This window comes from Agrobacterium leguminum (assembly GCF_015704895.1).
GTDB lineage: Bacteria > Pseudomonadota > Alphaproteobacteria > Rhizobiales > Rhizobiaceae > Agrobacterium > Agrobacterium leguminum.
The window spans coordinates 115,344-171,835 of record NZ_JADQWB010000008.1 but is presented as its reverse complement, the minus strand read 5'-3'; the positions used below and the strand labels follow the sequence as shown (position 1 = coordinate 171,835).

Sequence of the window (56,492 nt, the reverse complement as noted above, 5' to 3'; positions counted from 1 at the left end):
CGTGTCCGAGAATTAGAGAGGTATCATTATGAAGACAATAAGCGCAGAAGAATTCGACAGGATGGCCGATGATGGCGAAGACATCAGCGAATATCTCGACTGGTCGACGGCGCGCCATCTGAACATCGAACCCAAGCGCGTGAACATCGATTTTCCGACGTGGGTCGTCAACGATCTCGACAACGAAGCACGTCGTCTCGGTGTGACCCGGCAATCGCTTGTCAAATTGTGGATCGCTGAAAGGCTGGAGACTGGCCGTCAAGCAAAATAAGCCTGCGCATCACAAGATCACTTGTCAGACCGCCAGCCGCTGTTTATACACATCGCCATGAGCAACAGCATCGCAACCATTTTCGGCATGAGCGCGCAGATTTCTGCGAAGGCGTCGCCGTGCGGTGCACTCTCGCTTCTTAGCCTCGACCTTACACGCGGTTGCCGGGTCCAGTGAGGAGCGCCCGGCGGCCGAAAGCCCGCTGGTGCAAACGCTCCTCATCTCGAAATCTCATTTTATACTGGATTTAGGCCCTCAAGGGCCGCGCATCCGCCGATGGCTTGAAGAAGCCCGCGGACTGCGCAAGGAGGAAGCGACATGGACGGCAAGATCACCAATATTTCCAAGGGCATGGCTGACGCGAGCGTGAAGTATCGCCCTTATCCGACCATCAATATCCCTGACCGCACATGGCCGGGCAAGACCATCGACAAGGCGCCGATCTGGTGTTCGGTGGACCTGCGCGACGGTAATCAGTCGCTGGTCAACCCCATGGGTCACGACCGCAAGGCCCGCATGTTCAAGCTGCTGCTCGAAATGGGTTTCAAGGAAATCGAGATCGGTTTTCCTTCCGCCTCGCAGACGGATTTCGATTTTGCCCGCTGGTGCGTGGAAGAGGGCAATGTGCCTGACGATGTTTCCCTGCAGGTGCTGGTGCAGTGCCGCCCGGAGCTGATTACCCGCACCTTCGAGGCGCTGGAAGGCGCCAACAAGCCGATCATCCACTTCTACAATTCCACTTCCGAATTGCAGCGCCGCGTGGTGTTCGGCAAGGATGTGCACGGCATCAAGCAGATCGCCGTCGATGCGGCCAAGATGATCACCGATATGGCAGCGAAGGCCGGCGGCGGTTACCGCTTCGAATATTCGCCCGAGAGCTTTACCGGCACCGAGCTGGAAGTGGCGCTGGAAATCTGCAACGCCGTGGTCGAGGTTGTGAAGCCGACAGCCGACAACAAGCTGATCCTGAACCTGCCGTCGACGGTGGAAATGGCGACGCCGAACATCTATGCCGACCAGATCGAATGGATGTGCCGCAATATCGACAATCGCGAAAACGTCATCATCTCGCTGCACCCGCACAACGACCGTGGTACGGGCATTGCCGCGACCGAGCTGGGCCTGATGGCCGGTGCGGACCGCGTGGAAGGCACGCTGTTCGGCAATGGCGAGCGCACGGGTAACGTCGATGTCGTGACGCTGGCGCTGAACATGTATACGCAGGGTGTGGACCCTGAGCTGGATTGCCGGGATATCGAGCGCATCAAGGATGTCTACGAATATTCCAACGAGATGACGATCCCCGAGCGCCACCCCTATGTCGGCGAGCTGGTCTACACCGCCTTCTCCGGCTCGCATCAGGATGCGATCAATAAGGGCATGAAGGCGATCAAGGTCGCCAATCATCCCGTCTGGGAAGTGCCCTATCTGCCGATCGACCCGAAGGATGTCGGCCGCTCCTATGAGGCGATCATCCGCATCAACTCGCAATCCGGCAAGGGCGGCATCGCCTATATTCTCCAGCAGGATTACGGCATCAACCTGCCGCGCAACCTGCAGGTGGAATTCCGCGAGGATATCCAGCGCATCACCGATGAAGAGGGCGTGGAGCTGCCGGCCAAGCGCATCTACGAGCGCTTTATCGAGCGTTACGTGACGCAGCCGAATGCGCGCATCAAATTCGTGGATCACCACACCTATCCGGCCGGCGATTTCAAGGGCGTGCGCATCGTCGCCGCCGAAATCACCGATAATGGCGAGGTGAAGCGCATCGAGGGCAAGGGCACCGGTCCAATCGACGGGTTCATCAATGCGCTGTCGGTTTATCTCGGCGTCGATCTGTCGGTGAATGACTATTCCGAGCATTCGCTGCAGCATGGCTCGAACGCTTCGGCTATCGCCTATGTCGAGATGGAGCATCCGGGCGGCAAGCTCTTCGGGGCAGGCGTCAATACGAATATCGTGGCGGCGTCGCTGGAGGCGATTGTTTCGGCGGCCAATCGGGTGCTGGAAGAGCGGGCGAAGTAAGCTTGGTTTGAGGGTGGGGCAGGGCACCCCCCTCTGTCCTGCCGGACATCTCCCCCTCAAGGGGGGAGATCAGCAAGAAGCGCTACCGGCACTTCATTCGCAAATGTTGAGATGGGCGAGACCCAACCACGAGTCGATCTCCCCCCTTGAGGGGGAGGTGCCCGGCAGGGCAGAGGGGGGTGAATCTCACGCTCCAACCTTACCGTAGCGAACCTACTGCCCCAGCAGCGAAAACCCCAGCGGCCGCCCGTTTTCATAAAACACCCGCACATCCTCCAGCGCCACGCCCGTCCCCGTCTCATTGAGGCTGTGGCGCTCACAGGCGACATTCCAGGTGCCGGGGCCACCGGAAATATGGAAGAGATTATAGGCCGCGCGCGGTTTTTCACCGCCCGGTCCCTGGCTGGCGGAGGAAATGCCGACGACCGGGATGTGGTCTTCCCCGTGGTGGGTGTTCAGCCAGTAGACCGTATTCAAATGGGTATGGCCATGCAGCACCAGCTCCGCTCCGCCGACGCCCAACGCTGCGGCGAAACGGCGGATGCCGATCATGCGCTTGTGGGTGGGGGCGGCGCCGCGGATCGGTGGGTGATGGATCATCACAACGCGGAATAGCCCCTGCTCGCCGGCTTTTTTCAAAAGCTCCGCGGTGGCGCGGGCCTGCCGGTTGCCGAAGTAGCCGGTTGCCGAAAAGGGCGGCGTCGCAATCGAGGTGGAACAGCCGATGAGGGCCACGGGACCGCGCACGCGCATATAGGGGAAAATCTTGCGGTCGTCGTCCCATTCCGGCGGATCGCCATCGCCACGAACATAGGGATACCAGGCCTGCATGGCCTTGTCGTGCGCGCCGGAAACATAGGCGTCGTGATTGCCGGGAACGACGGAGGTTTTTTCGGGATCGCCCACCTCCTCCAGCCAGTCGGCGGCGGCGCGGATTTCAATCCCGGTCGCAAGATTGACGAGATCGCCGGTAATAGCCAAATGATCCGGTGACTTTGTCTCCAGATCGTCGAGCAGTTTTTCCAGCGTATCGGTGAAGAGATGCTTGCGGCGGTTGCGGTGCCAGTTGACAAAACCGGTGATACGCTTGGATGCAAGTTCGCGGAAAGTGAGTTTTGGCAGTGGCCCCAAATGGACGTCTGAAATATGCGCAAGTTTGAACATGGCGGCAGAGATAACCTATGATATGCCGCGCGTCCAATGAAAGCCGGCAGGCGGGGAGAAACCAGGGTGAATGACGAAACAACCGGGCGGCAGGCCCGTCCGTTCCATATGCGTGTCTTCATCCGTTTTCTGCATTTCGTTTTTCTGTTCACGCGCGGCGCCACCCTTGGCGTGCGTGCGGCCTGTTTCGATGAAAAGGGCAGAATTTTTCTGGTGCGGCACACCTATCTGCCGGGCTGGTATCTGCCGGGCGGCGGGGTGGAACGTGGTGAAACCCTGCTCGTGGCGCTGCACAAGGAAATCCGCGAGGAAGGCAATCTCGAAGCAGCCTCCAGGCCGGAGCTTTTCCATGTCTATCTCAATCTGGAGGGCAGCAATCGCGATCATGTTGCGCTCTACCGGCTTGACGTCACCCAGACCAAATCGAAAAAGCCGGATCATGAAATTGCCGAAAGCGGCTTTTTCGACCTGTCGGAGCTGCCGGAAGGGGTGACGGCCGCCACCCGTCGCCGCCTCGCCGAGCTTGCCGGCGAAGCGGCGATCGCCGACCACTGGTAGCGGCGGCGGCTCTCCGTCAGGAGAGCGCCTCGCGGCCATGGGCCATGGTCAGGTCCAGTTCCGGGCCGACGGGCACGATGCCGGTGGGATTGATGGTGCGGTGGCTGCGGTAATAATGCTCCTTGATGTGGCGCATATCCACCGTCTCCGGTATGCCCGGCGTCTGGTAAAGATCGCGCAGGTAATCCGTCAGGTGCGGATAGTCGTGGATGCGGCGGATATTGCATTTGAAATGGCCGACATAGACGGGGTCGAACCGCACCATCGTCGTGAACAGGCGCCAGTCCGCTTCCGTCTGTTCTGAACCGAACAGGAAACGCCGGTCCTTCAGGCGGTCCTCCAGCATATCGAGCGTTTCGAATACCTTCACGGCATTCTGCTGATAGGCGTCCTGTGTGGTGGCGAAACCGGCCTTGTAGACGCCGTTATTGACGGTGTCGTAGATGACGTCGTTCAGTGCATCGATCTCGGCGCGTAGCGCTTCGGGATAATAATCGGCCTGCGAGCCGGTGAGATCGTTGAAGGCGGAATTGAACATGCGGATGATTTCTGCCGATTCATTGGAGACGATGGTGCCGCGTTTTTTATCCCACAGGACTGGCACGGTGACACGCCCCGAATATTTGGGGTCTGCTTTGGTGTAGACCTGCCAGAGCGTGGAGGAGCCGAAGAGGTGATCCTCGGTCGCGCCCGGCGTGCGCTCGCCCTCAGGCTTAAATTCCCAGCCGTTTTCCAGCATCAGCGGATCGACCACGGAAACGGAAATCAGGTCCTCCAGCTTTTTCAGCCTGCGGAAAATCAGGGTGCGGTGCGCCCAGGGGCAGGCGAAGGAGACATAGAGGTGGTAACGGTCCTTCTCGGCCTCGAACCCGCCTTCTCCGGAAGGGCCGGGTGCGCCATCCGCTGTGATCCAGTTGCGGAATTGCGAGGCGCTGCGCTTGAAGTGCCCCTTGGTTTCCTTGGTGTCATACCAGACGTCTTTCCATACGCCTTCCACCAGCATGCCCATGACGATCTCCTTGATTGTTTCCTTTTGAGCGATCCTAACCGTTCTGCACTGTCCCGCGAACCCGCAAGGCGTTGAACAATGCGTTTCCGGTCCTGTGGAAACTGAATGGGATAGAGCAGAGATTTGTTCTGGACGGGGGGGAATTTTCCTGATAACTGCAATTTTCACAATTCTGAGGAAATTGTTGATTATGATCGAACCACGGATGCTCCGACGACGCTGACGCTCCTGAACGCCCTTACCGGCGCAGCCGTCACCTATTGTCGCATCCGCATTCTGGAAGTTTCGGTCTCTTCATGTCCAAGCACGATCTTGTCTACCTCACCGAGGACGCGTCGCACGACGCCATCATCGACGTCATCAACGAAGAAGCATTCGGTCCCGGCCGGCATACGCGTGCCGCAGCCCGCATCCGCGAGCAGGGGCCGCATGACCGGTCGCTGTCCTTCGTCTGCGCCGATGATGGCGAAACCATTGCTTCGGTGCGCATGACGCCGGTTCTGGCGGGCGGGGTGAACGGCCATATGCTCGGGCCCCTTGCGGTTCGGCCCTCGCACAAGAACAAGGGCATCGGCCGGGAGCTTGTCCGGATCGCCATTGCCGCCGCCCGGCGGAAGGGCTCGGAAGCCGTGATCCTGATTGGCGATCCGCCCTATTACATGCCGCTCGGTTTCGAGAAGGTCGCTTATGCGGCGCTCGATTTTCCCGGCCCGGTCGACCCGAACCGGGTGCTGGTCGTGCCGATTGGCGACGACGTGCACCAGCGGCTGAAGGGCAAGATCGGCTGGCGCAAATGCGAGGCCGTGATGCCGGCCGCTACGGCGGAAGATGAGGGTTTTGAGGAGCCGCTCAGGGTTTACGGCTGAGGGGGTATCCGAAGGGGCAGCTTTGCCTTTTCTCGCCAGCGCTTCTGTCTTTCCTCATTCCTGTGCTTGTCACAGGAATCCAGCCGACGCGCGTCTGCGCGACGCGAGGACTCTTTTCAGCCCAAGGACTTGGGCTGGCTGGATCCCTGTGACAAGCACAGGGATGAGGGGGAGGTACAGGGGCGCGACTATCGGTGCGCCGAGCATTTCGTTTCAACCGATCGCATCCCGCACAGAATTCAATTCCGTTTCCTCCCCCTATACGATAGCAAGTCAAAGTCGATTTCTGCAAAGGGGCGGGGCATGACGGCTATCACCATGAACGATGCGCTGGAGCGCGCGGGCGCAGGCGCCTATCAGCGGCGGCTGATGGGCATATTCGGCCTCGTCTGGGCCGCGGATGCCATGCAGGTTCTCGCCGTCGGCTTCACCGCCGCCTCGATTGCAGCAACCTTCGGGCTGACGGTGCCGCAGGCGCTGCAGACCGGAACAGCGTTCTTTTTCGGCATGCTGCTCGGTGCTGCCGGTTTCGGGCGGCTGGCGGACAGGTATGGACGTCGCCGTGTGCTGATCGTCACCGTGGCCTGCGATGCGCTGTTCGGCGTGCTTTCGGTGTTCGCGCCTGATTTCACTATTCTGCTCGTCCTGCGTTTTCTCACCGGGGCCGCCGTGGGCGGCACGCTGCCGGTGGATTATGCGATGATGGCCGAGTTCCTGCCCGCCAAAAATCGCGGCCGCTGGCTGGTCTTTCTGGAGGGTTTCTGGGCTGTCGGCACGCTGATCGTGGCGCTGGCGGCCTGGGGCGCCAGCCTTGCCGGCGTTGCCGATGCGTGGAGGTATATATTCGCGGTGACGGCTTTTCCGGCGGTTCTCGGCCTTGGCCTGCGCTTTCTGGTGCCGGAATCGCCGCTTTACCTGCTGCGCAGCGGGCGATTGGAGGAAGCCAAGGCCGTCGTCAACCGCATGCTGGTGACGAATGGGCGTGCGCCGCTCGATGCCGGGACCGGGCTTTTCCAGCCTGACGTGGGCAAGGGGCAGGGGATATTTTCACCGGCGCTCCGGCAGCGCAGCATCATGATCCTCGCCATCTGGTTCCTTGTTTCCGTTTCTTATTACGGCGTCTTTACGTGGATGCCGGCGAAACTGGCCGGAGACGGGTTCGGTTTCGTGCGCGGTTATGGTTTTCTGGTGCTGGTGGCATTGGCGCAAATCCCCGGTTATGCGCTTGCCGCCTATGGTGTCGAAAAATGGGGCCGCAAGCCGACGCTGATCGGTTTCTGCCTGCTCTCCGCGCTCGGTTGCCTGCTCTTCACGTTGGCTTCGGCGGGCGCGATGATCGCCGCCTCGCTTCTTATCATGAGTTTTGCGCTGCTCGGCACCTGGGGTGCGCTTTATGCCTATACGCCGGAGCTTTACCCGACGGAATCGCGGGCGACCGGCATGGGCGCCGCAGGCGCCATGGCAAGGCTCGGCGGCCTGCTGGCGCCGTCTCTGCTTGGTTATGCCATAGCGCAGGGTTTTGGCGTCGCAATCGGCATTTTCGCCGGCCTGCTGGTTCTTGCCGCCATTGCAGCGACGATGATCAATGCGGAAACGCGGCAGGTGGCCCTGACTTGACGCGTCGTTTTCGCGCAATGGCCTGACCCGTTGAGGATCAGGCCAGGCTGTTTCGCCCCTTACAGCGCCGTGTAGTTGACCGGCAGCCAATCGTAATTGGTGCTGTCGGTGCGCACATGGCCGATGCCGGGGAAGGCGATATGCGCGCCGGCAACCAGATATTTGCCCTCTACCGCCTGTTTAAACGCTAGATCACGCGCGACGACGGCGGCCTTCTGGTCGACGTCGAATTCGATGGCCACATCAGGCTCATCGAACTGGAGGATATCGCCATGGGTGATATCGCCCCAGAAGACGATTTTCTGGCCGTCGCTTTCGAGAACGACAGCGCTGTGGCCGGGCGTGTGGCCGGCATAAAGGATAGAGCCGAGACCGGAAACCGGCGCGGCATTGTCGCCGAATGTCTCGAACTTGCCGGCGTCGATATAGGGCTGGATGCTTTCCTTCGCTTCGGCATAACCCTTCTTCAGCGCTTCAGGGGCCGCCTTGGCCTTTGCCGCATCGAGCCAGAAAGCCGCTTCGCGCGCATTGACGTGCAGGGTCGCATTGGCAAAGACGCGTTTGCCATTGGCTGACAGTCCGCCGGAATGGTCTGTGTGGATATGGGTGAGGATAATGTCGTCTATCTCGTCGGCCTTGTAACCGGAGGCCTCGATATTGGCGACGAGCCTGCCGAGGGATGGGCCGAGATAAGCGCCGGTGCCGGCGTCGATCAGCACCAGCCTGTCTCCTGTGTTGACGAGAAATGCGTTGACCGAGGTGGGCGTCTCTTCCGGCAGGAAGGCATCCTGCAAGACCTTTGAGGCGTGTTCCGGCGTGGTGTTGGTGTAAATCTTGGCGAGCGGCAGCGCGATGACGCCGTCCGAAAGGGCGGTGACTTCCACCTTGCCGACCATCAGTCGATAAAAGCCGGGTGCCTGCGTAGCGGCCAAGGGCGCCTTGGCGAATGCGACGGCGGGGGCAACGAAAGGGGCGGCGAAGATGGCGCTGGCGGCGCCTTTGAGAAGTGAGCGACGGGACGGCATTGGGAGCTCCTGGGTTGAGGGAATGTCTTGAAACTTTCCGTACTCCAGCTAAGTGTAGGGAGGTCAGCAATCAAATCGATGTGACTTATGCAAACTATCGATCATTTCAATCTCCGTTCCTTCGACCTCAATCTTCTCATCGCTTTCGATGCAATGATGGAGGAGATGAACGTCACACGCGCCGCGCGGCGGCTGAAAATCCAGCAGCCGGCCATGAGCCATAATCTCTCCACCCTGCGCACCCTGTTTCAGGATGAGCTTTTCATCCGCGTGGGGCAGGAGATGAAGCCGACGGCGCGGGCGCTTAATCTGGCCGGCCCGGTGCGGCAGGCGCTGAGGCAGGCGCAGGCGGCGGTGATGACAGCGGATGTGTTCGATCCGGCCACCGAGCGCCGCACGTTCCGGCTGGGCATGTCGAGCGAGGTGGAGCTGTTGCTTTTGCCGGATCTGACGGCGCGGCTGCGGGAGATTGCGCCCGGCATCCGCATTCTCGCCCGCAGCGGGCAGGAGCAGGAAATTACCGCGATGCTCGATACGGGCGTGATCGACATGGCTGTCGGATGCACCTATTCGAAGGAGCAGCGCCATCATTGCGAGCCGCTTTATTCCTCCAGCGTGCTTTGCTGTTTCAACCCGGCCTTGCTCGATCTGCCCAATCCCGTCGGCCTGGACGCCTATATGGAGGCCAAACATGCGGTCATATCGCAGACGGACAGCCTGCATGGCTGCATCAAGGATGCGCTGGAACTGAGCGGACTGGAAATCGACGTCGTCGCCGCCGCGCCGGATTTCCTCTCGGTGCTGGCGACGGCGCGATCCTCGGCGGTGCTGGCGACCGTATCCTCACGCATCGCGCTGCGTTATGCGCCAATGTTGGGATTGGAGATAAGCTCGGTGCCGGTGACGCTGAGTTTCCCGCCCGTCGCCATGGTCTGGACCTTGCAGACCGATGCGGATGCCGGAGCCGTATGGCTTCGCCAGCAAATCCGCGAGGCCATGGGCCGAACGGTGGACGGTGGGATATCGGGGATCGCCGCCTAGAGGCGCTTAGCGAATGCTCTAGAACCGCTTCTCCAGCCAGGTGATCGACTGGCCGCTGGAAAGGGGGCCAAGCGAGCCGATTCTGATGAAACCGTAGCGTTCGTAGGTTCTCAGGGCATCCGGGTTCATCGTGTCGATATAGGCGCCCATGCAGCCGCGCTTTCTGGCTTCTTCCTCGGCCATGGCAAGCAGCTTCGGGCCTGTGCCCTGACCGCGCATGGCCTCCGGCACGAAAAGAAGTTGGACGTAAAGCCAGCCGCGGGCGGTGTGGCCCACCAGACCGCCGGTGACGGTATTGTCGTCACCGCGGATGGTGATGTTGAGTTCGCGTTTGTCGCTTTCGCCGAAACGGGCGAGATTATAGGCCACCAGCGGATCGCGAATGGACTTTTCGACTTCCGCATCCGCGACATCGCTCAAAACGAAATTCATGGTTTCTTTCCCTGGGACGCCGGGCGGCGGCCGTTTCCTCGTTTCCAATCCGAGACGTGAAGCGCCTTAAGCTCTTCGCTGGAAACGCCCTTATCGGCCCTCACGCCACCAAAGTGCGGAGAAGGCAAGCAGCAGCGCGGCAAGCCCGGCAAAACCGGCAAAGAGCGGCAGGGTGTTGACGCCTTTCAGCACCGTCTCGTCGGTCATGCGTATCAGCATGCGATCCTCATCGGCAACCCTGATATCTCCGCGCACCGGCAATATATCTGGCAGCGCGATACGGCCAGAATTATCGGCGACACGGTGCACGCTGCCTCTGGTGGCATCGGCGAGCGGTTTCAGCGTTTCGGTGGTCGAGATCATCGCCTTGAATTCCGGCGCATCCACCGCGCCGACATGGACGAGGGTGGTGAAATCGCCGTTCCTGATTTCGAACAGGCCGGTTTCGTCCATGCGGCGCTCGATCCTGTAAAGACCGGGCTCCGTGCTGGTGAAGGCCATGTTCTCGGTTTTGCCGGAAGGGAAACGTACGCTGGCCTGACCGGGATCGTCGCCGATGGTCTGGCGGGTGATCTGCAGGGTGCGGCCATTGGCGCGCGCCGTCAGCGCCTCTTCCTCAAGTTCGGGTTCCTTCATCAGCCAGTGGGCGATGCGGCGGTAAAGCGCCACATGCGGACCGCCGCCTTCGAAACCGCGCGCCCACAGCCAGCCCTGATCGGACAGCAGCATGGCGACACGGCCTTCGCCCTGACGGTTGAGAACCAGAAGCGGGTCCTGCCCGTCGCCCAGCATCACGGTCTGGCCCTGCGGCGGGTCGACGCTGATGGTGCGGAACCAGCGGCCCCATTGCGGCGGCTCGTTGCCCGAACCTTCCAGCCCGCGGGTGACGGGGTGCTTCTTGCCCGCTTCCGAGAGGCGGGGGTAGAAAGCGGCCTGATGCACCTGACCGGTCGGCTGCGCCGGCAGCACGGAGGCGAGCGGCGTCATGGCGATCGAATCCTGACCGGCATGTTCCGGCCCGGCGGCGATCAAGAGCGCGCCGCCTTTTTCGACATATTGGGCGATGTAATCGTAATAGAGGATCGGCAGCACGCCGCGATGCTGGTAACGGTCGAAGATGATGAGGTCGAAATCCTCGATCTTTTCGACGAACAATTCACGGGTGGGGAAGGCGATCAGCGAGAGTTCGTTGATCGGCGTGCCGTCCTGTTTTTCCGGCGGGCGCAGAATGGTGAAATGCACCAGATCGACAGAGGCGTCGGATTTCAGGAGGTTACGCCAGGCGCGTTCGCCGGCATGGGGCTCGCCGGAGACGAGCAGCACGCGGAGATTCTGGCGAATGCCTTCGATCAGGTGAACGGCGCGGTTATTGGCAGCCGTCACTTCGCCCGGAAGTTCGGCGACGGAAAATTCCATGACATTGTTGCCGCCGCGCGGAACCTTGAAGTTGAACGGCGTCGGCTGGCCGGGTGTCGCCTGCAGCGTGGCGATTTCTTCGCCATTCATCTTCACCGTCACTTCCGCAGCACCGCCGCCGGCGGGGCGACCGTCATCGAAGACGCGCAGGGTCAGCTGCTGTTCCTCATTGACGATGCCGAAGCGCGGGGCGCGGACGATCTCGATACGGCGGTCGAATTCATCGGCCTTGCCGGTGATCAGCCCATGCACGGGGGCGCGGAAGCCCAGCGCCTGTTCGGCATTGGGCAGGGCATTCGGGATATCGTGAATCTGGCCGTCGCTGAGGAAGATCGCGCCGCCGACGCGGGATGGCGAGACATCCGAAACGGCGGAGGAAAGTGCCGAGAAAAGCTGCGTCGAGGGTGAATCGCTCTCGCCATTGTCGCGCACTTCCACGAGGCGCGGTTCGATGCGCGGGAAGCGGGACAGCCGGTCTTTCAGCGTCTCGAGCGCCGTATCGGTCATTTGCGGCCGGTCCTGCACGTCCTGGCTCTGCGAGCGGTCAACGATGACGGGGACGATGGTGGAGAGCGGCTCGCGCTCCTCCTGCGTCAGAAGCGGATTGGCAATAGCGGCAAGCAAAGCGGCGAGCGCCAGTCCGCGCAGCCATGCGCCGCGCACACCGCGCCACAGGCCGATGAAGGAGAGGAGAAGGGCGGCGGCGGCCAGAACGGCAATCACGATCCACGGCAGGAAGGGTGCGAAGGTCAATGTCATGTCACTGCCCCAACCGTTCGAGAAGTGCGGGAACGTGGACCTGATCGGCCTTGTAGTTGCCGGTCAGCATATACATCATGATGTTGACGCCGGAGCGGAAGGCGTGTTCGCGCTGCATCTCATCCGGCGGCACTGTTGGCAGAACCGGCGCGCCCTGCGGATCGACGGCCCAGGCGCCGGCGAAATCATTGCCCGTTATCATGATCGGCGTCACGCCATCGCCGGAGGAGGAGAGGCCCGAGGTGGTCTTCGCCGCCCCCTGCCGCGATTCCACCCAGAGCGGCGAGCCGTTGTAACGGCCGGGGAAATTGGTGAGCAGGTAGAAGGACCGCGTCAGAACGTGGTCTTCCGGCACGGGCTCCAGCGGTGGGATATCGATATTGGCGAGGATCGCCTGCAGGCGTTCGCCGTTAGGGCTGGTTGCACCGGTGTCGAGCGAAGAGAACTGGTCGCGCGTGTCGAACAGCACGGTGCCGCCGGCGCGCATATAGGCGTCGATGCGCGAGATGGCGGCGCTCGACGGCATGGGTGCCGTTGCGGAAACCGGCCAGTAGATGATGGGATAAAAGGACAATTCATCCTTGGAAATATCGAGGCCGACAGGCTGGCCGGGCTCCAGCGTCGTGCGCCAGGTCAGGAATTCGCTCAACCCCTGCAGGCCCTGCTCGGAAATGCGGTCGACATCGTCTTCGCCGGTGCGGACATAGGCGAGATGCGTCGTGTCCAGTCGCTCGAAGATCTGCTCGTCGCCGGGTTTGGGGTCGTCGGCGCGGGCGTCGGTTGGCGACATGGCGGCAAAGGCGCCGAGCGCGAGAAGCACGGTGGCGGCGGTCGCGCTGCGGGCTTTCGGCAGGCGTGCGAAGGCGCCGTTCATGAAGAGCACGATCAGGCTGTCGGCAATCAACATCAGGAAGGCGGCGATGAAGAGCGCCGGGCGCAGCGATTTCGCCGTTTCGCCGATCAGGGCTTCGCTGGTGGTGCTGACACCGGCGGCCGACGTGTCGAGCGGGCGCAGCGTGGCACCTGCGGCTAAGAGATTGAGAGCCACGAAACCATCCTCTGTGCCATAGAGGCCGGGGGGATTGTCGAAACCGGTGCGGGGCGGTTGGCCGGCGCGCATTTCCAGCGGCCGGGCAGTGCCGATTTCTGCTGAAAGCGCGCCTTCCGCCGTCAGCAGCCGGAAGGGCGGAAGGGCAGCAGCCGGGGCATTGGCGTTGGTGGAAGCGCCGCCCGCCTTCGACAATTGCACGATACGGCGCAGCATATCGACGAAATGGCCCGAGATCGGCAGGTCGGACCAGCTTGCCTCGGCGCTGACATGGAAGAGCACGATGCGGCCCGCCTCGACAGTGCGGGTGGTGACGAGCGGGGTGCCATCGGCAAGGCTTGCCCAGGTGCGTTCGGCCAGATCCGGTGTCGGTTCGGCCAGAACCTGGCGTTTGACGAGGACGCCGTCGGCCTTCGGCATGCCGGCAAAGGCGCCGAAATTCGGGAAATCGGCAAGCGGCTGTGGCTCGGCCCAGGAGAGCGCGCCGCCAAGCGCGCGTTCGCCCTGCCTGAGTGTTACAGGCACCAGCGGATCGTCGGCGGGTGCTGCCGCAAGTCGCGGTCCGGCAAAACGGATCAGCGTGCCGCCACCGGCGAGCCACCGCTGCATCGGCTCATAGGTTTCCTGCGGCAGACGGCCGATATCGGCCATGACGATGACCGAAGGATTGGATTGCAGGATTTCCGGGATCGCCTGCGCCAGATCGGCCTGCCGCTGCGGGATGAGATCGGCGAAAGGCTGAAGCGCGCGGCTGATATAATAAAGCGGCTGCAGCAGCGGCTGGAAATCATTGCCAGTTTCGCCGGCCAGCAACGCCACGCGGCGGCGACGGAAGCCGTCGTCGAGAAGATGCACCGCACCCGCCGTCGACACGCCTTCGAGCGAGAGGCGGGCGAAATCGTTGCGCAGTTCGAAGGGCGCTTCCACCGTTGCCGTGGTTTCGGCCGCGCCGGGCGCGAAGTTCGCGATGCCGTTGGCGAGGATGCGGCCCTGGCTGTCCTGCGCATTGACGGTTACCCGGGTGGCTTCGGCGGTATCGAGCCGCGACAGTGTGACGCTCATGGCATCGGCATTGTTGGTGGCGCCGGTAATGGCGGTGATCGCCTTGCCGTCGCCCTTCACGATACGGAATTCGGCGGAGGAGAGGCTGGCAAGCGTTCTCATCGCGCTCTCATCCTGCGCGGTTTGAACACCATCGGCAATATAGGCGATCGTGCCGGGGGCCGCGCCGTTCAGCGCCTCGGTGATGGCTTCCGCCGTGCGGATACGATCTGGAACAAGCGGCTTCGGCTTTGCTGCGGCGAGCTTTTCCAGTGCTACGGCTGTCGTTCCCGGTACGGCGTCATGTTCCGCATCGGCGGTGAAGCTGATGGAGACGGGGCGGTCGGCGCGCTCCGCATCGCCGATCAGGGCCTGAGCGGTGGCCACGCGTCTTTCCCAGTCGGGCGCGGAGGCCCAGCTATTGTCGACCACCAGCACCAGCGGGCCGCTGCCGGCTATGCTGTTGTTGCGCGGGTTCACCACCGGATCGGCCAGCGCGAAAATCACCGCGGCGGCAAGCGCCATGCGCAGCAGGGTCAGCCACCACGGGCTTTTGGAGGGCGTTTCCTCGCGTTTTAACACCGTCGCCAATATCTTCAGCGGCGGAAACACTTCCGCCTTGGGGCGCGGCGGGGTGAGCCGCAGCAGCCACCAGATGGCGGGCAGCGCCAAGAGGCCGAAGAGGATATAGGGGCTGGTGAAGACGAAAGGCAATGCGCTCATCTGTGCCCACCGCCTTGCCCACCGCCCTGTGCCGGCGCGCCGGAAAGATACATGTGCATGGCGACGAGCGCCTCGGAAGCGAGATGGTCTGTGCGGTGGAACACGAAGTTCCAGCCGAGACGGCGCAGCGACGAGGACAGCGCCTCACGCCTTGCGAGATAGGCGCGCGTGTAATCTTCGCGAATGGTCTCCGCACGGCCGGACACCAGTTTTTCACCGGTTTCCGGATCGGTGAATTCGGTGCGACCGGAATAGGGGAAGGTCTCTTCCGCCGGATCGGCGATTTCCACCACATGGCCGCGCAGGCCGCGCCGCGCGAGCGGCGAAATCCGCTCCATCACGGCTTTGGCATCATCGAGAAAATCGCCGATGAGGACGATGTCGCTCGCGCCGCGGATCATGCCCGTTTCCGGCATGCCCGTTGTCAGCGGTGCATGCATGATGGCGGCGGCCAGCCGTTCGGCGGCATTTCTGGCCGAAACCGGCTCCATGATGCCGGGGCAGCCGATGCGCTCGCCCGAGCGTGCGAGAATTTCCGCCAGCGCCAGCATCAGCACCAGCGCCCGGCTTTCCTTGGAGACGGAGCCGAGGGTGGATTTGAACATCATCGACGGCGACATGTCGGCCCAGAGCCAGATGGTGTGGGCGGCTTCCCATTCCCGGTCGCGCACATAGGTATGATCGTCGCGGGCGGAGCGCCGCCAGTCGATGCGCGACAGGCTCTCGCCTTCGGCATAGGGGCGGAACTGCCAGAAATTTTCACCGATGCCGCGTTTGCGGCGGCCGTGCCAGCCGGCGGTGACGGTGTTGGCGATGCGCTTTGCCTCGACCATGCAGTCCGGCACCAGGGCTGCGCGCTGGCGCGCGCGCGCCAGAACTTCGCTACCCGGCGTCTTGTCTACGATCTGGCCGATGGATGCCACATGCAGTCCTTTCGCGAACGTGCTTTCAGTTCTTCGCCTGCTCCACGAGCGCTGCGATGACATCGCGCACCGACATGCCTTCGGCGCGGGCCGCAAAGGTCAGCGCCATGCGGTGTTCCAGCACCGGTTCGGCCAGCGCATGGACATCGTCCAGCGACGGGGCGAGCCGGCCTTCGTAAAGCGCGCGGGCGCGGGCCGTTAGCATCAGCGACTGGCCGGCGCGCGGACCCGGACCCCAGACAACGTGTTTGTCGGTCAATTTGTTGCCATGGCCGGGGCGGGCGGAGCGGACGAGCGAGAGGATCGCATCCACCACCTTGTCGCTGACCGGCATCTGGCGGATGAGGGCCTGGATTTCCATCAGGCGCCCGGCATCGATCACGCCGCGTGCTTCACCCGAGGCGGTGCCTGTCGTGTCGAGCAGGATCTGGCGTTCGGCGGCAAGCTCGGGATAACCGACATCGACCTGAAGCAGGAAGCGGTCGAGCTGGGCTTCAGGCAGCGGATAGGTGCCTTCCTGCTCCAGCGGGTTCTGGGTGGCGAGAACGTGGAACGGCTTCGGCAGCTCATAGGTCTGGCCGGCCATGGTGATGTGATATTCCTGCATGGCCTGCAGAAGGGCGGACTGCGTGCGCGGGCTGGCGCGGTTGATTTCGTCGGCCATCAGCAGCTGGCCGAAAATCGGACCCTTGATGAAGCGGAAGGAACGGCGGCCGTTTTCGTCCTGATCCATGACTTCGGAACCGAGAATATCCGACGGCATCAGGTCCGGTGTGAACTGGATGCGGTTGGCATCGAGGCCGAGCACGGTGCCGAGCGTGGTGACGAGCTTGGTCTTGGCGAGGCCGGGAACGCCGACGAGCAGCGCATGGCCGCCGGAGAGGATGGCGAGAAGCGTGTTCTGCACCACTTTTTCCTGGCCGAAAATGACCTTGGAGACTTCCGTGCGGATGGCCGCGATATCGGAAAGCGCCTTTTCGGCCGCGGCGACGATGGCCTTTTCGTCGAGGGTTTCGCCGGTATTCATCACGCCCATGTCGCTCTCCTCATACCTTCGCCGCTGTCACAGTCGCATCCCGGTTTTGCTGGCAGTCGGCCGGGACGGATTTTGCGCTGCATATAGCTTATTGCTCTCTTGGCCGCTGACAAGCGCCATTCGAATGACTATGTCGTGACTTAGTATTTCCTTATCGGCAAAGCGAGACTCGAATATGGCAGCGGAGACGATAAATTCGGCGGGCGATGCGGCCGGGCTTGCGGCGATGATTTCCCGCGCCGCCGAACAGACTGGCGACGCCAAACGCGGGCCGGCCCCGGTGGAGCGCTGGAATCCGCCTTTTTGCGGCGATCTCGACATGGAAATCCGCGCTGATGGCACCTGGTTCTACCTCGGCACCCCCATCGGCAGGGCGCCGCTGGTGCGGCTGTTTTCCACGGTTCTGCGCAAGGATGAGGATGGCAAAACCTACCTCGTAACTCCTGTGGAAAAAGTCGGCATCCGCGTCGTGGACGCGCCTTTCGTCGCCGTGGAAATGAAGCTGACGGCGGGTGAGGATGATGGCGAGCCGCTGCTGACCTTCCGCACCAATGTCGGCGATGTGGTGGAGGCGGGGCCGGAGCATCCGCTGCGGTTCGAGGTTTTCGGTGAGAACCGCGAATTGAAGCCCTATCTTCTGGTGCGCGGCAGACTGGAAGCGCTCGTGTCGCGGGCGGTGATGTATGATCTCGTCGCACTTGGCGAGGTAATAGACGTGGAGGGCGTCGACATGTTCGCCGTGCGCTCGGGCGGGGTCGTTTTCCCGGTGATGCCCGCAAAGGAACTGGAACGGCTTTCGCAATGACGACAACGGCATTCAAGACTTTTACCGCCGCCGATTTCCGCTGCCGGGTGCTGCAGGAAGGCGAGGGCGTGGCCGAGCATGAAAATGGCGACCATGTCCTCAATCCGGGCGTGGTGCTGTCTGGAAACGGCATCAGGCTGAAGGACGCCGCCGTGCTGGTGCCTGTCATTGACGATGGCAACGATGCGCGGGTGATCTTCACCCAGCGCACTTCAACGTTGCGCAAACATTCCGGCCAGATTTCATTTCCAGGCGGCGGCATCGATGCCGAGGACCGGACGCCGGAAGAGGCGGCGCTGCGCGAGACGGAAGAGGAAATCGGCCTTTCCAGGTCTTTCGTGGAAACGGTCGGGCGTCTGCCGGATTATATTTCCGGCACGGGTTTCCGCATCAAGCCGGTGCTGTCCATCGTTCGGCCCGGCTTCGACCTGACGCTCAATCCAACGGAAGTGGATGAGGTTTTCGAGGTGCCGCTGTCCTTTCTGATGGACCCGGCCAACCACGGGCGCGGCAGCCGTATCTTTCAGGGGAAGGAGCGGTTTTTCTACGAAATGCCCTATGGCGAACGCTACATTTGGGGCATTACGGCGGGCATCGTCAGGACGATTTACGAGAGGTTTTATTCATGAGCAGCCTTGCCGGGCGGGACTGGTTTGAAAAACCGGCGCTGAAGCGCATTTTTACGCTTCTGAATGCCGATGGCGGCGAGGTGCGGATCGTTGGCGGCGCGGTGCGCAATGCGCTGATGGACCTTCCGGTGGTCGATGTCGACATGGCGACGACGCTAACCCCTGACGTGGTTGTTGCGCGGGCCAGGGCGGCAGGCATCAAGGCGGTGCCGACCGGCATCGAACACGGCACGGTAACGCTGGTGATCGATGGCGAAGGTTTCGAGGTGACGACGTTGCGCCGCGATGTCGAAACCAATGGCCGCCATGCGCAGGTAGCCTTCGGCACCGACTGGCAGACCGACGCCGAGCGGCGCGACCTCACCATCAATGCCCTCTATGCCGACGAAAAGGGCGAGATCATCGACCTTATCGATGGTCTTCCCGATATCGAGACCGGCACTGTGCGTTTCATCGGCGATGCGGCGATGCGGATTTCGGAAGATTACCTGCGGATTCTCCGGTTTTTCCGCTTTTTCGCTCATTATGGCTCCGGCCGCCCGGATGCGGACGGCTTGCGGGCAAGCGCGCGGGCCAAGGACAAGCTGGGCACACTTTCGGCCGAGCGGGTGTGGAGCGAACTGAAAAAGCTGCTTTCCGCCCGCGATCCTTCGCGCGCCCTTTTGTGGATGCGGCAATCGGGCGTTCTGGCGGAAATTCTTCCCGAAACGGAAAAATGGGGCATCGACGCCATTCACGGGCTGGTGGCGACGGAGCAGGCTCTCGGCTGGGCGGTGGACCCGATGCTGCGGCTTGCCGCCATCGTGCCGCCGGACAGGGACAGGCTGGCTGCCCTTGCCGCGCGTTTACGGCTGTCGAAAGCCGAAGCGGCTTATCTTGCCCATTGGGCTTCGGCTCCGGCGGCTGACCCCGAGCTGAAGGAAACGGCGCTCGACCGGTTGCTCTATCGTCAGGGCGTCGAGGGCGTGAAGACGCGGCTGAAACTGGCGCTTTCCGCCGCCCGTGCCGATCTTTCGGCCGGCGACACGGCCATGCAGAAAGTGGCGCGGCTTTCGACCCTGCTGACGCGGGCGGAAAAATTCCACAAACCCGGATTCCCGCTGAGCGGTGCGGATGTGATGGCCGCGGGCGTCGAGGCCGGCCCGAAGGTGGGCGAAGTGCTGAAAAGCCTCGAGGAAAAGTGGATCGACGTCAATTTCTCACTCGACCGGGCAGCGTTGACCGCCCGGCTGAAGGATATGCTGGAAAATTGAGGTCAGCGACGGCGGCGTTGCGGCTCAGGCCGCATTTGCCTCGTCACGAATGCGGGATTTGATGTTTTCGATCATGTTCTCGCGGATGACGGTCTCGCCGTGCGCCGATCGCATATGTTCCACAGTGCGACGCACAACTTCGGCATCGTCATCTGCGCGCGTGTGCCAGGCACAGCCGGGCACGAGCGTTCCACATTCAAACAGTCTCATGGTCTTGCCTCCCTGTTTTAGAGCGCCATGCGTCCGTTCGGACGCATAAAGGACGCTCTAACATCTTGAGTCTGCACATTCTCCCTGTCGAAAACCGGAATCGATTTTCGACAGGGAGAATGTGCGAGAGTGAGGGACAGCAATTCAATTGCCTGCTGTCCCTCCGACAAGAAACGAATGTTCACCGCTTATGTTCCAGAGCGGCGTCCTTCGACCTTATTCAGGCCCCTATTCGGGCATCGCCCAGCACTGGAAAACAGAGGATGTGCCGGCTGCCGGAATTTTTGTACGAGGCATTTCGTCATTGGCCGCCCGCCGTGCCGTTTTTTGTCCGGCAAGGGAGCGTTTTAGCTGTTCGACATAAAAGGAATGCGGCAGTTCGCGATCACCCGTGGCGCGCATTTCCGCTGCCAGGCGGTCGATCAAATCAGGGGTATCAATGGAATGCTGGGCTTCCTCGGGGGAAGCAGAGATAGGCATGCTGTTCGAAGTAATCATGACGATAGCTCCTCCAGTACGTCTGCGGGGAGGAGACTATCATTGCCTTGATTTTTCCATAAGTCCTAATTTGCGCTATTTGCGACAAATTGGCTGATGAGCGTCAAATTTACGTGAGGTTTTTTAGGGCCAGCGCACTACCGGCGGCAGTGAGGAAAGAATCGATTCGACATTGCCGCCGGTCTTGAGGCCGAAGATCGTGCCGCGATCGTAAAGCAGGTTGAATTCCACATAGCGGCCGCGGCGGATGAGCTGTTCGTCGCGGTCCTCTTCCGTCCAGTTCTGGTTGAAATTGGCGCGGACGATTTTCGGATAGACCAGATTGAAGGCGCGGCCGACATCCTGCACGAAGGCGAAATTGGCGTCCCAGCCGCCATTTTCCTCCTGCGGGTGCAGCCAGTCGAAAAAGATGCCGCCGATGCCGCGCGCTTCGTTACGGTGCTTGAGGAAGAAATACTCGTCGCACCACGTCTTGTAGCGCGGATAATCGGCAACCGGATGGCGGTTGCAGGTGATTTCGAAGGCGCGGTGGAAAAGCTGGCTGTCCGGGTCTTCCTGCGTTCTTCTGCGTCCCAGCACCGGCGTCAGATCCGCGCCGCCGCCGAACCAGTGGCTGGTGGTGACGACCATGCGGGTGTTCATGTGCACCGCCGGCACATTGGGGTTGACGGGATGGGCGATGAGCGAGAGGCCCGACGCCCAGAACTGCGGGTCTTCTTCCGCACCGGGTATCTGCTTGCGGAATTCCGGCGAGAATTCGCCATAGACGGTGGAGGTGTGGACGCCGACCTTTTCGAAGACGCGGCCTTCCATCATCGACATCCTGCCGCCGCCGCCCTCGCCATTGTCGCGCAGCCAGTCTTTCTGGACGAAGCGGCCGGGCTCCTGATCGGAAAGAGGGCCGGTCAGGTCGTTTTCGAGGGTCTCGAAGGAGTTAACGATGGTGTCGCGAAGATGCTGGAACCAGGCTTGGGCAAGGGCCTTCTTGTCCTCGATGTCGTCGGGCAAGCCCTTCGGCAAGATTGGCCGTTCCATGCGTATTCTCCTTAGGTGAAGTCGATTCCCTGTCGCGTCTAGCAGGTGCAGGCCCCGCGCACAAATTCGACTCGCCAAGTTCACATGCGGGCACTATCTTTATCGATGTAGGTGCCAGAGGTGAATATCATGACGAAATTTACCGGACCGCCGCCCCTGGACGGGCTGAAGCGCAGGATCGCCAATCACCGCAAGGCGCGTGAAGGCTCGGGCGACGACAAGACGCGCAATGGCATGTTCGTGCGGCAGACCTTCTGTCTCGGGCGCGAGGAAGCCCGCGCCAAGGCGCGCGAATGGTTCGACAGCTTTCCGAAAGCGGCCTACTGGACGGAAGTGGAAAGCTGGCGGCAACTGGAAGGCGACCGCATCGAATTCACCATGCGGCGGCTTCCTTCGGCCGATTGAATTTTGGAGCGTTTTCGCATTTCCCGGAAATGCTTTCAGGCGCGGGGCTCGGCATAACGCAGGCGGCTTTCGATCAGCACGCCGCTTTCATCCAGAATGGGATGCGCCACCGTGACGATATGGGCGTTGATGCGTTTGAGGTCGCGCAGCATGTCGAGATGCAGCGAACTGGTCTGCATACTTTCCGCCAGCCCGTCGCGCAGCCGCTCCAGATGGCGGTTGGAGGACTGTTTTTCGAGGCGGCGTATATCCACCTTGCTTTCCATCAGCCTGCGGGCGAGCTCGAAATCGCCGGTTACCAGAATGCTCTGGGCGGCGCGCAGGTTCTCGATGGTCATGTCGAACAGGGTTTTCAATTCCTCATAACCGTCATCGGAAAATTTGAAGCTGTTCAGCACCTTCTTGCGGATCTGCTCGCAGATGCCCTTTTCGATGATGTCGCCGATATGTTCGAGGTTGATGGCATAATCGATGATGGCGATCGAACGACGCGCTTCTTCGTCGGAAAGCCCCTTGCGCCCCAGTTGCGACAGATAGACTTTCACCTCCTGCTGGCGCCGGTCGACCTTCTTTTCGAGCAGGGAAACCTCCTGAAGCGGCGCCAGATCATTATGCTTGAAGGCGTTTTCGGCGCGGATCAGCATCCGCTCGATGCTGTCGCCGACACCCAGCACTTCGCGGGTGGCGTTGGCAAGCGCCACGACCGGCATGTCCAGCGCCTGCTGATCGAGGAAATTCGGGCCGTCTTCGGCTTTCGGATCGCCCGGCACCAGCCTTGCCATCAGGTCGGACAGGAGGCCGGAGAAGGGCCAGGCCAGCGCCGCCAGAATGACGTTGAAGATCAGATGGGCGTCGACCGGCAATTTTGCGGGCGAAAGCGGCAATTGCTGCAGGAATTCCGCGCCATAGGAGGCGAGCGGCAGGGCGATGAGGCAACCAATGGTGCGCACCAGAAGGTTGCCCATGGTGATGCGCCGCGCCGAGGCGGGGCCGGAAAGCGTGGCGATGACCGGCGGAATGGCGCCGCCGAGGTTGGCGCCGAGAATGAGCACGATGATGAGGCCCGTGGAAAGCGTGCCGGTGGCGGCGAGCGACAGGATGAGCACCACGACGGCAAGGCTCGAAGACGAAACGAAGGCGAGCACGGCGGAAAAGATCAGCGCGACGGGCCATGCCCCGTCAAGCAGGCCGATAAAGACGCCGAGAGCCGGCGAGGCGCGCATCGGTTCGGTCGCGCCGCTCAAGAGATGCAGCGACAGAAGCATGAGGCCGATGCCGATCAGCGCCGTTCCGCCGCCCTGCCGGGCATTGGAGCTGCCCTTTTTCAGAATAATGCCCGCAAGGATCAGCAGCGGCGACAGCCATTCCACCCCGGCTGCCACGATCCATGCGGTCACGGCGGTGCCGACATTGGCGCCAAGCAGCACCACCTGCGCCATGCGTGGCCTGATGAGGTCTCGTTCAGCAAAGGAGGCGACGGTGAGCGCCGTCGCCGTCGAGCTTTGCAGCGCGACGGTGGCGAAGAAGCCGGAAAAGAAGGAACGCGGGCCGTTCTGGGTGCCGGTGGCCAGCACGCTTCGCAGTTTCATGCCGAAGGCGCGGGTGACGCCATCCTTGACCTGGGCAAGGCCGAAGAGCAGCAGCGCGACTGCGCCGAGAAGGTTGACGATGACAATGGTGGATTGCATGCGACGTCTCCTCACACCCGCCGGCGGATGGTTCCGGCGAGCACGATTTTTGTTGTCCGGCTAATCAGTATAGGAGCCTCGATGCCCTCGGTACAGGCCGGGTTGCGACAGTTTTGAAGTAAAAACGGTCAAATTTTGTATTTGCCCGAAAAATTGGCGTTAAAAATGACGCCTATGCCCATGCCACCTGGCGCAAAGCCTCGCCGGCGATCATCGCCGCCGACATGGCGACGTTGATGGAGCGCTGTCCCGCCACCATGGGGATGATGATTCGCACCTCTGCCTTTTCATGCACATGGTCCGGTACGCCCGCACTTTCGCGGCCGAAAAGCAGGATGTCATCCGTGCGGTAGGCGATCTTCGTATAGGGCAGGGCGGCTTTGGTGGAGGCGAGAACGAGACGGCGGCCGGTGGTTGCCCGCCATTCCTCGAAACGGTCCCAGCTGACATGGCGCGTCAGCGCCGCCGCCGCGATATAATCCATGCCCGCCCGTTTCAGATTACGGTCGGAAATATCGAAACCCGCCGGCTCGATGATGTCGACGCCAAGGCCGAGACAGGCGGCCAGCCGCAGGATGGTGCCGGTGTTGCCGGGAATATCGGGCTGGTAAAGGGCGATCCTGATTTCGGGCATGGACGTCTCACTGCGGTTGGTCTGCCCGTCCGATTATCACGGGTAGGGGCCGGGCGACAGCTATGCTGTGAAAAGTCCCTTTGAGGCGTCGTTCCCGGCCGGATGTTCATTCGCGTGACACACAGGGCGGCTACCCATTCACCAATGCATCGTCGGGCTTTCCCGAACTATCGTAAATGGTCGGGACAGGCCGTTTCGAGCCGGATTTTCTGCACGCAACAACAGGAGGACACCATGTCCGAACGGGTGAATTTCGTCCATCTGACCGATCTGCATGTGGGCAATCCGCAGGTGCAGGACGATGATCTTTATTCCGAGACCTCGGCCACGCTTTCCGCGACGCTTGCGCAGATCAAGGCGCTCGTGCCGCCGCCTGAATTCATCGTCGCCAGCGGCGATCTGACCAACAGGGGCGATGCCGGCAGCTATGAGGAACTCAAGCGGCTGATGGCGGAAGCGGAACTCGATATGCCGGTGCTCTTCGCGCTCGGCAATCACGACCGCCGCGACGGTTTTTATCCGGTCATGCTCGACCGCCATGAGGATCTGGACGAGCCCTATGACCATGCCGAGGTCATTGCCGGCATCCACATCATCGTCATGGATACCAGCGTTCCGGGCAAGGTCGGCGGCGCTTTCGAGCCGGGGCAGATCGAATGGCTGGAGGATGAGCTGGAAAACCACCCCGAACTGCCGAAGCTGCTGGTGATGCACCATCCGCCGGCGCTCGATTTCGACCGCCCGGATGCGGAGTGGGAATCGCTTTCCTTCGCGGATACCGAGGCGCTGGACGAGGTGCTGTTCGAGCATGATGTCATCGGCATTCTTGCTGGCCACATCCATTACGACCGCATGTCGCACTGGCAGGGCATTCCCGTCGTGGTCGGCATCGGCCAGCATTTCGCCACCGATCCGCTTTGGCTGCATGAGGGCGTGCGCATGTTGTCCGGTGCTTCCTTCGCGATCGGCACGATAAGGGACACGGGGCTGACCGTCACCTTTGCGCCGCAGCCCAGCGATCGCCGGGAATTGAAGCGGCATACGCAGGCCGGAATGGCCGAGCTGATTGCGGGCTATGAAAGCGCAGAGGCGCAGGACGCGGCCGAATAGGGCGACGTGCGCATCGTTTAACGGGTGGAGACCTCGCGGGGTCATCTCCGCCCGTTCGCCTTTGGGCGGCACCTGCATGTTTTCTCGCGTATTCGGTGTCTTTCCGACTGGTCATTGACTAAATTTTGCGCTACAAGGCCATATCTTCAACACCAGCCAAGGGAGGTTCTCATGCTAAATGATGTTCGTATTCGCCTCCCGGCCCCCGTCGTGCCGCTGCTGGCTTAGGTGTTACTCCGCGGTTCGCCCGCGTTTCCCATTTTTCGATTCGTCATGTGGCTGTCACGGCCATATCCAAAGACTTTTCCGTTCCGTCGTGAGCCATATTTGTGTCCGCTCACCATGTCACGATGGAGCGATTGATTGCCGGAGCTTGGCCTATGTTTGGCTGGTTTGAAAAACGCCTCGATCCTTTTCCCTCTTCGGCGCCCTCCGTGCCGCCAAAGAAGCTTTTGCCGTTCCTGTGGCATTATGTGAAGCCCGCATGGCCATGGCTCCTGCTGCTCGGCCTGATGTCCATGGGCATCGCGATTGCGGAAGCCATGCTCTACAAATTCCTCGGCAATATCGTCGACTGGCTTTCCACGGCCAATCGCGAGACGTTTTTTGCCGATGAGGGCTGGCATCTGATCGGCATGGCGGCGCTGGTGCTCTTCGTGCTGCCGCTGATGGGCGCGATCCACACCATGACGATGCACCAGACGCTTGCCGGCAATTTCGGCATGATCGCGCGCTGGAAGATGCACCGTTTCCTGCTGCGCCACTCCATGAACTTCTTCGCCAACGAGTTTGCCGGCCGCGTTTCCACCAAGGTCATGCAGACGGCGCTGGCGATCCGCGAAGTGGCGCTGAAGGTGATCGACGTCTTCGTCTATGCGATCAGCTTCGTCGTCTCGATGCTGTTCATGGTCGCGGCGGCGGACTGGCGGCTGGTCATTCCGCTGCTGGTCTGGCTCGGTATCTACATGGCCATCCTCGCTTATTTCGTGCCGAAGCTCGGCCGGCTGGCGCAGGAGCAGGCCGATGCACGCTCGATGATGACGGGCCGGATCGTCGACAGTTACACCAACATCTCGACGATCAAGCTGTTTTCCCATGCGGGGCGCGAGGAAAGATATGCGCGTGATGGCATGAATGTGTTTCTCGGAACCGTTCACCGCCAGATGCGCAAGATTTCCGGCTTCAACATCCTGATCGACCTCAACAACGCCCTGGTGCTGTTTTCCACGGCGGCGCTCGGTCTTTATTTCTGGATGCAGGGTTCGGTTACGGCCGGTTCGGTCGCCATCGCCATCAGCCTTGCCATGCGCGTCAACGGCATGTCGCAGTGGATCATGTGGGAAGTCACCTCGCTGTTCGAAAATATCGGCACGGTCTATGACGGCATGTCGATGATGACGAAGCCGCACGATATCGTCGACGTTCCGAAGGCGCCTGAGCTTGCCGCCCCGCAGGGCGCGATCCGCTATGACAATGTCCGTTTCCACTACGGCAAGAACAAGGGCGTGATCGACGGACTGACACTCGACATCAAGCCGGGCGAAAAGGTCGGTCTGGTCGGGCGTTCGGGTGCGGGCAAGACGACGCTGATGAACCTGCTTCTGCGCTTCTACGACCTCGAAGCCGGCAGGATCACCATCGACGGGCAGGACATCTCAAAGGTATCGCAGGACAGCCTTCGCGAGCTGATCGGCGTCGTGACGCAGGATACGTCGCTGCTGCACCGTTCGATCCGCGACAACATCGCCTATGGTCACCCCGAGGCCACGGACGAGCAGGTGATCGCGGCGGCGAAGCGGGCGAATGCCTGGGACTTCATCGAAACGCTTGTCGACATGCATGGCCGTCAAGGCCTCGATGCGCAGGTGGGCGAACGCGGCGTGAAGCTCTCCGGCGGCCAGCGCCAGCGTATCGCGATCGCCCGCGTCTTCCTCAAGAACGCGCCGATCCTGGTGCTGGACGAGGCGACTTCGGCGCTCGACTCCGAAGTCGAGGCGGCGATCCAGGAAAACCTGTTCTCGCTGATGGAAGGCAAGACAGTGATCGCGATTGCTCACCGCCTTTCGACGCTGACCGAAATGGACCGGCTCATCATTCTCGACAAGGGCCGGATCGTGGAGGCGGGCAGCCATGCGGAACTGGTGGCGATGGGAGGTATCTATGCCGACCTGTGGCGGCGCCAGTCCGGCGGCTTCATCGCCGACCACGAGGCGGAAGTGGCGGCAGAGTAAGGAAAAGCGAGAGGGCGGCAAGCATGGTTTCCCGCCCTCTCGCCTATGATATGTGCGCTAATCTCCCCTCCGTCATGCCGGACTAGATCCGGCATCCAGCCACGGCGCGTCTGCGCCGTGAGAGGAGTCTTTTGCGATCAAGGACTTGATCGCGCTGGACCCCGGATCTAGTCCGGGGTGACGGAGTGCGGATGCTACGAATGCGCTAAATCTACTCGTGTCGATCTTAGGGCCGGTGGAACATTCCCCGCCCTTTTTCATTCCCCGAATGTTACCGAAATATAATCTCTTCCCGAAGCCTTCGCGGCTGTTCCCGCTCCGGGAATCCGCCTATATCCGGATCATGGTTATTACCCGCATCTTCGAGTTTTTCGAGAACTGGATAAAGCCCTTCGCCCGCAAGGACGATTTGCGGCCGCCTGAAAGCACGTTCGCCTTTATCTGGTTCTACATCTCGCAGGCCAAGGCGCCGTTTTTCGCCATGCTGGTGCTCGGCGGGCTGACGGCGGCCATCGAGGCGGCGCTGTTCTGGTTCGTCGGGCGGCTGGTGGATATTCTCTCCACCGTGAAGCCGGAAGAGGGCTGGGCGGGGCTGCTTGCGGCCCATGGCGGCGAGCTGGTGGGCATGCTGGTGCTGATCGGCGTCGTGCGGTTTATCGTCACCATGGTAACGGCGCTGGTGGATCAGCAGATCATCACACCTGGTTTTTACAATCTGGTGCGCTGGCAATCCTATATGCATGTGGCGCGGCAATCGCTGACCTTCTTCCAGAACGATTTTTCCGGCCGCATCGTCACCAAGGTCTGGTCGGGCGGGCAGGCAGCGGGCGATCTCGTCACCTCGCTGATGGAAAGCGTGTGGTTCGTCGGCATTTATTCCGTTTCCATGCTGTTCCTGATTGGCGGGCTCGACTGGCGGCTTGCGGTCGTCGTCGTCGTCTGGGTGGGGATATTCTCGCTGCTGGCGCGCTATTTCGTGCCGCGCATCCGCTACCACTCCAAGGAAACGGCGGAAGCGGCCTCGATGCTCTCCGGCCGCATGGTGGATGCCTATAGCAATATCCAGACGCTCCGGCTGTTCGGGCGAGATGATGCCAATGACCGCTACATGCGGCAGGGTTTCGACATTTTCCAGCATGCGACCATGACATTCACCCGGTTCATCACCGGCGTGCGCGCCTCCATGGCGCTGTTGTCCGGCGTGATGATCACCTCCATGGCGGCGCTCTGCATCGATCTGTGGCTTTCCGGCAGGATCAGTTCCGGTGCGGTGGCCTTCACGCTGGCGCTGGTGCTGCGTCTCAACTTCCTGCTCGGCCGGCTGATGACGCAGTTCAACGGCATCATGCGCAATTTCGGCACGGTGCAGAATGCCGCCGAGCTGATTTCGCAGCCGATCGGTCTCGTCGATGCGCCGGAGGCGACGGTGCTGGAGGTCAGGAAGCCGGGCATACGTTTCGAAAATGTCAGCTTCCATTACGGGCGCGCGAACGGCGTCATCGACCATCTCAACCTCGAAATCAGGGCGGGCGAGAAGGTAGGCATCGTCGGACGTTCCGGGGCGGGAAAATCCACCCTCGTCAATCTGCTCCTGCGTTTTTACGATGTCGAAAAAGGCCGCATCCTGATCGACGGGCAGGACATCGCCAGAGTGACGCAGGAATCGCTGCGCGCCCATATCGGCATGGTCACGCAGGATACGTCGCTGCTGCATCGCTCCATTCGCGACAACATCCTGTTCGGCCGCACCGACGCCACCGAAGCGCAATTGCAGGAGGCGACGCGGCGCGCCAAGGCGGATGACTTCATCGCCAGGCTCGAGGATCAGCGCGGTCGCAAGGGGTTCGACGCACATGTGGGCGAACGCGGCGTGAAATTGTCCGGCGGCCAGCGCCAGCGCATCGCAATCGCCCGCGTGATGCTGAAGGACGCACCGATCCTCGTGCTCGATGAGGCGACGTCGGCGCTCGATTCGGAGGTGGAGGCGGCGATCCAGAGCAATCTGGATGAGCTGATGCAGGGCAAGACGGTTCTGGCCATCGCCCACCGCCTGTCGACCATCGCGGCTCTCGACCGGCTGATCGTGATGGATCAGGGGCGCATCGTCGAACAGGGCAGCCATTCCGATCTGGTCATGCAGGGCGGTCTTTATTCGGAGCTGTGGGCGCGGCAGTCGGGCGGTTTCCTCGCCGCGGACGAAGCGGCGCAATAAGGCCGTCGGCTATTTCCCGATCATGAAATCCGCCATCAGGCCGTAATGATTGGAACCGAGGCTGTAGGGCAGGCGGGTGGTTTTCATCAGCGTCGCCGGTTCGCGGGCGAAGATGTGGTCGATGGCGATGCCGAAGCGGCCGGCCTCTGTCGGCCATGTGGCGGGTTCGAAGGTCGCTTTCTTCAGATCGTTGGCGGCGAGGAAAGCGCGCATGTCAGGGGCGATGCTGGCCGAATTAAAATCTCCGGCCAGGATGAGCGGCCCGGTGACGCGAAAGAGAATTTCACTCACTTCATCGAGTTCGTCGCGATGATAATCGTCGAAATAGGGCTTGGTGATATGCCCGGCTGCGAGCGTCAGTTCCGTGCCGTCGAGATCGATATGGGCTATGGCGAACCGATCCCGGCGAAGATCGCTGAGGCTGTGGAAACGGCCTTCCAGCAACGGTCTTTTTGACAGGATGACCAGATCGCATCCGGGCGTTCCGATGTAACAGCCAAGCCTGTGCGGATAGGTTTGCTGCAGTCGCGGCAGGGCCGATTTCAGCGCCGCCGCCTCGAAGAGATAGACGGCATCCGCACCCGATTCGACAATCGTGTCGGCAATCGCATCCGCATTGGCGGCATTGTCCATCAGCACGTTGAAGGACAGCAGCCGGAAGGGTTTGGCGCCCGGCGCCGGGGTGGCGGATGTGGAAAATTCCAGAAGCATGGCAATGGCATGGATGGCCAGCGCAAGCGACCAGACGACGAGGAGCACTGAAACCGCGTCGCGCGTCAGCCAGAAAACGAGGCATGAGAGCAGGATACAGACGATGGCGATGTGCAGCTGGAAACTGGTGACGAAGGCGAGAAGCCAGAAATCCGTCACATAACGCAGGCTGGCGACGAAAAGAACGGCAGCCACTGCCGTGGAGACCATGCAAGAGAGCTTCGCCGTCATCCGAATCCTTGCTTTCCGCGCTCTCCCTTGAAGTCTCCTAACATGGTGTATGGATGCGCACAATGTTGCCCGCCTGCCAAGGACGGCGAAAAAATGCGAGCCAAATCGGCCCCCTCCGGCAGAATTACGGCAGCTTTGTGTGCTTTGCTCTTGCCAAGTCAGTCAATATTTTGCGATCAAACACATGACGCGGTTTCTCAAATGCCGCGAGAATGACCAGGACGATGGGACGGAGTTTGTCTTGGATCAAATCATAGCGGGAGGACTCATGCGATTTACGGCAAAAACAGCGCAGAGGATGGTGTAGCGGTGAGCGAGCACGTAACCAATCACGACGCTTCGGGTGAACCGACCCGTCGCGATTTTCTTTACCTAGTGACGGGAATGGCGGGCGCTGTCGGTGCCGCCGCAGTTGCATGGCCCTTTATCGACCAGATGCGTCCCGATGCATCGACGCTGGCGCTCGCCTCCATCGAGGTGGATGTCGCGGCCGTCGAGCCGGGCATGTCGCTTACCGTGAAGTGGCGCGGCAAGCCGATTTTCATCCGCAACCGCACGGAAAAGGAAATCGAGGAAGCCAAGGCCGTCGCTCTCGGCGATCTGAAGGATCCCGTGGCGCGCAATGCCAACATCGCCGCCGACGCGCAGGCGACGGATATCGACCGCTCCGCCGGCGAGGGCAAGGAAAACTGGATCGTCATGGTCGGTTCCTGTACCCATCTCGGTTGCATCCCGCTCGGCCAGGCCGGCGATTTCGGCGGGTGGTTCTGTCCCTGCCATGGCTCGCACTACGATACGGCGGGCCGCATACGTAAGGGTCCGGCGCCGCAGAACCTCGCCATCCCGACATTTGCATTCACATCCGATACCGTGATCAAGATCGGATAAGGGGACAGATATTCATGAGTGGCCATTCCAGTTATCAGCCGTCCACCGGCATCGAAAGGTGGATCGATTCGCGGCTTCCCTTGCCGCGCATGATCTATGACAGCTTCGTTGCCTATCCTGTCCCGCGTAACCTGAACTACGCCTACACCTTCGGCGCGATGCTTTCCGTCATGCTGCTGGTGCAAATCCTCACCGGCGTCGTGCTGGCCATGCATTATGCGGCCGAAACGACGGTCGCCTTCAATTCCGTCGAAAAGATCATGCGCGACGTCAACCATGGCTGGCTGCTGCGCTACATGCATGCCAACGGTGCGTCGTTCTTCTTCATCGCGGTTTACCTGCACATCGCCCGTGGCCTTTATTACGGCTCCTACAAGGCGCCGCGCGAAATCCTCTGGATTCTCGGCTGCGTGATCTTCCTGCTGATGATGGCGACGGGCTTCATGGGCTACGTTCTGCCCTGGGGCCAGATGTCCTTCTGGGGCGCAACCGTTATCACCGGCTTCTTCACCGCGTTCCCGGCCATCGGCGAATGGATCCAGCAGTTCCTGCTCGGCGGCTTTGCCGTTGATCAGCCGACCCTGAACCGCTTCTTTGCGCTTCATTATCTGCTGCCCTTCATGATCGCAGGCGTCGTGATCCTGCACATCTGGGCGCTGCATGTGACCGGCCAGACCAACCCGACCGGCGTTGAAGTGAAGAGCAAGACCGACACGGTTCCCTTCACACCCTATGCGACGCTGAAGGATGCGCTCGGTGTTTCCGTGTTCCTGATCGGTTATGCCTGGTTCGTGTTCTACATGCCGAACTTCCTTGGCCACCCCGACAACTACATCATGGCCGATCCGCTGAAGACGCCGGCGCATATCGTTCCGGAATGGTACTTCCTGCCGTTCTACGCCATGCTGCGCGCCATCACCTTCAACATCTGGATCATCGATTCCAAGCTCGGTGGCGTTCTCGTGATGTTCGGCGCGATCGTCGTGCTGTTCTTCCTGCCCTGGCTCGATACGTCGAAGGTGCGTTCCGCCGTCTATCGTCCCTGGTACAAGATGTTTTTCTGGCTGTTCGTGGTCAATGCCATCATGCTCGGCTGGCTGGGTTCGCGCCCGGCGGAAGGAACTGGCCTGATCGGCCTGCTCACCGGCGATCTGAAAGGCAATTATGTCGGCTATTCGCAGCTCGGCACGCTTTATTATTTCGGTTTCTTCCTCGTCATCATGCCGATCCTCGGTCTGGTCGAAACGCCCCGGCGTATTCCGAATTCGATTACCGAGGCCGTTCTCGAAAAGAACGCCGCCAAGACGGGTGCCGCATCTGCGGCTGCCGAAGTCTGAGCGCGAAGGAAGGATGACGACAATGAAGAAGCTTGTAACGAGCATCGCGCTTTTCGCCGCCATCGGCTGTTCCGCCGCCGCCTTCGCGGCGGAGGAGAGCCATGATCTCGCCGCCCAGACGGAGCACGCGATTGCCGGGGGTCACTTCCCGGTCATCAAGCCCGAGGAGCAGAGCTGGTCCTTTGCCGGACCCTTCGGCAAATATGACAAGGGCCAGCTTCAGCGCGGTCTGAAGGTCTATAAGGAAGTCTGCTCCGCCTGCCATTCCATGAGCCTCGTTTCCTTCCGCACGCTGGAGGATCTCGGTTATTCGGACGAGCAGGTGAAGGCTTTCGCCGCGGAATATGAAGTGCAGGACGGGCCGAACGCCGATGGTGAAATGTATAATCGCAAGGCCGTGCCTTCCGATCATTTCCCTTCGCCTTTCCCGAACCATGAGGCGGCGGCAGCCGCCAACGGTGGGGCGGCCCCGCCCGACATGTCGCTGCTCGCCAAGGCGCGCGGTGTGGAGCGCGGTTTTCCGCAATTCCTCATCGACATGATCCCGATCGTCGGCGGTTATCAGGAAGGCGGCCCGGACTACATCCATGCGCTGCTGACCGGATATCAGGATCCGCCGGCCGGCGTTGAAGTGTCGGAAGGCACGCATTTCAACCCGTATTTCGTCAGCGCAGCCGCGCTGAAGATGGCGCCGCCGATCAGTGCCGATCAGGTGACCTATGATGACGGCGCGCCGCAGACCGTGGACCAATATTCCAAGGACGTTGCTGCGTTCCTGATGTGGGCGGCAGAACCGCATCTTGAAGAGCGCAAGCGCACCGGCTTCATGGTCATGGTGTTCCTGTTCATCTTCACGGCGCTGATCTATCTCACCAAGAAATCGGTCTACGCCAACAAGGAACATTGATCGGCATCCAGAAGATGCCTGTCAGTCATTGGCCCCCACGGTCTTCCGTGGGGGCCTTTTCATGTGTCGAGAGGGATGGTGGAAATGACGAAAATTCGTAACGGCGGCTGTCTATGCGGCTCCATCCGTTTTGAAGCGAAGGGCGAGCCCGGCAATCCGCACACTTGCTCCTGCGATATCTGCCAGCGGCATTCCGGTGCGCCCAGCCTTGCCTGGGTGGAGTTCGAGAGGGATGCGGTGACGTGGACGGGAGAGGGCGGCGCGCCTTCGACTTTCCGATCCTCCGATTATTCCAGCCGGGCTTTCTGCCCGATCTGCGGCAGCACGCTTGGCGCCATCGACGATGCGCCGACGGTTGCGTTGGTCTCGGGAAGTTTCGATGACAGGGAAGATGAGGCGCTGCGGCCCCTGTCGCATTCCTTCGAGGATGTCTGCCCGGTCTGGGCGCGGATCGAGGGAATGTCGCCGGCGGAATGAGCGCCGGCCCTTTTTAGTTGGTCCGCAGCCGTCAAGTTGATAGGGTGGCCCGAACCTTCTGATCCATTTCCCTAGTCTCAACTGGAAATACCATGACCGTTATCGCTTCGGAGCTTTCCGCTGCCATCCGTTCCATTCCCGACTATCCGAAGCCGGGCATCATCTTCCGGGACATCACGACACTGCTCGGCAACCCCCGCGCTTTTCGCCGTGCCGTGGACGAACTCGTGCAGCCCTATGCGGGAACGAAGATCGACAAGATCGCCGGCATGGAAGCACGCGGCTTCATTCTGGGCGGTGCGGTGGCGCATCAGCTATCGGCCGGTTTCGTGCCGATCCGCAAGAAGGGCAAGCTGCCGCACACCACCGTCCGCGTCGCCTACAGCCTTGAATACGGCGTCGACGAAATGGAAATGCATGTGGATGCGGTACAGCCGGGCGAAAAAGTTATTCTGGTCGATGACCTGATTGCCACCGGCGGCACTGCCGAAGGCGCGGTCAAGCTGCTGCGGCAGATGGGTGCGGAGATCGTTTCCGCCTGTTTCGTTATCGACCTGCCCGATCTCGGTGGCCGCAAGAAGCTGGAAGACCTCGGTGTCGAGGTGCGGACGCTGGTGGAATTTTCCGGCCACTGAGATGGTAACGGGGCAATGGTGACGCTATTGCCCCGACGCTTTTCTATTCGAATTCCAGAACCCCGCTCTGGAAGGTCATCACTGTTTCTCCCGACTGGTTGACGCCCTCGTTAAATGTGGTGTTCAGCCAGACGCCGGCTCTGGATTCCAGCGCTCGGGTCTCGAGCAGGGTGACGAAATAGGTGACATCGTCTCCGGCGAAGACCGGTTTTTTCCATTTGAGTTCGCGAAAGCCGGGGGAGGGGCCGAGTTTGGGCGGCTCAAGGCCCTGTAGTTTCAACCTTTTCACCTCTTTGGCCCAGTGAGAGAGGAAGCATTTCATCCAGCCTGCGCCGGTGTGCCAGCCGGAAGCGCAGAGAGCGCCGAAAACGCTGTTCTTTGCGGCTTCCGCGTCGAGATGAAAGGGCTGCGGATCGAAATCGCGGGCAAAACGGATGATGTCTTCGGCGGAAAAATGCAGCGTATCGAGGGTGACACGTTCGCCGATGGGAGAAAGTTCTGCCAGTTTCATGCTGCAACGCCTCCATTGCCGCGCATCAGGAACATCACGGTGTTTTCGCCGTGCGATACCAGAACGCCGCGCTGGTTATAAAGCTCGTGGCGTAATTTCACGAGGCCGATGCCGGGGCGCGAGGCGGAGGGCCGCTGTTCCAGCACGATGGATTTTCCGACAAGCGTATCGCCCGCCAGAACCGGCTTTTTCCAGTCAACGAAATCGATTCCGGGGCTGCCCTGCGAGGTCGAGTTCGAGATGTAGCTGTCCGCCATCATCCGCATCAGCAGGCTGCAGGTATGCCAGCCGGAAGCCGCCAGTCCGCCGAGAATGCTCTGGCGGCCCGCCTCTTCGGAAAGATGCATCGGCTGCGGGTCGAATTCGCTGGCGAAGGTGATGATCTGCTCTGCGGAAATCGATTGTGGGCCCAAAGGAAATTCCCGACCGACGGAAAAATCCTCATAGGCATATGTCGCGACCGGCGTCATGGTTTCCTCCCTTCGCACAGTCAATATCGGCGGCATCTAAAATGATTTTTCCCTTTACGTAAAGGTCAAATCGAGGGTGCGATGCGGCGGAATGGGGCGAGCGGGTGCCGCCTGTTTCTTCTCCCCGAGGGGGAGAAGGTCGCGGCAGCGGGATGAGGGGCGAGGGTAGAGATAAACCGAGAGCTTGCCCCCTCATCCGACCCTTCGGGCCACCTTCTCCCCGGCGGGGAGAAGAAACCGTGCCGCGATGTCCGGGCGACTACGCCCCGACCGTCCTCACCTCAATCCAGATCAGGTATTGAAGCGGAAGTGGATGACGTCGCCATCCTGAACCACATATTCCTTGCCTTCGTCGCGAGCCTTGCCGGCTTCCTTCGCGCCGACTTCGCCCTTGAAGGCGACATAGTCGTTGTAAGCGATGGTGTTGGCGCGGATGAAGCCGCGTTCGAAATCGGAGTGGATCACGCCGGCGGCCTGCGGGGCCTTGGTGCCGCGCTCGATGGTCCAGGCGCGGCATTCCTTCGGGCCGACGGTGAAATAGGTGATGAGATCGAGCAGCTTGTAGCCGGCGCGGATCAGGCGGTCGAGGCCTGCTTCCTCAAGCCCCAGGGCCGAGAGGAATTCCTTCGCCTCTTCATCGGGAAGCTGCGCGACTTCGGATTCGATCGCCGCGGAGATGACGACGGATTCCGCACCCTGAGCCTTGGCCATTTCGGCAACGGCCTTGGTATGTTCGTTGCCGTCGACGGCGTCGCTTTCGGCGACGTTGCAGACGTAGAGGACCGGATGCGCGGTCAGGAGGTTGAGGCCCTGAAGGATGCGCAGTTCTTCGGCATCAAGCGTGGAGAGCAGGGTGCGGACCGGCTTGCCTTCGTTCAGAAGCTTCAGCGAGGCTTCCATCAGCGGCAGCTGCGCCAGCGATTCCTTATCCTTGCCGGTGGCGCGCTTGCGGGTCTGTTCCGTGCGGCGCTCAAGGCTTTCGAGGTCGGAAAGCATCAGCTCGGTCTCGATGGTTTCGGCATCGGCCACCGGATTGATGCGGCCTTCGACGTGGGTGATGTCGTCATCTTCGAAGCAGCGCAGAACGTGAACCACGGCGTCCACTTCGCGGATATTGGCGAGGAACTGGTTGCCCAAGCCTTCGCCCTTCGATGCGCCGCGCACCAGGCCGGCGATATCCACGAAGGAGATGCGGGTGGGGATGATTTCCTTCGAGCCGGCAATGTCGGCGAGGATTTTCATGCGCGCATCCGGAACCGCCACTTCGCCGGTGTTCGGCTCGATGGTGCAGAAGGGATAGTTGGCCGCCTGCGCCGCTGCCGTTTTCGTCAGCGCGTTGAAGAGAGTGGACTTGCCGACATTTGGCAATCCAACGATACCGCATTTGAAGCCCATGGCTTGAAACCTGTCCGTTTGAAAGAATTCGTTGAGGAGCCTTTTGCGGAAAGGGCAGGGCAAGGTCAAGCCCGCGGGCCGATTTGTGCGGGCAAAGCACCTTTAATGGTGCGGAATTTCGGGCAGGGTTGCCGATGCTGCGGTTGCGGCGCAATATAAGCCGGTCAAGCGATCGATCTTTCGTCATCAACGGGGTTTTCCCATGAACAACCGCGATGAGCGACAGGCACGAGCGACCATGATGAGTGACAGTCCTGTCGATCTCAAGCCGAAACCGAAAGTCAAACCGAAGCTGGAACGGCCGAAGCTCTACAAGGTCATTCTGCTGAATGACGACTATACGCCGCGTGAGTTCGTTACCGTGGTGTTGAAAGCGGTCTTCCGCATGAGCGAGGAAACCGGTCACCGGGTGATGATGACGGCGCACCGCTTCGGCAGCGCGGTCGTCGTTGTCTGCGAGCGCGATATCGCCGAGACCAAGGCCAAGGAAGCGACCGATCTCGGCAAGGAAGCGGGATTTCCGCTGATGTTCACCACCGAGCCGGAGGAGTGAGCGTTAGTCCTGCCGGATCTGAAAGCCCGTCTTGTTCTGCGCGAAACCGCAGCTTTCGTAAAAGGCGTGGACCTCCGGACGCTGCCGGCCGGTCAACAGCATCACCTTGTAGCAGTTCGCCGCAAAAGCCGCCTCCACGGCATGGCGCACCACCGCGCGGCCATATCCGCGGCCGCGCCGGTTTTCCAGCGTCACCACGTTTTCGATAAGGGCATAGGGGCGGGCGGCGCGCGTCAGGTTCGGAACGATCTGCAGCGTGGCGGTGGCGACCGCTTCTTCGCCTTCGGTCGCAAGAAACACGGTCAGGCCCGGCTGGGCGAGCATGGCCGCGAAAGCCGTGTTCGCTTCTTCTGCCGTCATTTCAGGGTCGGACGGATTGAGCGCCCGGTAAAGGTCAAGCAATCCGGCCAGATCGCCGGCTCCGGCTGCGCGCAGGACGGTGGGCTCCGAAGACATTCGCGATCTAGTCCTTCTTGCTGAACATACGCTTCAGCATTTCGGCCATCGGGCCGGTTTCCGGCAGCTTTTTCGGCTGGGCGCTGTTGCGTGCCTGATGGATATGGGACTGTGCGGCGGGTTTGGCCGCCTTGGCCGGCTTTTCGGCTTCCGGCTTGCTGCCCGTGGCCAGCGCCAGCTTGTTCATCAATTGTGAATCCTCGGCTTTCACCAGCATGGCGGCATTGTCGGCAATGGCGTCCAGAAGCGGATCGAGCCAGACCCGGTCTGCCTTGGCGAAATCGCCGAGCACGTGGCCGTGCACCCGTTCCTTGTCACCGGGATGGCCGATGCCGAGCCGCAGGCGGCGATAGTCCTTGCCGCAATGGGCGTCGAGCGATTTCAGGCCGTTATGGCCGCCATGGCCGCCGCCGGTCTTGATGCGGGCGCGGCCGGCCGGCAAATCCAGTTCGTCATGGATGGCGATGATGTCTGCCGGCGCAAGCTTGAAGAAGCGCATGGCTTCGCCGACGGATTCACCCGAAAGGTTCATATAGGTCAGCGGCTTCATCAGCAGGACCTTCTCGCCGCCGATCTCGCCTTCGGAAATCTCCGCCTTGAATTTTTTCGACCAGGGCGCAAAGGACGGCAGGCGCTGCAGCGCATCGACGGCCATGAAGCCGATATTGTGACGGTTTACCGCATATTGCGCGCCGGGATTACCAAGTCCTGCGATGATCTTCATGGGGCATGTCCGCGTTTTGCCTGATGATGCTGTTGTCACCACCCCGAAAACCGCCGGCTGTCAATCTTTTTATGGATTTGGGGCTTTTATGGAGTTTCGGATGGGCTCAGGGGCTGACGAGATTATAGCGGTCGAATATCCGTTGCTGCGTTCCGTCGGCGATCAGCCTGTCCAGCCGGGCCTGTAATTTCGCGATGACCTCGTCGGGTACGCTTTTGTTGCAGGCAAGCCCAAGCTGCTGCCGCGAGAGAGTTATCACTTCGCTGAAAGTGTCGGCGGGCAGGCTTTTGAAGGTGCTTTCAGACATGGGCATCAGGTCGATGCGGCCGGCCTTCAGCTTGTGAAGCGTGATCTCGAAATCCGCGCCGACATCCACCTGCGGGAAACCGAGCTTTTCCAGAAGCGCTTCGGTGTAATCTCCACGCTGGGTTCCCACCCGATATTTCTTGGCTTCCTCCAGGCTGGAGGCTTCGATATTCGCGTTGCGGCGCGCCACGAGAATGTTGCGGTCGATATGGATCGGCGTGACCCATTTGAACTGTTTTTCCCGCTCCGGCGTTCTCGCAGCGGCGAAGACGCAGTGCATGGCCTGCGTTCTGGCCAGTGCGATGGCCCGCGCCCAGGGCATGACGGCGACTTCGTAACCGGTGCCGGTGTCCTCGAGCACGGTTCTGAGCTGGTCGAAATAGACACCCCGCACGCTGCCGTCGCTGGCCTGCAGATTATAGGGCGGATAGACCTCGGTGGTCAGGAAGAGCTTGGCCGCGCTCGCCGGAGTGGCGAGCGCAAGAAAGATCAGGCAAAAGCGGATCAATCCCATGGCTGCCCCCTGCCGGTTCATGCTTGCCGCGCCGCGGCGCGGTTTTGCCCGGACGCCGTGTCGAGTGAGGTGATCAGCCTTTCGACCGGCTGCGGACGCGCGAAGAAATAACCCTGCCCGAAATCAGCGCCTATATCGGTCAGAAGCGCTTTCTGTTCTTCCGTCTCGACTCCCTCGGCAATGACGGCGCAGTTCATCTTGTGCGAGATGGCCGCGATGCCTTCGACCAGCATGCGGTTGCGCTGCCTGATGTCCATCCTGTCGTCGCAGATCGAGCGGGTGAAGGACTGGTCGATCTTGACGATATCGACCGGAAAACGGCTGAGATAGCTGAGCGAAGAATAACCCGTGCCGAAATCATCCAGCGCGATGCGGCAGCCGAGCTGGTGGATGGCATTGAGGATCGCCCGAATTTGCGGATCGTCCTTCATGATAACGGCTTCGGTGATCTCGATGACCAGCCGTCTGGGAAGGATGCCATGGCGGTGCAGAACGCCGGCGATGCGCGTCGGCAATCCCGGTTCGAATTGCAGCGGCGAGAAATTCACCGCCACATAGGTCTGGTCCATGCCCGGCAGGCGCGACAGCCTGGCGAGATTGGCGATCGACTGATCGAGAATGACATTGCCGATGCGGTGGATAGTGCCGTTTTCTTCCGCAAGGCTGACGATTGCGGCCGGAGAAAGCAGGCCCTTGTCCGGGTGGTTGAGACGCAGCAGCGCCTCGAAACCCGCCGTCTGGCCGGTGGCGAGGTTTTGAATCGGCTGGAAATAGGCCTCGAACCAGTCTTCGGAAAGCGCCTGCGCGATATCCCGTTCCAGCTCCGCATGTTCGCGCGCCCGGTCCATGATCGAGCTGTCGAAGACCTGTGAGCCGTTCTTGCCCGTGCGCTTGCGGGTATACATCGCCATGTCGGCATTCTGCAAAAGCTCGGAGGCGCTGGCGGCGTGCAGGGGATAGACGGCCATGCCGATGCTGGCGCTGAGGCGGATGCTGTTGCTTTCGATCTCGAAGGGCGTGTCCAGCATGGCGCAGATGCGCTCGCAGAATTGCAGGGCGCGCTCTTCCACCTTGTCGCCGGCCAGAAGAATGGCGAATTCGTCGCCGCCAAGCCGCGATGCGCTGTCCAGCGGCGTCAGCAGCGGTTCGAGCTTCAACGTGAACTGTTTGAGAACGGCGTCGCCCGCGGCATGGCCGAGATTGTCGTTGATCGCCTTGAACCGGTCGAGGTCGATGAACAGGCAGGCCAGCTCGCTGCCATTGCGGTCCGCATCGCGGATTTGCAGGTCGAGAATGGCCTCGAAGCCCTGGCGGTTGAAAAGGCCGGTCAGGTGGTCGGAAATGGCCTGCTGGCGGTTGCGCTTTTCCGACTGGCGCAGTTCGGTCACGTCCGTCATGACGCAGAGGCAGGTGCTCTGATGGGCCGCATCGCCGGAATCGAGAGCCTTTTCGAGGATGAGCGCATCCATGACGCTGCCATCCATGCAATGGAAACGCACGGTAATGCCGCTATGCGAGGCGTCGGGCAAGGGATGAGCCGTCTTGCGCTGCTGGAACAGAAGCCGGTCATCGGGATGGATGAGATCGGCGAAATTCAGGCCGAGTATACGGGTGCGGTCGTAACCGGTCGCCTGCACCCAATAGTCACTGACGGCGGCAATGCGGTCGTGCCTGTCGAGCGAAAACAGCATGGCGGGCGTGCGGTTGTAGATTTCTGTCTTGCGCTCATGTGCGTTCTTGATCTCCAGCTCTTCCTTTTCGAGCTGGGTCTGCATTTCGTTGAAGCTTTTCGCCAGCCGGCCGATTTCGTCCTTCGAGCGCCAGTCGACGTGGTGGCGCGAGCCGAGACGCCGCGTCGCCTCGATGGCGGCCGCCAGCCGCATCAGCGGACGGATGACCATGAAGCGGTTGCCGGCGATGGCGGCAAGAACGATGGTAAGGACGGCGAGGATGAAAATCGTGATGAAGGCCAGTTCGGTACGGCTCAAAGAGGTCAGAAGGCTGACATTGTCGTAATAGATCGTCAGTTGCCCGACGGTGACGGAGCCCTTCGTGGTCTTGTAGGTCACTTCGCGCGTCGTCGAGGCCGCATCCTGAATGATGTCGCTGCCGGCCGTCTGGACGATATCGAGCTGGCCGGAGGTATCCCTGACCTCGACCATCCTGATCACGGGGTCGGAGATGAGGGTGCCGGTAATCTGGTTTATGGTGTCGTCATCAAGGTCCCACAGGGGCCGGGCAAGCGCCTGCGCATTGGTCGACAGCAGAATCTCAAGGTGGTTACGCTGGCTGCGAATGGCTTCGTGATAGGAGAGCGTCAGCAAAAGCGTGAAGAGCGGGGCGACCACTGTAAGAAGTGCGCCGGAAACAATCGCGATAAAGCGACTTTCGACGGAATGAGCCATGTTCGATTGCAGCTACCCTTTGCCCCAGACTTGCTGCGCCCCGTTTCGTCCGCCCGGAGGGTTTTGCGAGGGTTTTCGGCAAAAGCCTGTTTTCCCACGCATTTCCTCAGCCCGGCCGGTGTTCCACGACAGCGCGAGGGTATCGTTTCATGGAAGTGTTAATCGACACTGAAACGGGTTCCGTATCAGGTGAGGATGGCAAGCTTTCTGGTTTTAAAGTTCATAAAAACTAAAAGGCCCGTTCCGAAAACGGAACGGGCCTCATTGTTCAAAGCTGTTCGGCCTTGCGGCCGCCGATTATTCCTCGGAAGCTTCTTCAGTCGTTTCTTCTGCAACGCCGCCAGCCGGAGCGACGATCGTTGCGATCGTGAAGTCACGGTCGGCGATAACCGGCGTGATGTTCTTCGGCAGCTTCACATTCGAAATGTGAACGTTGTCGCCGATCTTCAGACCAGCGAGGTCGACCGTGATGAATTCCGGAATGTCGTTGGCCGGGCAGTGGAATTCCACCGTGTGGCGAACGATGTTCAGAACGCCGCCGATCTTGATGTCCGACTTTTCTTCGTTGACGAAGTGAACCGGAACTTCGACGTTGACGAGCGTGTTGCCCGAAACGCGCAGGAAGTCGACGTGCATGGTGAAGTCGCGGACCGGATCAAGCTGGTAGTCCTTCGGGAGAACCTTGATCTTCTTGCCGTCGACGTCGATGATCGCAACCGTCGTCATGAAACCGCCGGCGTGGATACGCTTGGTGACTTCGTTGGTCGACAGGGCGATGGAAATGGGGGCCTGCTTGTCACCATAGATGACAGCGGGAATCAAACCGTTGCGGCGAAGTTCACGAGAGGACCCCTTACCAACTCGTTCGCGCGCCTCGGCCTTGAGCTCATACGATTCTTTGCTCATGGCAATTCCTTTCGAGGTTATATGGAGAGTTCACGCCGAACGAAGCGGCCTGAACCGGAGAGGCCAAAGGCCATCCCGCCCGCGTTGCCTCCAAGGGTGTCTACACGGGTGCGGGCGCTATAATACAAACGGGGCATAAAGACAAGAGCGGCCCGTTTTTGACGGGTGCCGCTTTATAATTTTATTAGTTATCACTAATTCACTCGTTTGTTGCAACCTTTAATATATGCTTATCCATGCACATAAACCGGGTGAAAACTTGGCGAATGATAAGGCTACGCAAAATTCCAATTGCGTAGATGACAATGCTCAAAGTTCTCCAGTGCCTCACCATCGATCACGACTATCGATACACCGCCGCAGCCGTCTTCGTCTGCATGCTGGGCAGTTTCGTCTCGATGCGCCTTTTTTCGAAAGCACGTCTGGCGACGGGCGTGCAGAAGGTCAACTGGCTGTTTCTGGCGGGCGTCAATGGCGGGGCGGCGATATGGACCACCCATTTCGTCGCGATGCTGGGCTATGTCGCGGCGGGTGATGTCGGATACGATCCCTATCTCACCGGGCTGTCGCTTCTGATCGCCATTACCACAACGACTGCCGGCTTCGGCATTTCCGCCTATGGCGGGCGCAGCGTGCTGGTGGAGGCCGGTGGCGTAGTCCTCGGCCTCGGCATTGCGGCGATGCACTATACCGGCATGGCTGCCTATAATGTTCAGGGCATGATTTTCTGGGATCAGGCCTATGTCATCGCCTCGCTGGTATTGGGCGCTGTGCTGGGCGCCATCGCGGTCAATCGCATTGCCCGGCCTCTCAACCGTTTCTGCCAGTATAGTGCTGTGGCGTTTCTCATTCTGGCCATTGCCTCAATGCACTATACCGGCATGGCGTCGATGTCCTTCGCCTTCGACCCGCGCATCGTCATTCCGGAAAACCTGCTGCCGCCGGCCATCATGGGCGGAGGCGCCATTGCGGTGACGCTTCTGCTTCTGGCGCTCGGGCTCTCCACCTATGTCATCGATGCCCAGTCCACCCAGCAGGCGGTTGCCCGCTATCGCCATCTTTCGTTGCACGATCCGCTGACGGGCATTCCCAACCGGGCGGCATTCATCGAGCATCTCAATCGCCGCACACGCCATGTCTTGATGGGGGCGCATACGGCGCTTCTGTCCATCGATCTCGACCGTTTCAAGGAAATCAATGACGTGCATGGCCATGCGGCGGGTGACGCCGTGCTGCGCGCCATTGCCGACCGCGCGAGTTCCGTGCTGAAGACCGGGGAGTTCCTGGCCCGCATGGGCGGCGATGAATTCGTGGCGATGACCCATTCCTACTACACCCGCGCCGATGGCGCGGAATTCGCCCAGCGATTGATCGAGCAGATCAGCAAGCCGGTGGAATGGAACGGACAGACATTTTCGGTCGGCGCAAGCGTCGGCATATCGGTTCGCAATACCGGTTCCATCGATGCCGATACGCTGATGGCACAGGCGGATGTCGCCATGTACCGGGCAAAAAGCGGCAGTTCGGATACGATCTGCTTTTACGACAAATCCATGGACGAGGCCGCGCGTGAGCGCAACGTGCTGGCCGTCGCCATGCGCAGCGGCCTCGCCAATAACGAGTTCGAGCTTTATTACCAGCAGCAGAACGACACCAAGAGCGGCAGTATCGTCGGTTTCGAAGCGCTTTTGCGCTGGAACCATCCCGAACGCGGCATGGTCTCCCCGGCCGAATTCATTCCGATCGCCGAACAGACCGGCTTTATCGTCGAACTGGGCGAATGGGTTCTGAGAGAAGCCTGCGCGCAGGCCGCTCAGTGGAAAAAATCGCTCGCCATTGCCGTAAACGTCGCGCCGCAGCAGCTTGCGGATAATGATTTCCCCGACAAGGTTGAGAAAATTCTCGCCGAGACGGGGCTTGCGCCGGAAAGGCTCGAGCTGGAAATCACCGAAGGCAGCATTATCGCCGACCATCGCCACGCGCTCGTCACCATCCGCAAACTCAAGGCGCTCGGCGTCAAGATCGCCATGGATGACTACGGTACGGGCTATTCATCGCTTTCGACGCTGCAGAGCTTCCCCTTCGACAAGATCAAGATCGACCGCGCCTTCATCGATGGCCTGTCGACCAACGTGCAGTCGGAGGCGATCGTTCGCTCGACGCTCATTCTGGCGCACAGCCTCAATATTCCGGTGCTTGCGGAAGGCGTCGAAACCAAGGCCCATATCGAGTTCCTGCGGCGTGAAGGCTGCCTGCAGGTGCAGGGCTTCTTTTTCGGCAAGCCCGGTCCGCTGACCTCCATTGCCAATCTCGTGGACGATACGTTCCTTTCGGCTGAGGATGAAACGGACGTGACCGCCGGCCGGCGTTATTTCAAGGCGGTTCGATAGTCTGGTGCCGCCCGCGACTGCGCCCGGCAATGCCGGTCGCGAAATTTTTTGTTGAAACATGGCCGCTTCCAGCGCACCATCGCCGAAAAGCTTTGGGAGGAGCGTATGCCGACAGACATCGCCCATGCGGAACGCGTGTATGAAACCGCGCGCCATCGTTCCGCCGCCGCAAGTTCTCCGATTGTCGCCTCCTGGCGTCGCTGCATGGTCAAACATCATCTTGCACCGGAGGAAAACCGCAAGCCGATCTTTCTCAGCGAGTATGAATTCCGCCGCGCCCGTGAAAGTGCGGCCGGCCTGATTGCCGAAAGCACGGATGAACTCGACCGCATTTTCCAAAGCGTCGGCAAATCCGGCTGCTGCCTGCTTTTGACCGATGCGCAGGGCGTTGCGCTGGAGCGCCGCGGCGCTTCGGGCGATGATCGTGATTTCCGGGCGCTTGGCCTCTGGTCCGGGGCGGTCTGGAGCGAAGAAAGCGTGGGCACCAACGGTATCGGCACGGCACTGGTGGATGAGCGCTCGGTGGTGGTCTACCGCGATCAGCATTTCTTCACGTCGAATACCGAACTCTGCTGCACCACGGCTCCCATCCGCGATCACACCGGCCGGGTGACGGGCGCGCTCGATATTTCCACCTGCCGCGACGACATCAACGAGATGACTTTCTCCTTCGTCACCCAGGCGGTGAAGGATGCGGCGCAGCGCATCGAGGGCAATCTTTTCCGCCGCGCCTTTCCGGGTGCGCGCATCGTCGTTGTGCCGAGCGGGTTCGGCGCGGCGCTGTCGCTGCTGGCCGTGGATCAGGACGATCTCGTGCTGGGCGCGACCCGTGCCGCACGCCTTGCGCTGAAGCTGGACGATGCCCGCATCGCGCAGGGACTGCCCGCCGCCGATGTTCTTCAGGAACAGCGCCACGATGGCGGTTCCGACCTTGCTGAAGCGGAACGCTCGGCGCTGCGGCGCGTGTTATCGCGAACCAACGGCAATGTCACGCAGGCCGCCTCGCTGCTCGGCATCAGCCGCGCCACGCTTCACCGCAAGATGAAGAAATTCGACGTGCATTGAGGTGCGTGCGGGTGCGATCCGGCCAATCATGCCGGATCGAGGCGCCTTTGTCGCAGATGTGAGACAATGTGCGCTGCGGAACCGCGCCGCCCCTCTACCGAACCGCGCCATCTAGGCCCACCTTCCTCCCATGCGATCCGCTGCGGATCGTTTTCATCAGGGAGGATGAAATCATGAACATTCAGGTTCAGCAGAAAGCGGGCGAAGCGCCCTTCAAGCTGAAATACGGCAATTACATCGGCGGCAAATGGGTGGAGCCGAAATCCGGCCGCTACATGGATAATCTTTCGCCGGTCACCGGCCACAAGATCTGCGAAGTGCCGCGCTCGGACGCATCCGACATCGAGTTCGCGCTGGATGCCGCCCACAAGGCCCGCGATAAATGGGGCAAGACGAGCGTGACGGAGCGCTCCAACATCCTGCTCAAGATCGCCCAGCGGATCGAGGACAATCTCGATCTCATCGCCCGTGCCGAAACATGGGACAACGGCAAGCCGCTGCGCGAAACCACCAATGCGGATATTCCGCTCGCCATCGACCATTTCCGTTATTTTGCGGGCTGCATCCGCGCCCAGGAAGGCACGATCGGCGAAATCGACAACGATACCGTCGCCTATCACTTCCATGAGCCGCTCGGGGTCGTCGGCCAGATCATTCCCTGGAACTTCCCGATCCTGATGGCCGCGTGGAAGCTTGCACCGGCGCTTGCCGCCGGCAATTGCGTGGTGCTGAAGCCGGCGGAACAGACACCGGCCTCGATTCTCATCGTGATGGAGCTGATCGAAGACCTGCTGCCGCCTGGCGTCCTCAACATCGTCAACGGTACGGGCCTCGAAGCCGGCAAGCCGTTGGCGCAGAGCAACCGCATCGCCAAGATCGCCTTTACCGGCTCCACCTCGGTCGGCAAGGAAATCATGCGTTATGCGGCTGACAACGTCACCAACATCACGCTGGAGCTGGGCGGCAAGTCGCCGAACATCTTCTTCGCCGATGTGATGAACGAGGACGATGCCTTCCTCGACAAGGCGCTCGAAGGTTTCGCCTTCTTCGCGCTCAACCAGGGTGAAGTCTGCACATGCCCGTCGCGTGCGCTGGTCCATGAATCGATCTATGACCGCTTCATGGAAAAGGCGATCAAGCGGGTGCAGGCCATCAGCCAGGACGATCCGCTCAATCCGTCGACCATGCTGGGCGCGCAGGCCTCGCAGGAACAGTTCGACAAGATCATGAGCTATCTGGAGATCGGCAAGAAGGAAGGCGCCAGGGTTCTGACCGGCGGCGACCGCAAGACGCTCACGGGCGATCTGAAGGATGGCTATTACATCCAGCCGACCGTCTTCGAAGGCAACAACAAGATGCGGATTTTCCAAGAGGAAATCTTCGGACCGGTCGTTTCCGTCACCACCTTCAAGACGGTGGAAGAGGCGCTCGAGATCGCCAATGACACGGTTTACGGTCTGGGCGCAGGCGTCTGGAGCCGCGATACCAACATTGCCTATCGGGCCGGCCGGGGCATCGAAGCGGGCCGCGTATGGACGAATTGCTATCACGTCTATCCTGCGGGCGCTGCCTTTGGCGGTTACAAGCAGTCGGGCATCGGTCGCGAGACCCACAAGATGATGCTCGACCATTACCAGCAGACCAAGAACCTGCTGGTTTCCTACAGCCCGAACAAGGTCGGTTTCTTCTGAGGTCCTCCCCGGAAGCCGGCGAGGGGCTGTAGTGCCAGATCGCCGGCGTGTTCCCAGGGGCTTCGGCCCCTGGGAGCCCGGCTTCAAACAGAAAGGCCGGAGGTTTTGCCTCCGGCCTTTTTTCGTTGCGGTTTATGCCGCGTAACGCTGGTCCCGTTGGCGGGGGCCGCCGACCGAGAACTGCCCGACCTGTTCGGTCAGGCCGTCCGCCTCGCTGGATAGCGAGAAGGCGGCCGCCGTCGTTTCCTCCACCATGGCCGCATTCTGCTGCGTTACATGGTCGAGTTCGTTGACGGAGGCGTTGATTTCGCTGAGGCGACCGGACTGTTCGCGCGATGCCGTGGCGATTTCGCCGATCTGGTCGTTGACCGACTGGATGCGTTTCTGGATCTGCTCGAGGCTTTCACCCGTCTTCAGCACCAGCGCCACGCCGCTTTCCACATCGCCCGCCGAGGTGGCGATCAGCGTCGTGATGTCCCGGGCGGCGGCTGCCGATTTCTGGGCAAGCTCGCGAACTTCCTGCGCCACAACGGCAAAGCCCTTGCCGGCTTCTCCGGCGCGCGCGGCTTCCACACCGGCATTCAGCGCCAGCAGATTGGTCTGGAAGGCGATCTGGTCGATGACGTCGATGATCTGGCGGATCTTGGCCGACGAGGTTTCGATGCGTTCCATCGCGACGATCGCTTCTTTAACGACGGCCGTGGACTTGTGCGCATCCTGCATCGTGCCCGCCGTCGCCTCGACGGCGACATTGCAGCGCGACAGCGAGAGATTGACGGCCTGCGTCATGTCTCCGAGTGCCGCCGCCGCTTCCTCAAGGGCTGCGGCCTGGCGTTCGGTGCGCCGCGACAGGTCTTCCGATGCGCTTTTCAGTTCGCCGGAGCCGGAGCGGATGGCATTGGCGCTTTCGCCGATGTTGGAGATGGTCGCTTCCAGGCCTGCCATGGAGTTGTTGAAGTCGATGCGCAGATGATCGAGCGACGGTACGAAGGATTTGTCGATGCGGAGATCGAGCCTGCCGGCCGCGAGATTGGCAAGACCGGTGGCAAGTGCGTCGACAGCCTCTTCCAGTTCTTTCGCGCTTCTTGCTTTTTCCATTTCCCGCTGGGCGCGTTCCTCGTCCAGTTCTTCGCTCTTGCGATGGGATTCGGCTTCCATGCGCTGCTTGTCCAGAATGCCCTGACGGAAAGATTCAAGCGCGCGCGCCATGGTGCCGATCTCGTCGCCACGGGAAACGGCCTTGATCTCGATGTTGTTTTCACCGCCGTTCAGGCGCTCCATCAGCCCCGCAAGGCCAGTCAGTGGCTTGGTCAGGCTTGCGGAAACGAAAATGCCGATCAGCGTCATGATCGCAAGCACGGCCAGTGTCGCGACCGTTGCCCAGAAGGCGAGATCGTTGGCGGCGGCGAGAACCTTGCTTTCCTGCTGGCCGATGGCCAGAAGATGTTTCTGTCCGAAGACGGAGACCGGGCGATAGGCATAGAAGATGTTACCCGCAGGTGTCTGCGCCATCACCGTTCCGGCGTTGTTTGCGTTGGAAAGGGTGGCGAGGCTTGCGGAAACGGCAGCATCAGCGCCGCCCGAGAGAACGCCGGCCCGACGTTTGCCGTCGGCGCTCAGGAGAACGGCGTCATCGATGGTCTTGCCGGTTTCCTCGGGCGTTACCACCGCGCCGATGCGATCGGCGGCGATGCGCATGATGACGGCGCCCTTGCGCTGGAGCTGGCCCCAGTTGGAGACGGCGAGCGGCATGCCGATCATGGCCGAATCATTTTCGCCGCCGCTGAAGCCGGTGGTGCTGACGACGCCGTCCTTGCCGGCTTCGATGCGGTCGAACAGGTCCTTGATCGCGGCGTTCTGCGGTTCCGTCACGCTGGTGAGGAAGTTCTTCCCCTTGGTCACGGTGTAAATAATGAGGCCGGTCTTGTCGATTACATAGATGTCGCTGACGCGGGTGTTGCGCCAGACGCTGGCGATGGTGGCGTTGATGGTGGCGTGGCGAATGGCATAAAGCAGTCGCAGGCCTTCGCCATTGAAGGAGGCGCGCTCCTCTTCGGAGACGCCCTCGCGGCGGAAAGCCTGGATGATCGCATCCCTTTCCGTCGGCACGACGGTGGTCATCGTTTCCAGCGCCTGTGCGACCGCGGCGTTTTGCGACAGTTCGGAAATGCTCTGTTCGACGCGCAAAGTATAGGCATCAAGCTGCTTGGACTGGTTGCCTGCAACCGTTTCGAGCCTGATTTCGCTGGCGTCGATCAGTCCGGACTTCCCCATCTCGTAGGACAACAGCCCCACGGAAAGACATGAAACCAGCGTCGCGCCCGTGACGAGCGCTGCGAATTTGGCCTTTATCGACAATGATTTAGCTTTGACAGCAGTCGGATTTACACCCGGCATCCTGTTTCCTCCCCCCAAAAAACGTGGCCATACCGTGGCAAAAATTGTTTACGGTCGCGTTAAAAGCGCTGGGAATTGTACGATTATTTCCCGCATGCCGTGAAAAAATAGCCGGCCGCCACTGACGCGTTTCCCGTAATAAAACTGCAATAGAACGGGCGCATATCGAGTGAAGTTCAACGGCTGTTCATGTTCATGCAAGCTTTCCGCGCTCCTTCTCTCGCCACTATCAATGACGTCTGCGGACTGAGTGCGGACGGATATGACGGAGCCAGCGTGAAACCGAGGCCGGATTTCGCCGTTGTCGTGCCCATGCACAATGAGCAAGCGAGTGTGGAAACGCTCGTGGCGGAGATTTTTGCCGCCTGCCAGCCTGTCGGCGCCTTTGAGATCGTGGTGGTGGACGACGCATCTTCCGACGGCACGGTCGATGCGGTGCTTGCGCTTGGCGATCGTTACCCGATGCTGCGGCTCGTCCGGCATGATCGTCAGGGCGGACAGTCTGCGGCGATCCACAGCGGTGTGCAGGCGGCACGTGCGCCTGTCATCTGCATGCTGGATGGAGACGGGCAGAACCCGCCGGACAATCTGCCGGCTCTTCTCGCGCCGCTTCTCTCCGCCAGCGCTCCCAGCCGGCTCGGCCTTGTGGCCGGCCAGCGTGTCGGTCGGCGCGATACGCTTGGAAAACGTCTTTCCTCTCGCTTCGCCAATGGGCTTCGGGCGCGGATATTGAAGGACGGCACGCGCGACACCGGCTGCGGGCTCAAGGCCTTCCGCCGCGACGCCTATCTCGCCTTGCCCTATTTCGATCATCACCACCGCTATTTCCCGGCGCTGTTCAACCGCGACGGCTGGCAGGTTACCCATGTCGACGTCACGCACCGGGCGCGGCTGCACGGGAATTCCCATTACACCAATATCGGCCGCGCGCTTGTCGGCATCCACGATCTGATCGGCGTCGCCTGGCTGCTGCGCCGGCGAAAGCGCTCAAGCTGGGCTGAAACTTTCAAAACGGAGACATTGCCGTGAATGCACCGGCTTTATGGTCCATGCTGCATGTGAACAGCTGGAAGGAATTTCTGTGGGTTTGCACCGGCTTCATGGGCCAGATGCTGTTTACCATGCGTTTTCTGGTTCAATGGATTTCGTCGGAACGGGCGAACCGCTCGGTCATTCCGGTGGCTTTCTGGTATTTTTCCGTTCTCGGCGGTCTGGTGCTGCTTTCCTACGCCATCTGGCGGCGCGATCCGGTCTTCATTCTGGGCCAGGCGTCCGGCCTTTTCATCTATGCCCGAAATCTCTGGTTGATTCATGCAGAACGCCGCCAGCATGCATGAGGCGGCGCCCCTGCCTTATGCGCAGGCAGGCGATGAGCGCCGATGGCTGACATTTGTATTCGTGGCGATCGTCCTCGTAACCGCGCTGCGCGTCCTTGGGCTGGCCTTCAATCGTACCGACCTTTTCGTCGATGAGGCGCAATATTGGCTATGGGGCAGGGAGATGGCGCTCGGCGCCTATTCCAAGCCGCCCCTGATCGGCTGGCTCATTCGCGCGGCAACCGTTCTGAGCGGCGGCGAGGGTACTTTCCAGGTGCGGCTGGCCGCGCCCGTGGTGCATGGCGTCGCGGCGGCGGCCATTCTTGCGCTCGGCCGCATGATTTACGATGTCAGGCTGGCGTCCCTGGCCGCCCTTATCTATCTGACCTTGCCGGCCGTAACGCTCGGCAGCCTGCTGATCTCGACCGATACGCCGATGATGTTGTTCATCGTGCTGTCGATGATCTCCGTGCGGAAGCTTGCGCTCGCCCGCAGCGAGGGCAGGGCGGCGTTGGGCTGGAGCATCGCCCTCGGTCTCTGTTTCGGCCTCGGGCTGATGTCGAAATATGCGATGATCTATTTTCTGCCCTGCTTCATCGTCGCCGGCTGGCTCTGTGAGGCATGGCGCATCCGGCTGCGTGATGCGGTCATTGCTGCGCTCGTCTGCGTTGCCGTCATCGCGCCCAATCTGTGGTGGAACGCGGCGCATGATTTCATGACCGCACGCCATACGGCGGACAATGCGAACTGGCATGGCGTCCAGCTGAAGATCGGTTCCGCGCTGGAGTTTTTCTTCTCCCAGGCGGGCGTGGTCGGACCGTTCGTTTTCGTCGGCATGATCGTCGCAACAATTCGTGCGAAGAATGCCGAAACCCGGGCGCTGGTCGCTCTTTCGGTACCGATCGTTCTGCTGATTACCGCGCAGGGTTTGATGTCACGGGCGCTCGCCAACTGGGCGGTCGGGGCCTATGCGGCCGGCGTGCTTCTGGCGGTGCCGGTCCTGGCGTCGCGGCGCTGGCTCACCGTGTCCACGCTTGTACTCGGTAGTATCGTGGCCGTCGCGCTGCCGCTGATGACCATTGCCGGAACGCAATTGCGCCTGCCGAAAGGTGAACTGGCGATGGCGCGGTATCTAGGTCGCGCCGAGCTGGTGTCGACCGGTCTGTTACGGGCGCGCGAGGCGGGTGCGGACGCCATCGTCGCTACCGACCGTTCGATACTTGCCGAGCTTTTTTATCAGCTCCGGGATGAGAAGCAGGTGATGACGCGCGCGCTGCCCGAGACCGGCGTGCCTTCCAGTCACTATGCGCTTCTTTACCCGCTGAAACCCGGCGAGGCGAAAAATCCCCTGTTCCTGGCAAGTGCGGATGGCCTGCCGGCCTGCCTTGCCGGCGAGGCGCCGGTCGCCCGCTGGACCGCCGGGCCGGGTTTCCTCGAGGGTAGGGAAATCGGCCTCTGGCGCCTGCTGCCGCGATGCATGCCGGAGGGCAGCAATGGACAATGATCTTTCGCATATGCGGATCACGATCTGGGTGACACTCGCCACATTGGCGCTCGTCATCCTGTTCGCGACCTTTCCCTCCATCGATCTCAGATTCTCCGCCCTGTTTTTCTCGCCCGTCGAGCAGCCATGGTCCGGGCGTGAGCCGTTTCCCGAATGGTTGCGGGATACGCTGCGCGAAGGTACGGAGCTTGCCACCCTTCTGGCTTTCGTGATTCTTGTCGGCAATCTTCGGCTGGGTACGCTGCAAAGAACCGGCTGGCGGGTATGGGCCTTCCTGTGCGGGCCGGTGGTCCTCTGCGCCGGGCTTCTGGTCAATGGTGTGCTGAAGGCGACCATCGGTCGCGCGCGCCCATTCAGCGTCACCGAATTCGGCGGGCAGCAGCTTTTCACGCCGCCTTTCCAGTATAGTGCGCAATGTTATTCGAACTGCTCGTTTTCTTCCGGCGAAACCGCGCTGATCGCCAGTTTCTTCCTGCCGCTCTGCGTGCTCGTCTGGCCCCGGCTGCAACGGCGCGGACGGTTGGCGATGGGAGGCATCGCTGCCGGCATGATCGTCCTCATGTCCGGCTTGCGCATCGCGGCCGGCGGGCATTTCCTCAGCGATGTGGTGATGTCCATCCTGTTTTCCGCCCTCACGACCCTGTTTCTCTACCGGGCGCTGGTGATCGGACGTCATCGCCATCTGTTTACCGCCGATGCGGTCACAGCCGATACGGTCAGTATCTGGCGTAACGGTCGCCATGCTGTCCTGACCAGGGTTCGGCGCTGGTGGCCGAAAATCAAGGCCGCAGCCTCACGTCTGCAACGGCCGCCGGATGCGGGTGCGGCATCGTCTTAAGGGGAACTTCGAAGTTCGCTTCAATGAGGTGAATGGCGAAGCGCGCCAGACACTCCTGCGTCATCCTCGGGCTTGTCCCCGAGGATATGCGACCTGTTGATCTTATTCAACGTGACTAGGTCCTCGGCACAGGGCCGAGGATGACGTCCAGGGAATCAGCGATTTCAAGATGGACCGCAGCCTGCCCGGAAATCTAAACCGGACGGCAATTCGCCAGGCCCCAGAATGATTGCCGAGGTCCCCGCAGCTGCTCAGTCGAACAGGCCGGAAACCGACTGTTCCTGTGCGGTGCGGTTGATCGCTTCGCCGAGCAGGCCTGCGGTGCTCACCACGCGGATATTATGCGCGGACTGGACACCGGTTGTCGGCTGGATGCTGTCGGTGATGACGAGTTCGCGCAGCTTCGAGGAGGCCACGCGGGCAACCGCGCCGCCGGAAAGCACGCCGTGGGTGATATAGGCGGTGACGCTGGTGGCGCCCTTTTTCAGCAGCGCTTCGGCGGCGTTGCAGAGCGTGCCGCCGGAATCGACGATGTCGTCGATGAGGATGCAGTCCTTGCCGGAGACATCGCCGATGACGTTCATGACTTCGGATTCGCCCGGACGGTCACGACGCTTGTCGACGATGGCCAGAAGACAGTCGAGACGCTTGGCGAGTGCACGGGCGCGAACCACGCCGCCGACATCGGGCGAAACGACCATGACATTGTTGGTGTCGTAATGGTCCTTCACGTCGCGCGCCAGGATGGGCGCTGCGAAGAGATTGTCGGTGGGGATATCGAAGAAGCCCTGGATCTGGCCGGCATGGAGATCGAGGGTGAGAACGCGGTCGGCGCCGGCTTCGGTGATCAGATTGGCGACGAGCTTGGCGGAAATCGGGGTGCGGGGGCCGGCCTTGCGGTCCTGGCGGGCGTAACCGAAATAGGGCAGCACCGCGGTAATGCGCTTTGCCGAGGAGCGGCGCATGGCGTCGATCATGATGAGAAGTTCCATCAGATGATCATTTGCCGGGAAGGAGGTGGACTGGACGATGAAAACGTCTTCGCCGCGCACGTTCTCGCTGATTTCTACGAATATTTCCTGGTCAGCAAACCGCTTTACAGTGGCATTTCCGAGAGGAACGTTAAGATACTTGCAGATCGCTTCGGCAAGGTGCCGGTTCGAATTGCCTGCGAAAACCTTCATTGCGGCCGCCTGTTTCCATGCCATCGCCTTGCATCACGGGGCTCAATCCACCGTAACCAAGCGTCGTTCAAGGGGAGGAACATCCGGCTGAAAAGCCTTTGCCGGATACGCCTTGTTGCCATGCGCGCCTTAATAGCGCTGTTGCTTCCGATTGCAAGAGGACTCCGCGCTTTCGCAATGATTTTCGTGAAATCTCTGTGACTTCTCCCGCCGTTTTCACCTCATCCCTGTTGAGACTGCTTCCATGACGAATAGTCGTTGAGCGTTTTTGCAGCGATATCCTGCATGACCCTGTCGGTCACGGCGGCCCATGGATCGCTGCCTTTTGCCGCCACCGTTTCCTGCCCCTGCAGGCGGTGAAGCCGCACGCCATTGGCGTCCAGAATGTCCCAGACGTAAACGACATTGACCTTGGCGCCATCGGCAAAGGCGGAGAAATAGCCCTTCAGGATGTTTTCGGCCGAATTGTCGTTGGAGGCCCGGATGGTCAACCCCTTTGCCCGCGCCTCGGCCCCGAGCTGGCGCGACAGCGGCGTCACCGCCTGAACCGGGGCTCCGATGATCGGCAGGAAGCGGATGGAGTTTGCGGAAGAGGCGGGCGCAAGCGATGCCGTCTGCTGTGCGGGTGCGGGTTGAGCGGCGGCGGGTGGCTGGGCTGCGGTCTGGTTCTGGCGAAGCGGCTCGCCATACTGGCTGCCGTTGGACAGCGCCTGTGCCTGCGCCTGCAACGAGTTTTGCGGTGCATAGGCAGGAACGGATGTTGCGGTTGCCGGAGCGCCCGTCGGTGCGCGGTCGGCGGCGGCGGCCATCTGGTCGAGATCGCCCTGGGTCACGGGTGTCGACTGCGAGGCATTGTGGCCGACATCCACCTGCGGTGTCAGCGCTTCCGTCGTGTTGCAGCCTGACAGGGCCAGCATCATCGCTGGAACAATGATGGCCGAAAAAAGGGGGGTGAACCCCGTCCGGCTCATGCGATTTTCCCTCTCATGTTCCGCTCCTTCTTGCCCAAGGTGG

Annotated in this window: 52 protein-coding genes (1 of these 52 only partly in view); 27 read left to right on the top strand and 25 right to left on the bottom strand. The window is 61.1% G+C overall.

The window, feature by feature from the left end:
- From I3J13_RS14420 to leuA, 3 genes are all read left to right on the top strand, one after another.
- On the top strand, positions 1 to 72 hold the 3' portion of the coding sequence (locus tag I3J13_RS14420; protein WP_065655686.1) for a BrnT family toxin. It extends 222 nt beyond the left edge of the window; only the last 72 of its 294 coding nucleotides appear in the window; its start codon lies beyond the left edge, outside the window; its stop codon occupies positions 70 to 72.
- A complete protein-coding gene (gene brnA / locus I3J13_RS14415; RefSeq protein WP_020808480.1) occupies positions 29 to 271 on the top strand; it encodes a type II toxin-antitoxin system BrnA family antitoxin in 243 nt (80 codons plus the stop codon). The genes I3J13_RS14420 and brnA overlap by 44 nt, the downstream gene beginning before the upstream one ends.
- Before the next feature lie 318 nt (positions 272 to 589).
- On the top strand, positions 590 to 2,299 hold the full coding sequence (leuA, locus tag I3J13_RS14410; protein WP_080851161.1) for a 2-isopropylmalate synthase: 1,710 nt from the start codon (positions 590 to 592) through the stop codon (positions 2,297 to 2,299).
- 213 nt (positions 2,300 to 2,512) lie between these two features.
- Here the strand turns inward: leuA and I3J13_RS14405 are convergent, their stop codons facing one another.
- Complete coding sequence (locus I3J13_RS14405; protein WP_196379219.1) at positions 2,513 to 3,463, bottom strand: metallophosphoesterase family protein; 951 nt, start codon at positions 3,461 to 3,463, stop codon at positions 2,513 to 2,515.
- Positions 3,464 to 3,529: 66 nt separating this feature from the next.
- On the opposite strand from I3J13_RS14405, the gene I3J13_RS14400 reads away from it, so the two are divergent.
- The gene (locus I3J13_RS14400; protein WP_196379218.1) at positions 3,530 to 4,021 is read left to right on the top strand and encodes an NUDIX domain-containing protein; all 492 of its coding nucleotides are present in this window, start codon (positions 3,530 to 3,532) and stop codon (positions 4,019 to 4,021) included.
- 16 nt (positions 4,022 to 4,037) lie between these two features.
- Here the strand turns inward: I3J13_RS14400 and I3J13_RS14395 are convergent, their stop codons facing one another.
- Positions 4,038 to 5,030, bottom strand: coding sequence for a glutathione S-transferase family protein (locus I3J13_RS14395; protein WP_196379217.1), 993 nt, complete (start codon positions 5,028 to 5,030; stop codon positions 4,038 to 4,040).
- Positions 5,031 to 5,326: 296 nt separating this feature from the next.
- Between I3J13_RS14395 and I3J13_RS14390 the strand changes: the two genes are divergently transcribed.
- Together I3J13_RS14390 and I3J13_RS14385 are read left to right on the top strand one after the other, a co-directional pair.
- Positions 5,327 to 5,896: a GNAT family N-acetyltransferase gene (locus I3J13_RS14390; protein WP_174057146.1), complete on the top strand. Its 570-nt coding sequence runs from the start codon at positions 5,327 to 5,329 to the stop codon at positions 5,894 to 5,896.
- Between the two features lie 303 nt (positions 5,897 to 6,199).
- Positions 6,200 to 7,513, top strand: a complete 1,314-nt coding sequence (locus I3J13_RS14385) for an MFS transporter (protein WP_059757366.1) — start codon at positions 6,200 to 6,202, stop codon at positions 7,511 to 7,513.
- A gap of 59 nt (positions 7,514 to 7,572) precedes the next feature.
- Here I3J13_RS14385 and I3J13_RS14380 read toward each other — a convergent pair whose 3' ends face one another.
- On the bottom strand, positions 7,573 to 8,538 hold the full coding sequence (locus I3J13_RS14380) for an MBL fold metallo-hydrolase (RefSeq protein ID WP_196379216.1): 966 nt from the start codon (positions 8,536 to 8,538) through the stop codon (positions 7,573 to 7,575).
- A gap of 87 nt (positions 8,539 to 8,625) precedes the next feature.
- Here I3J13_RS14380 and I3J13_RS14375 point away from each other — a divergent pair, with 87 nt between their 5' ends.
- Positions 8,626 to 9,579, top strand: a complete 954-nt coding sequence (locus I3J13_RS14375; protein WP_196379215.1) for a LysR family transcriptional regulator — start codon at positions 8,626 to 8,628, stop codon at positions 9,577 to 9,579.
- An 18-nt stretch (positions 9,580 to 9,597) separates the two neighbouring features.
- Here the strand turns inward: I3J13_RS14375 and I3J13_RS14370 are convergent, their stop codons facing one another.
- From I3J13_RS14370 to I3J13_RS14350, 5 genes are all read right to left on the bottom strand, one after another.
- Entirely contained in the window at positions 9,598 to 10,011 is a 414-nt protein-coding gene (locus tag I3J13_RS14370) for a GNAT family N-acetyltransferase (protein ID WP_196379214.1), read from the bottom strand.
- A gap of 90 nt (positions 10,012 to 10,101) precedes the next feature.
- Positions 10,102 to 12,186 carry a hypothetical protein gene (locus tag I3J13_RS14365; RefSeq protein ID WP_196379213.1) on the bottom strand — a complete coding sequence of 695 codons (2,085 nt, stop codon included), beginning with the start codon at positions 12,184 to 12,186 and terminating at the stop codon, positions 10,102 to 10,104.
- A gap of 1 nt (position 12,187) precedes the next feature.
- A complete protein-coding gene (locus tag I3J13_RS14360; protein ID WP_196379212.1) occupies positions 12,188 to 14,998 on the bottom strand; it encodes a DUF4159 domain-containing protein in 2,811 nt (936 codons plus the stop codon).
- Positions 14,995 to 15,921 (bottom strand): DUF58 domain-containing protein, encoded by a 927-nt coding sequence (locus I3J13_RS14355; protein WP_003523086.1) that lies wholly within the window; start codon positions 15,919 to 15,921, stop codon positions 14,995 to 14,997. Before I3J13_RS14355 ends, I3J13_RS14360 begins: the two co-directional genes overlap by 4 nt.
- A gap of 25 nt (positions 15,922 to 15,946) precedes the next feature.
- Positions 15,947 to 16,957, bottom strand: a complete 1,011-nt coding sequence (locus I3J13_RS14350) for an AAA family ATPase (RefSeq protein WP_003523087.1) — start codon at positions 16,955 to 16,957, stop codon at positions 15,947 to 15,949.
- Between the two features lie 175 nt (positions 16,958 to 17,132).
- Here I3J13_RS14350 and I3J13_RS14345 point away from each other — a divergent pair, with 175 nt between their 5' ends.
- Genes I3J13_RS14345 through I3J13_RS14335 form a run of 3 tightly spaced genes read left to right on the top strand, consistent with a single transcriptional unit; the run spans position 17,133 to position 19,644 of the window.
- Entirely contained in the window at positions 17,133 to 17,762 is a 630-nt protein-coding gene (locus I3J13_RS14345) for a DUF1285 domain-containing protein (protein WP_196379211.1), read from the top strand.
- Positions 17,759 to 18,391 (top strand): NUDIX hydrolase, encoded by a 633-nt coding sequence (locus tag I3J13_RS14340; RefSeq protein ID WP_196379210.1) that lies wholly within the window; start codon positions 17,759 to 17,761, stop codon positions 18,389 to 18,391. The genes I3J13_RS14345 and I3J13_RS14340 overlap by 4 nt, the downstream gene beginning before the upstream one ends.
- Entirely contained in the window at positions 18,388 to 19,644 is a 1,257-nt protein-coding gene (locus I3J13_RS14335; protein ID WP_196379209.1) for a CCA tRNA nucleotidyltransferase, read from the top strand. The genes I3J13_RS14340 and I3J13_RS14335 overlap by 4 nt, the downstream gene beginning before the upstream one ends.
- Before the next feature lie 24 nt (positions 19,645 to 19,668).
- On the opposite strand, the gene I3J13_RS14330 is transcribed toward I3J13_RS14335, so the two are convergent.
- The 3 genes from I3J13_RS14330 to hemF form a co-directional block, all read right to left on the bottom strand.
- On the bottom strand, positions 19,669 to 19,854 hold the full coding sequence (locus I3J13_RS14330; protein WP_003523091.1) for a DUF1059 domain-containing protein: 186 nt from the start codon (positions 19,852 to 19,854) through the stop codon (positions 19,669 to 19,671).
- 228 nt (positions 19,855 to 20,082) lie between these two features.
- A complete protein-coding gene (locus I3J13_RS14325) occupies positions 20,083 to 20,352 on the bottom strand; it encodes a hypothetical protein (protein ID WP_196379208.1) in 270 nt (89 codons plus the stop codon).
- 123 nt (positions 20,353 to 20,475) lie between these two features.
- Positions 20,476 to 21,387 carry an oxygen-dependent coproporphyrinogen oxidase gene (gene hemF / locus I3J13_RS14320; protein ID WP_196379207.1) on the bottom strand — a complete coding sequence of 304 codons (912 nt, stop codon included), beginning with the start codon at positions 21,385 to 21,387 and terminating at the stop codon, positions 20,476 to 20,478.
- A 129-nt stretch (positions 21,388 to 21,516) separates the two neighbouring features.
- On the opposite strand from hemF, the gene I3J13_RS14315 reads away from it, so the two are divergent.
- Positions 21,517 to 21,792, top strand: a complete 276-nt coding sequence (locus I3J13_RS14315; RefSeq protein ID WP_003523094.1) for a hypothetical protein — start codon at positions 21,517 to 21,519, stop codon at positions 21,790 to 21,792.
- A gap of 35 nt (positions 21,793 to 21,827) precedes the next feature.
- Here I3J13_RS14315 and I3J13_RS14310 read toward each other — a convergent pair whose 3' ends face one another.
- On the bottom strand, positions 21,828 to 23,480 hold the full coding sequence (locus I3J13_RS14310; protein ID WP_020808607.1) for a Na/Pi cotransporter family protein: 1,653 nt from the start codon (positions 23,478 to 23,480) through the stop codon (positions 21,828 to 21,830).
- 172 nt (positions 23,481 to 23,652) lie between these two features.
- Positions 23,653 to 24,114 carry a tRNA (cytidine(34)-2'-O)-methyltransferase gene (locus I3J13_RS14305; RefSeq protein WP_065655941.1) on the bottom strand — a complete coding sequence of 154 codons (462 nt, stop codon included), beginning with the start codon at positions 24,112 to 24,114 and terminating at the stop codon, positions 23,653 to 23,655.
- A 234-nt stretch (positions 24,115 to 24,348) separates the two neighbouring features.
- Here I3J13_RS14305 and I3J13_RS14300 point away from each other — a divergent pair, with 234 nt between their 5' ends.
- The 3 genes from I3J13_RS14300 to I3J13_RS14290 all read left to right on the top strand — a co-directional run bounded on the left by I3J13_RS14300 (position 24,349) and on the right by I3J13_RS14290 (position 29,667).
- Positions 24,349 to 25,224 carry a phosphodiesterase gene (locus tag I3J13_RS14300; RefSeq protein WP_196379206.1) on the top strand — a complete coding sequence of 292 codons (876 nt, stop codon included), beginning with the start codon at positions 24,349 to 24,351 and terminating at the stop codon, positions 25,222 to 25,224.
- Positions 25,225 to 25,604: 380 nt separating this feature from the next.
- Complete coding sequence (locus I3J13_RS14295; protein WP_196379205.1) at positions 25,605 to 27,455, top strand: ABC transporter ATP-binding protein; 1,851 nt, start codon at positions 25,605 to 25,607, stop codon at positions 27,453 to 27,455.
- 268 nt (positions 27,456 to 27,723) lie between these two features.
- Entirely contained in the window at positions 27,724 to 29,667 is a 1,944-nt protein-coding gene (locus I3J13_RS14290) for an ABC transporter ATP-binding protein (protein ID WP_420867943.1), read from the top strand.
- Between the two features lie 9 nt (positions 29,668 to 29,676).
- Here the strand turns inward: I3J13_RS14290 and I3J13_RS14285 are convergent, their stop codons facing one another.
- Entirely contained in the window at positions 29,677 to 30,609 is a 933-nt protein-coding gene (locus I3J13_RS14285) for an endonuclease/exonuclease/phosphatase family protein (protein ID WP_196379204.1), read from the bottom strand.
- Between the two features lie 309 nt (positions 30,610 to 30,918).
- Between I3J13_RS14285 and petA the strand changes: the two genes are divergently transcribed.
- From petA to I3J13_RS14260, 5 genes are all read left to right on the top strand, one after another.
- Positions 30,919 to 31,497, top strand: a complete 579-nt coding sequence (gene petA, locus I3J13_RS14280) for a ubiquinol-cytochrome c reductase iron-sulfur subunit (protein WP_196379203.1) — start codon at positions 30,919 to 30,921, stop codon at positions 31,495 to 31,497.
- A 14-nt stretch (positions 31,498 to 31,511) separates the two neighbouring features.
- Positions 31,512 to 32,834 carry a cytochrome b gene (locus I3J13_RS14275; protein WP_003523102.1) on the top strand — a complete coding sequence of 441 codons (1,323 nt, stop codon included), beginning with the start codon at positions 31,512 to 31,514 and terminating at the stop codon, positions 32,832 to 32,834.
- Positions 32,835 to 32,856: 22 nt separating this feature from the next.
- Positions 32,857 to 33,741, top strand: coding sequence for a cytochrome c1 (locus I3J13_RS14270; protein ID WP_003523103.1), 885 nt, complete (start codon positions 32,857 to 32,859; stop codon positions 33,739 to 33,741).
- 84 nt (positions 33,742 to 33,825) lie between these two features.
- The gene (locus I3J13_RS14265) at positions 33,826 to 34,218 is read left to right on the top strand and encodes a GFA family protein (RefSeq protein WP_196379202.1); all 393 of its coding nucleotides are present in this window, start codon (positions 33,826 to 33,828) and stop codon (positions 34,216 to 34,218) included.
- Positions 34,219 to 34,310: 92 nt separating this feature from the next.
- Positions 34,311 to 34,853 carry an adenine phosphoribosyltransferase gene (locus I3J13_RS14260; RefSeq protein WP_003494623.1) on the top strand — a complete coding sequence of 181 codons (543 nt, stop codon included), beginning with the start codon at positions 34,311 to 34,313 and terminating at the stop codon, positions 34,851 to 34,853.
- A gap of 43 nt (positions 34,854 to 34,896) precedes the next feature.
- On the opposite strand, the gene I3J13_RS14255 is transcribed toward I3J13_RS14260, so the two are convergent.
- From I3J13_RS14255 to ychF, 3 genes are all read right to left on the bottom strand, one after another.
- Positions 34,897 to 35,364 carry a MaoC family dehydratase gene (locus I3J13_RS14255; protein WP_059757406.1) on the bottom strand — a complete coding sequence of 156 codons (468 nt, stop codon included), beginning with the start codon at positions 35,362 to 35,364 and terminating at the stop codon, positions 34,897 to 34,899.
- Positions 35,361 to 35,834, bottom strand: coding sequence for a MaoC family dehydratase (locus I3J13_RS14250; protein WP_059757409.1), 474 nt, complete (start codon positions 35,832 to 35,834; stop codon positions 35,361 to 35,363). Before I3J13_RS14250 ends, I3J13_RS14255 begins: the two co-directional genes overlap by 4 nt.
- Positions 35,835 to 36,125: 291 nt before the next feature.
- Positions 36,126 to 37,229, bottom strand: a complete 1,104-nt coding sequence (gene ychF, locus I3J13_RS14245) for a redox-regulated ATPase YchF (RefSeq protein ID WP_035260423.1) — start codon at positions 37,227 to 37,229, stop codon at positions 36,126 to 36,128.
- A gap of 241 nt (positions 37,230 to 37,470) precedes the next feature.
- On the opposite strand from ychF, the gene clpS reads away from it, so the two are divergent.
- On the top strand, positions 37,471 to 37,782 hold the full coding sequence (clpS, locus tag I3J13_RS14240) for an ATP-dependent Clp protease adapter ClpS (RefSeq protein ID WP_035260429.1): 312 nt from the start codon (positions 37,471 to 37,473) through the stop codon (positions 37,780 to 37,782).
- 3 nt (positions 37,783 to 37,785) lie between these two features.
- On the opposite strand, the gene I3J13_RS14235 is transcribed toward clpS, so the two are convergent.
- The 5 genes from I3J13_RS14235 to I3J13_RS14215 all read right to left on the bottom strand — a co-directional run bounded on the left by I3J13_RS14235 (position 37,786) and on the right by I3J13_RS14215 (position 43,093).
- The gene (locus I3J13_RS14235) at positions 37,786 to 38,238 is read right to left on the bottom strand and encodes a GNAT family N-acetyltransferase (protein WP_196379201.1); all 453 of its coding nucleotides are present in this window, start codon (positions 38,236 to 38,238) and stop codon (positions 37,786 to 37,788) included.
- 7 nt (positions 38,239 to 38,245) lie between these two features.
- Positions 38,246 to 38,962, bottom strand: a complete 717-nt coding sequence (gene pth, locus I3J13_RS14230; RefSeq protein WP_035260419.1) for an aminoacyl-tRNA hydrolase — start codon at positions 38,960 to 38,962, stop codon at positions 38,246 to 38,248.
- Positions 38,963 to 39,068: 106 nt separating this feature from the next.
- Positions 39,069 to 39,782, bottom strand: coding sequence for a substrate-binding periplasmic protein (locus I3J13_RS14225; protein ID WP_174057129.1), 714 nt, complete (start codon positions 39,780 to 39,782; stop codon positions 39,069 to 39,071).
- Positions 39,783 to 39,799: 17 nt separating this feature from the next.
- On the bottom strand, positions 39,800 to 42,187 hold the full coding sequence (locus I3J13_RS14220; RefSeq protein ID WP_174057128.1) for a putative bifunctional diguanylate cyclase/phosphodiesterase: 2,388 nt from the start codon (positions 42,185 to 42,187) through the stop codon (positions 39,800 to 39,802).
- Between the two features lie 297 nt (positions 42,188 to 42,484).
- Complete coding sequence (locus I3J13_RS14215) at positions 42,485 to 43,093, bottom strand: 50S ribosomal protein L25/general stress protein Ctc (RefSeq protein WP_004430287.1); 609 nt, start codon at positions 43,091 to 43,093, stop codon at positions 42,485 to 42,487.
- A gap of 305 nt (positions 43,094 to 43,398) precedes the next feature.
- On the opposite strand from I3J13_RS14215, the gene I3J13_RS14210 reads away from it, so the two are divergent.
- The 3 genes from I3J13_RS14210 (at position 43,399) to adh (ending at position 48,239) form a co-directional block, all read left to right on the top strand.
- Positions 43,399 to 45,483: a putative bifunctional diguanylate cyclase/phosphodiesterase gene (locus tag I3J13_RS14210; RefSeq protein ID WP_196379200.1), complete on the top strand. Its 2,085-nt coding sequence runs from the start codon at positions 43,399 to 43,401 to the stop codon at positions 45,481 to 45,483.
- A 105-nt stretch (positions 45,484 to 45,588) separates the two neighbouring features.
- Positions 45,589 to 46,548 (top strand): helix-turn-helix domain-containing protein, encoded by a 960-nt coding sequence (locus I3J13_RS14205; RefSeq protein ID WP_003522885.1) that lies wholly within the window; start codon positions 45,589 to 45,591, stop codon positions 46,546 to 46,548.
- A gap of 173 nt (positions 46,549 to 46,721) precedes the next feature.
- Complete coding sequence (adh, locus tag I3J13_RS14200) at positions 46,722 to 48,239, top strand: aldehyde dehydrogenase (protein WP_059757421.1); 1,518 nt, start codon at positions 46,722 to 46,724, stop codon at positions 48,237 to 48,239.
- Between the two features lie 132 nt (positions 48,240 to 48,371).
- On the opposite strand, the gene I3J13_RS14195 is transcribed toward adh, so the two are convergent.
- Positions 48,372 to 50,636, bottom strand: a complete 2,265-nt coding sequence (locus tag I3J13_RS14195; RefSeq protein ID WP_196379199.1) for a methyl-accepting chemotaxis protein — start codon at positions 50,634 to 50,636, stop codon at positions 48,372 to 48,374.
- 189 nt (positions 50,637 to 50,825) lie between these two features.
- Between I3J13_RS14195 and I3J13_RS14190 the strand changes: the two genes are divergently transcribed.
- From I3J13_RS14190 to I3J13_RS14175, 4 genes are read left to right on the top strand one after another with little or no spacing between them, the layout of a single operon-like run.
- On the top strand, positions 50,826 to 51,665 hold the full coding sequence (locus I3J13_RS14190; protein ID WP_196379198.1) for a glycosyltransferase family 2 protein: 840 nt from the start codon (positions 50,826 to 50,828) through the stop codon (positions 51,663 to 51,665).
- Positions 51,666 to 51,685: 20 nt separating this feature from the next.
- Positions 51,686 to 51,973, top strand: a complete 288-nt coding sequence (locus I3J13_RS14185; RefSeq protein ID WP_031233742.1) for a lipid-A-disaccharide synthase N-terminal domain-containing protein — start codon at positions 51,686 to 51,688, stop codon at positions 51,971 to 51,973.
- Complete coding sequence (locus I3J13_RS14180; RefSeq protein WP_196379197.1) at positions 51,948 to 53,456, top strand: ArnT family glycosyltransferase; 1,509 nt, start codon at positions 51,948 to 51,950, stop codon at positions 53,454 to 53,456. The genes I3J13_RS14185 and I3J13_RS14180 overlap by 26 nt, the downstream gene beginning before the upstream one ends.
- A complete protein-coding gene (locus I3J13_RS14175) occupies positions 53,446 to 54,294 on the top strand; it encodes a phosphatase PAP2 family protein (protein WP_196379196.1) in 849 nt (282 codons plus the stop codon). Before I3J13_RS14180 ends, I3J13_RS14175 begins: the two co-directional genes overlap by 11 nt.
- 251 nt (positions 54,295 to 54,545) lie before the next feature.
- Here the strand turns inward: I3J13_RS14175 and I3J13_RS14170 are convergent, their stop codons facing one another.
- Positions 54,546 to 55,478 carry a ribose-phosphate pyrophosphokinase gene (locus tag I3J13_RS14170; protein WP_003522877.1) on the bottom strand — a complete coding sequence of 311 codons (933 nt, stop codon included), beginning with the start codon at positions 55,476 to 55,478 and terminating at the stop codon, positions 54,546 to 54,548.
- Positions 55,479 to 55,699: 221 nt separating this feature from the next.
- A complete protein-coding gene (locus tag I3J13_RS14165) occupies positions 55,700 to 56,449 on the bottom strand; it encodes a hypothetical protein (protein WP_196379195.1) in 750 nt (249 codons plus the stop codon).
- Between the last annotated feature and the right edge of the window lie 43 nt (positions 56,450 to 56,492).

Coding starts and splice junctions, on each gene's coding strand:
- brnA (WP_020808480.1), top strand. CDS start 29: ATGAAGACAATAAGCGCAGAAGAATTCGACAGGATGGCCGATGATGGC.
- leuA (WP_080851161.1), top strand. CDS start 590: ATGGACGGCAAGATCACCAATATTTCCAAGGGCATGGCTGACGCGAGC.
- I3J13_RS14405 (WP_196379219.1), bottom strand. CDS start 3,463: ATGTTCAAACTTGCGCATATTTCAGACGTCCATTTGGGGCCACTGCCA.
- I3J13_RS14395 (WP_196379217.1), bottom strand. CDS start 5,030: ATGGGCATGCTGGTGGAAGGCGTATGGAAAGACGTCTGGTATGACACC.
- I3J13_RS14390 (WP_174057146.1), top strand. CDS start 5,327: ATGTCCAAGCACGATCTTGTCTACCTCACCGAGGACGCGTCGCACGAC.
- I3J13_RS14385 (WP_059757366.1), top strand. CDS start 6,200: ATGACGGCTATCACCATGAACGATGCGCTGGAGCGCGCGGGCGCAGGC.
- I3J13_RS14380 (WP_196379216.1), bottom strand. CDS start 8,538: ATGCCGTCCCGTCGCTCACTTCTCAAAGGCGCCGCCAGCGCCATCTTC.
- I3J13_RS14375 (WP_196379215.1), top strand. CDS start 8,626: ATGCAAACTATCGATCATTTCAATCTCCGTTCCTTCGACCTCAATCTT.
- I3J13_RS14370 (WP_196379214.1), bottom strand. CDS start 10,011: ATGAATTTCGTTTTGAGCGATGTCGCGGATGCGGAAGTCGAAAAGTCC.
- I3J13_RS14365 (WP_196379213.1), bottom strand. CDS start 12,186: ATGACATTGACCTTCGCACCCTTCCTGCCGTGGATCGTGATTGCCGTT.
- I3J13_RS14360 (WP_196379212.1), bottom strand. CDS start 14,998: ATGAGCGCATTGCCTTTCGTCTTCACCAGCCCCTATATCCTCTTCGGC.
- I3J13_RS14350 (WP_003523087.1), bottom strand. CDS start 16,957: ATGGGCGTGATGAATACCGGCGAAACCCTCGACGAAAAGGCCATCGTC.
- I3J13_RS14345 (WP_196379211.1), top strand. CDS start 17,133: ATGGCAGCGGAGACGATAAATTCGGCGGGCGATGCGGCCGGGCTTGCG.
- I3J13_RS14340 (WP_196379210.1), top strand. CDS start 17,759: ATGACGACAACGGCATTCAAGACTTTTACCGCCGCCGATTTCCGCTGC.
- I3J13_RS14335 (WP_196379209.1), top strand. CDS start 18,388: ATGAGCAGCCTTGCCGGGCGGGACTGGTTTGAAAAACCGGCGCTGAAG.
- I3J13_RS14330 (WP_003523091.1), bottom strand. CDS start 19,854: ATGAGACTGTTTGAATGTGGAACGCTCGTGCCCGGCTGTGCCTGGCAC.
- I3J13_RS14325 (WP_196379208.1), bottom strand. CDS start 20,352: ATGATTACTTCGAACAGCATGCCTATCTCTGCTTCCCCCGAGGAAGCC.
- hemF (WP_196379207.1), bottom strand. CDS start 21,387: ATGGAACGGCCAATCTTGCCGAAGGGCTTGCCCGACGACATCGAGGAC.
- I3J13_RS14315 (WP_003523094.1), top strand. CDS start 21,517: ATGACGAAATTTACCGGACCGCCGCCCCTGGACGGGCTGAAGCGCAGG.
- I3J13_RS14310 (WP_020808607.1), bottom strand. CDS start 23,480: ATGCAATCCACCATTGTCATCGTCAACCTTCTCGGCGCAGTCGCGCTG.
- I3J13_RS14305 (WP_065655941.1), bottom strand. CDS start 24,114: ATGCCCGAAATCAGGATCGCCCTTTACCAGCCCGATATTCCCGGCAAC.
- I3J13_RS14300 (WP_196379206.1), top strand. CDS start 24,349: ATGTCCGAACGGGTGAATTTCGTCCATCTGACCGATCTGCATGTGGGC.
- I3J13_RS14295 (WP_196379205.1), top strand. CDS start 25,605: ATGTTTGGCTGGTTTGAAAAACGCCTCGATCCTTTTCCCTCTTCGGCG.
- I3J13_RS14290 (WP_420867943.1), top strand. CDS start 27,724: ATGTTACCGAAATATAATCTCTTCCCGAAGCCTTCGCGGCTGTTCCCG.
- I3J13_RS14285 (WP_196379204.1), bottom strand. CDS start 30,609: ATGACGGCGAAGCTCTCTTGCATGGTCTCCACGGCAGTGGCTGCCGTT.
- I3J13_RS14275 (WP_003523102.1), top strand. CDS start 31,512: ATGAGTGGCCATTCCAGTTATCAGCCGTCCACCGGCATCGAAAGGTGG.
- I3J13_RS14270 (WP_003523103.1), top strand. CDS start 32,857: ATGAAGAAGCTTGTAACGAGCATCGCGCTTTTCGCCGCCATCGGCTGT.
- I3J13_RS14265 (WP_196379202.1), top strand. CDS start 33,826: ATGACGAAAATTCGTAACGGCGGCTGTCTATGCGGCTCCATCCGTTTT.
- I3J13_RS14260 (WP_003494623.1), top strand. CDS start 34,311: ATGACCGTTATCGCTTCGGAGCTTTCCGCTGCCATCCGTTCCATTCCC.
- I3J13_RS14255 (WP_059757406.1), bottom strand. CDS start 35,364: ATGAAACTGGCAGAACTTTCTCCCATCGGCGAACGTGTCACCCTCGAT.
- I3J13_RS14250 (WP_059757409.1), bottom strand. CDS start 35,834: ATGACGCCGGTCGCGACATATGCCTATGAGGATTTTTCCGTCGGTCGG.
- ychF (WP_035260423.1), bottom strand. CDS start 37,229: ATGGGCTTCAAATGCGGTATCGTTGGATTGCCAAATGTCGGCAAGTCC.
- clpS (WP_035260429.1), top strand. CDS start 37,471: ATGAGTGACAGTCCTGTCGATCTCAAGCCGAAACCGAAAGTCAAACCG.
- I3J13_RS14235 (WP_196379201.1), bottom strand. CDS start 38,238: ATGTCTTCGGAGCCCACCGTCCTGCGCGCAGCCGGAGCCGGCGATCTG.
- pth (WP_035260419.1), bottom strand. CDS start 38,962: ATGAAGATCATCGCAGGACTTGGTAATCCCGGCGCGCAATATGCGGTA.
- I3J13_RS14225 (WP_174057129.1), bottom strand. CDS start 39,782: ATGGGATTGATCCGCTTTTGCCTGATCTTTCTTGCGCTCGCCACTCCG.
- I3J13_RS14220 (WP_174057128.1), bottom strand. CDS start 42,187: ATGGCTCATTCCGTCGAAAGTCGCTTTATCGCGATTGTTTCCGGCGCA.
- I3J13_RS14215 (WP_004430287.1), bottom strand. CDS start 43,093: ATGAGCAAAGAATCGTATGAGCTCAAGGCCGAGGCGCGCGAACGAGTT.
- I3J13_RS14210 (WP_196379200.1), top strand. CDS start 43,399: ATGCTCAAAGTTCTCCAGTGCCTCACCATCGATCACGACTATCGATAC.
- I3J13_RS14205 (WP_003522885.1), top strand. CDS start 45,589: ATGCCGACAGACATCGCCCATGCGGAACGCGTGTATGAAACCGCGCGC.
- adh (WP_059757421.1), top strand. CDS start 46,722: ATGAACATTCAGGTTCAGCAGAAAGCGGGCGAAGCGCCCTTCAAGCTG.
- I3J13_RS14195 (WP_196379199.1), bottom strand. CDS start 50,636: ATGCCGGGTGTAAATCCGACTGCTGTCAAAGCTAAATCATTGTCGATA.
- I3J13_RS14190 (WP_196379198.1), top strand. CDS start 50,826: ATGTTCATGCAAGCTTTCCGCGCTCCTTCTCTCGCCACTATCAATGAC.
- I3J13_RS14185 (WP_031233742.1), top strand. CDS start 51,686: ATGCTGCATGTGAACAGCTGGAAGGAATTTCTGTGGGTTTGCACCGGC.
- I3J13_RS14180 (WP_196379197.1), top strand. CDS start 51,948: ATGCAGAACGCCGCCAGCATGCATGAGGCGGCGCCCCTGCCTTATGCG.
- I3J13_RS14175 (WP_196379196.1), top strand. CDS start 53,446: ATGGACAATGATCTTTCGCATATGCGGATCACGATCTGGGTGACACTC.
- I3J13_RS14170 (WP_003522877.1), bottom strand. CDS start 55,478: ATGAAGGTTTTCGCAGGCAATTCGAACCGGCACCTTGCCGAAGCGATC.
- I3J13_RS14165 (WP_196379195.1), bottom strand. CDS start 56,449: ATGAGCCGGACGGGGTTCACCCCCCTTTTTTCGGCCATCATTGTTCCA.